The sequence below is a fragment of the Streptococcus sp. ACS2 genome (assembly GCF_000525585.1).
Taxonomy (GTDB): domain Bacteria; phylum Bacillota; class Bacilli; order Lactobacillales; family Streptococcaceae; genus Streptococcus.
Genome location: NZ_JALT01000021.1, coordinates 1 through 46,358, shown reverse-complemented (window position 1 = coordinate 46,358; position 46,358 = coordinate 1). Strand labels below are relative to the sequence as shown.

The following is a 46,358-nucleotide window of genomic DNA, read 5'->3' as shown; positions in this document are numbered from 1 at the left end:
GCAATATGGCTCGGTAGCTCAGTTGGTAGAGCAATGGATTGAAGCTCCATGTGTCGGCGGTTCGATTCCGTCTCGCGCCATTTTATTAAGCGGGTGTAGTTTAGTGGTAAAACTACAGCCTTCCAAGCTGTTGTCGCGAGTTCGATTCTCGTCACCCGCTTTATTTGGATATTATAGCCAAGCATTTGCTTGGGCGCGTAGCTCAGATGGTTAGAGCGCACGCCTGATAAGCGTGAGGTCGGTGGTTCGATTCCACTCGTGCCCATATTGGAGAATTACTCAAGAGGCTGAAGAGGACGGTTTGCTAAATCGTTAGGTCGGGTAACTGGCGCGGGGGTTCGAATCCCCCATTCTCCGTAGTATTATGACGAATTATCTTTTAGATAATTCGTTTTCTTTTTTTTGAGGTGACAAAATGAAAAATAGTTTTTATCGATTTCTTCTTTATGGGTTTATTATTATTCTATTTTTTGTAATGCTTTTTTCTTTTGTCTTTACTAATAAAAAATTAACGAAGGATATCTCTTTTAATGTATCTGGTTTGGTTACAAAAGTAGACTCTGTTGTTTCAGTTCCATTTACTGCACTATCAAAATCTCACAATGTGCTTTCTGATCTTTTATCAACTTATTCTGAGAATCGTGATTTAAAAAAATCTTTGTCAAATTTAGAAAATCAATCGGCTATTATTTCTAACTTGCAAGAAGAGAATGATTCTTTAAGAGCATCTCTTAATCTTTCGGACAAGCTAAGTCGTGATAATGTTCTCACTGCTGAAGTTTCTATGAGACCTTCTGTGACTTGGTTAAAAGAGTTAACTATTAATGTGGGTAAGTCTAAGAATGTTAGTAAATCTATGCTAGCAACTTCTAATGGTGGAGTTATTGGATTTGTAACTAAAGTTTATAATGATACAACAACTATTTCTTTACTTTCTAGTAGTTCTAGTGATAGCTACCTTGCATCTAGTGTTAAATCAGAGGACGATAATCAGATTTTCGGGATTATATCACGTTATGACAATAAAAAGAAGCTATTAGAGATGACACAACTCAATTCATCTTCTAACGTTAAGGTCGGCACTGTAGTAGTCACAAGTGGTCTTGATGATGTATCAGTAAAGGATGTTCCAATTGGTACTGTAGACTCTGTTATTGATTATGAAGGAAATCGTACGATTTTGGTAAAACCTTATGCTGATTTTGATAAAATTTCTTATGTTACTTTAGTTGGAGATGGTAAATAATATGAAATTGTCCAAGTATTCTATTATTCCTTTCTTACTGAGTATTGTCCCTTTTCTATGGGATGGTCATATTTCTATGATACTTAATCATTATTTATCCCCTGAATTTTTTCTATCATCTCATCTTTTTATTATTTATATTTTCATCTTAACTCTTGATTTTCCAAATAAGTATGCATTTCTTTACCTTATTTGTTTTGGATTTCTTTATGATACCTATTATTTCAAAACAGTTGGTATAGTGATTCTAACTCTGCCACTGTTATGCTATCTGTTAACTCAGCTAGGTCGAATTGTTAAGAGAAATACCTATGTTGATTTTTTGTTAATGTTTTTATTCTTATTTCTCTTTGATACCATAAATTTTGGCTTTGCCTTATTCTATGGTTTCTCCAATGAGTCTGTGACGGATTTTATTATTTATCAACTAAGTCCTAGTATAGTGTTTAATCTTTTGATCTTTATCTTTATTAAACCTATTCTTGAAAAATTATTTTTGTATCTGTCAGTTGATAGATTTAAATAGAACTGTAATATTGGCGTAACAAAGTTTGCGCCATTTTTTGATACAATAAGAAGGTCTTATCGAAAAGGAGTAGTATTTTATATTATGAAAAAACGTATTCTTTCAGCAGTGTTGGTAAGTGGTGTAACCTTATCAGCAGCTGCATCAGTACATGCAGAGGATTATGATTCGCAAATCGCTGCTGCAGATAACGCAATTAGTAACCTTGCTTCTCAACAAGAGACTGCACAAGCGCAAGTTGCTACAATCCAATCTCAAGTATCTACACTTAGAACACAAAAATCAGATTTGGAAACTAAAAATGCTGAACTTGAAAAAGTATCAGCAGATTTGGAATCTGAAATTCAAGAATTATCAAGTAAAATTGTAGCTCGTCAAGATTCTTTGGCGAAACAAGCTCGTAGTGCTCAACAAAATAATACTGCGACTAGCTACATCAACTCTATCTTGAACTCTAAGTCAATCTCTGAAGCTATTACTCGTATCACAGCTATTTCAAAAGTTGTTACGGCTAATAATGACATGTTGACAAAACAAGAGTCTGATCAAAAAGAGCTTGCTGCAAAGCAAGAACAAAACCAAGCTGCTATTAATGAAATTGCAACTAATAAAGCTGAGCTTGAAACAACAGAAGCTGGTTTGACAACTCAACAAGCTGAACTAGAAGCAGCACAAGTTACTTTGGCTGCAGAATTGGCTACAGCACAAGATGAAAAAACATCACTTGTTTCTGCTAAATCAACTGCAGAAGCTGTGGCAGCTTCAACTGCAGCCTCAGTTGCTCAGTCTCAAGCAATTGCAGAATCAGAGGCAGCAGCACAAGCAGTAGCATCTTCAGAAGCGGCAGCATTTGTAGCTCAATCAGAGGCGGCAGCAACTTCAGAAGCTGTAGCTCAACCTTCTGAAGCTACTGTTTCAGAAACAGCGACAGCCTCAGAAGTAGCACAAGAACCGGTTTCATCAGAAACTTCAGAAACTACTCAAGAGCCAACTGTTGCAACTTCAGAAGCAACACAAGAGCCTGCTACTCCAGCAACATCTGAAGCACAGCCAGAATCAGCTGCGTCAGAGGCACAACAAGAGCCTGCTGCCCCAGTAACATCTGAAGCACAACCAGAATCAGCTGCTCCAGCAGCTTCAGAAGCTCCTGCTAGCGAAGCACCTGCGGCAACATCTGAAGCACCAGCAAGTCAAGCACCTGCAGCTTCAGAAGCACCAGCTCCTGCTGCTGAAACACCTAAAGTATCAGCAGCATCAACTCCTAATACATATCCAGTTGGTCAATGTACTTGGGGTGCTAAATCATTAGCTTCATGGGTTGGTAATTACTGGGGTAATGCTAAAAACTGGATTGCTAGCGCACAAGCAGCTGGTCACTCAGTTGGTACGACTCCTGTAGCCGGTGCAATTGCGGTTTGGCCAAATGATGGTGGTGGTTATGGTCACGTAGCTTACGTAACATCAGCATCAGGTGCAAATTCAATTCAAGTTATGGAATCAAACTATGCTGGTAACATGTCAATCGGTAACTACCGTGGTACATTTGATCCAACATCTTCAGCTCACGGTGGTTCTGTATATTATATTTACCCATAATGAACACAAAAAGGCGATTCGAATTTTCTCGAGTCGTTTTTATTTTATGGCAAAATGTCTTTACTTTCTGGAACAGCTTTTAGACGGGAAAATGTCGAGGTTAAGGTTAAATCTTTTTAGTCTTGTTAAGTTACTGTGACACCATTTATTTTGCATTGAAAATCAATCTAAAAAAAGGTAGAATGGTTTAGTAGATATTTTGGAGGAAATCATGTCTTATACGAATTTGAAGTTGTTTGCTTTATCGTCTAACCAGGAATTAGCAGCAAAAGTTGCTGATAAAATGGGTATTGAACTCGGAAAATCAAGTGTTCGTGAATTTTCAGATGGTGAGATTCAAGTTAATATTGAAGAATCTATCCGTGGTCATCACGTTTTTATTCTTCAATCTACAAGCTCTCCTGTAAATGATAACTTGATGGAAATCTTGATTATGGTTGATGCGCTAAAACGTGCAAGTGCAGAAACAATCAGTGTTGTTATGCCTTATTATGGTTATGCACGTCAAGACCGTAAGGCACGTTCACGTGAACCAATCACATCTAAGTTGGTTGCTAATATGCTTGAGGTTGCAGGTGTTGATCGACTTTTGACAGTTGACCTCCATGCTTCTCAAATTCAAGGATTCTTTGATATTCCTGTAGACCATTTGATGGGGGCGCCACTTATCGCAGATTACTTTGATCGTGCTGGTCTTACTGGGGATGATGTTGTTGTTGTTTCTCCAGACCATGGTGGTGTGACTCGTGCACGAAAACTTGCTCAATGTTTGAAAACACCAATTGCAATCATTGATAAGCGCCGTAGTGTTGATAAAATGAACACTTCTGAGGTTATGAATATTATTGGTAACGTTGAAGGTAAAACATGTATCTTGATTGATGATATGATTGATACTGCGGGTACAATCTGTCATGCGGCGGATGCGCTTGCTGAAGCTGGTGCAACTCATGTTTATGCTTCATGTACTCACCCTGTATTGTCAGGTCCAGCACTTGATAATATTCAAAAATCTGCTATTGAGAAGCTTGTCGTATTGGACACGATTTATCTTCCAGAAGAACGTTTGATTGATAAAATTGAACAAATTTCAATTGCTGATTTGATTTCAGAGGCAATTATTCGTATTCATGAAAAACGTCCATTGTCACCTTTGTTTGAAATGGGCCATAAATAGACTAAAGCTAGCTTAGGCTAGCTTTTTTGGTGTTTAAATGCGTTTGAGTTTTTGATATAATGTTAGGCATAATTGCAAAGAGGTGACTGTGATGGATTTAACACAACGTTTTAATAAAAATTTAGATAAGATTGAAGTTTCAATGATTCGTCAGTTTGACCAATCAATTTCAGATGTACCAGGGATCAAAAAGTTGACACTTGGTGAACCTGATTTTACAACTCCAGATCATGTAAAAGAGGCTGCTAAATCTGCTATCGATGCTAACCAGTCGCACTATACAGGTATGGCAGGGCTTCCTGCCTTACGTCAAGCAGCTGCGGAGTTTGTTAAGGAAAAATACAATCTTACTTATAACTCAGAAAATGAAATATTGGTGACTATTGGAGCTACAGAAGCCCTTTCTGCAACTTTGACAGCGATTTTGGAGCCAGGAGATACGATTCTTTTACCTGCACCAGCCTATCCTGGATATGAGCCGATTGCAAATCTAGTTGGTGCTGAAATTGTTGAAATTGATACAACAGCTAATGATTTTGTTTTGACTCCGGAGATGTTAGAAAAGGCAATTTTGGAGCAGGGAGATAAGCTCAAAGCCGTTTTGCTTAACTACCCAACCAACCCAACCGGTGTGACCTACTCACGTCAACAGATTAAAGATTTGGCTGAAGTTCTGAAAAAATACGATATTTTTGTTGTTAGTGATGAAGTTTACTCTGAGCTAACTTATGTGGACCAACATGTATCTATTGCTGAGTATTTGCCGGAACAAACAATTTTGATTAATGGTTTGTCTAAATCTCATGCGATGACAGGCTGGCGTATTGGTTTGATTTTTGCACCTGCAGTTTTAACGGCTCAGTTGATTAAGAGTCACCAGTATTTGGTAACAGCTGCAGCTACTATGGCACAATTTGCAGCTATTGAAGCCTTATCTGCTGGTAAGGATGATGCCCAACCAATGAAAGTTGAGTACTTGAAGCGTCGTGATTATATTCTTGAAAAAATGACTGAACTTGATTTCAGAATTATTAAACCTGATGGTGCTTTCTACATCTTTGCTAAGATTCCAGAAGGGTATACTCAAGACTCCTTTAAGTTCTGCCAAGACTTTGCTCGTGAAAAAGCTATTGCGATTATCCCAGGGGTCGCTTTTGGAAAGTATGGCGAAGGCTTTGTTCGCTTGTCGTATGCGGCTAGCATGGATACTATTGAAACAGCTATGACTCGTTTGAAAGAGTTTATGGAAGAACATGCAGAAGCTTGAGAGTAGAGGGCTTGTCCTCTTCAATCGTAATTATCGTGAGAATGATAAACTAGTTAAAATTTTTACCGAGCAAGCTGGTAAACGGATGTTTTTTGTTAGAGGTGGTGGAGCAGGTAAATTAAGTGCTGTCATTCAACCTTTGACCATCGCTGAATTCATGATGACTGTAAATGATGAAGGTCTATCTTTCATAGAAGATTATAGCCAGGTAGAGTCCTTCAAGGAAATTACAAGCGATATTTTCAAGCTGTCTTATGCGACTTATTTGGCTGCATTGACAGATGCTACTATTGCTGATGGTGTGCCAGATGCGCAATTATTTGTATTCTTGGAGAAGACGCTTGAATTAATGGAAGAAGGCTTGGATTATGAAATATTGACTAATATCTTTGAGATTCAGGTTTTAGACCGTTTCGGCGTACGCTTGAATTTTCACGAGTGTGTCTTTTGTCATCGTGTAGGTCTTCCTTTTGATTTCTCGTTTAAGTTCTCGGGGCTACTTTGTCCAAATCACTATGCAGAGGATGAAAGGCGTAGTCACTTGGACCCTAATGTGCCTTATCTTTTAGATCGTTTTCAGGGGCTTTCCTTTGAAGAATTGAGAAGCATATCTGTTAAGGATGACATGAAACGAAAGCTACGATATTTTATCGATGACCTCTATGATAATTATGTTGGAATACATCTTAAAAGTAAGAAATTTATTGATAATCTAAATTCTTGGGGCCATATTATGAATAAAGAAGATAGTGCTGACTAGACATTATCTTCTTTTTGTTTCACGTGAAACAGGAAAGTAATGGTTTTCAGTCTCAGGGGTTAAAATGCAGGTCAGTTCGTGCTATAATAATAAGATAATAAGCTGAAAGACTCTGCTAGAAACAGTGAACTAGTCTATTTTAGTTACCTAATATTTTATTGAAAGAAATCTGAGTTTGTTTTTTATGGCAGAGGACGAGAGGGAGAATGCTATGCATGTAATTGCAGTAGATGCTATGGGTGGCGATAATGCGCCACAAGCAATTGTAGAGGGAGTCAACCAAGCTATAGCAGATTTCAAAGATATTGAAATCCAGCTTTATGGTGATGAAGCTAAAATCAAGACTTATTTGACAGCGAATGAACGTGTGAGCATTGTGCATACTGATGAAAAGATAAATTCGGATGATGAGCCAGCTAAAGCTATTCGCAAGAAGAAAAAAGCTTCAATGGTCTTAGGTGCACAAGCTGTTAAGGAGAAAAAAGCAGGTGCCGTGATTTCTGCGGGAAATACAGGTGCCCTTCTTGCCGCAGGTCTCTTCGTGGTCGGACGTATTAAGGGAGTTGAGCGTCCAGGTCTTATGTCAACAATGCCAAGTTTTACTGGTCAACCCTTTGATATGCTTGATTTAGGTGCAAATGCGGAAAATACAGCTAGTCATTTGCATCAATATGCTATTTTAGGCTCTTTCTATGCTAAAAATGTGCGTGGCATTGCCAACCCTCGTGTAGGTCTCCTTAATAATGGGACTGAGGAAACAAAGGGGGATAGTCTTCGTAAGGAGGCTTTTGAACTCCTATCTAAGGAGCCAAGTATTAACTTTGTTGGTAATGTTGAGGCGCGTGAAATTATGTCAGGAGCTGCTGATGTAGTAGTCGCTGATGGTTTCACAGGAAATGCAGTTCTTAAGGCAATTGAAGGAACGGGACTTGGTGCCATGAAGACTCTTAAGTCAGCTATCATGAATGGTGGTCTTAAAGCTAAGTTAGGTGCCTTCCTATTGAAAGATAGTCTAAAAGGTATGAAAGAGACTATGGATTACTCTAGTGCCGGAGGTGCGGTTCTCTTTGGTCTTAAAGCTCCCGTAGTAAAATGTCATGGATCTAGTGATGCTAAGGCAGTTTACTACACCATTAAGCAGGTTCGTACGATGCTTGATACTAAGGTTGTTGAGCAGCTAGTTGAAGCCTTTAGTCCGAAAGAGGAGGCTAACTGATGAGTAGAGTAGAAATTCTTCAGAAAATGCAGCTCGTGATTCAAGAGCAGATGGGTAAAGAGGATATTGTTTTAGCCGAAGAAACCAAATTAGATGACTTGGGTGTGGATTCAATAGAACTTATGGAATTCATTATTAATTTGGAGGATGAGTTTGCTCTTGAGATTTCCGATGATACTATTGACCATATGGTTAAGGTAGCTGATTTGTTGGACTATTTGTCTGAGGAATTGAATAAAGAATAAGAAAGCTAGAGTTAGATAAGAGTATAATAGTTGTGTATTATATGATTGTTATTTTGTGGGAGTGAGGCAAGAAACTAAATGTTATATGGATTTAGTTCTGTCACACTCCTTTTTTCTATACATTTTTTATTAGGGAACTCTAAAAAAGAATCAAAAGACGAACGTTGTTTTTTTACTAAAGTAATAAAGTTTGCTATATATTGGTTTTTGGATTCTGGTGTGGTATAATTAGGAAGAATAAACTTGAAAGGCGAACAATACCATGTCAAATCAACTAATTTATACTGGTAAAGCTAAAGATATTTATAGTACAGAAGACGAAAATGTGATTAAGTCGGTCTATAAGGACCAAGCAACTATGCTTAATGGTGCTCGTAAGGAGACTATTAAGGGAAAGGGTGTGCTAAATAATCAGATTTCGTCTCTTATTTTTGAAAAATTGAATGCTGCGGGTGTAGCTACTCACTTTATCGAACGTATTTCTGACACAGAACAACTCAACAAGAAAGTGAAAATCATTCCTTTGGAGGTTGTTCTTCGTAACGTGACTGCGGGTTCTTTTTCTAAACGTTTTGGCGTGGAAGAAGGTTTGGACTTGAAAACTCCTATCGTTGAATTTTACTATAAGAACGATGATTTGGATGATCCATTCATCAATGATGAGCATGTGAAGTTCTTGGATATTGCCAATGATGAACAAATTGCTTATATCAAGGAAGAAACGCGTCGTATCAATGAATTGCTGAAAGATTGGTTTGCACAAATTGGTCTTCGTTTGATTGACTTCAAATTGGAATTCGGTTTTGATAAGGATGGCAAAATTATCTTGGCAGATGAATTTTCACCAGATAACTGCCGCCTTTGGGATGCTGAAGGGCACCATATGGACAAGGATGTCTTCCGTCGTGATCTTGGTAGCTTGACAGATGTTTATGAAGTTGTATTGGAAAAATTACAAGGATTGAAGTAGCCTTTTACAAATAGAATACTTGGTCTTCACTACAATCTTTAAGTAGAAATAGATAAAGGAAATAAAATGGATAAACGTATTTTCGTTGAGAAAAAAGCTGATTTTCGTGTGAAATCTCACTCTTTAGTAAAAGAATTAAAGCATAATCTTCAGTTGAAAACTTTGAATGATCTTCGTATTGTTCAAGTTTACGATGTCTTTAATTTGGCAGAGGACTTGTTTGCGTGTGCGGAAAAACACATCTTCTCTGAGCAAGTGACCGATACTGTTTTGGATGAAGCTGCGGTTAAGGCTGATCTTGAGAAGTATGCTTTCTTTGCTATCGAAAGTTTGCCTGGTCAATTTGACCAACGTGCGGCATCTTCACAGGAAGCTTTGCTTTTGCTTGGTAGTTCAAATGATGTAACGGTGAACACAGCGCAACTTTACTTGGTTAACAAGGATATTGATGCGAATGAGTTGGAAGCTGTCAAAAACTACCTCTTGAACCCAGTGGATTCTCGTTTCAAAGACATCACTGTTGGCATTGCTAAACAGGATTTCTCTGAGTCTGACAAGACCATTCCAAGTTTGGATTTCTTTGAAACTTATACGGCAGAAGATTTTGCTAAGTATAAGGCAGAGCAAGGATTGGCAATGGAAGTGGATGACCTTCTCTTCATTCAAGATTACTTCAAGTCTATTGGACGTGTGCCTACTGAGACTGAGTTGAAAGTTTTGGATACTTATTGGTCTGACCACTGCCGTCACACAACTTTTGAGACGGAGTTGAAGAATATCGACTTCTCAGCTTCTAAATTCCAAAAACAATTGCAAGCGACTTATGACAAATATATCACCATGCGTGATGAGTTGGGACGTACAGAAAAACCTCAAACCTTGATGGATATGGCGACTATTTTTGGCCGTTATGAGCGTGCTAATGGTCGTTTGGATGACATGGAAGTGTCTGATGAAATCAATGCCTGCTCAGTTGAAATTGAAGTGGATGTCAATGGTGTGAAAGAACCATGGCTTCTCATGTTCAAGAACGAAACTCACAACCACCCAACTGAAATTGAACCATTTGGTGGTGCAGCTACTTGTATTGGTGGAGCCATTCGTGACCCATTGTCAGGTCGTTCATATGTTTACCAAGCCATGCGTATCTCAGGTGCTGGTGATATTACAACACCAATTGCTGAAACTCGTGCTGGTAAATTACCACAACAAGTGATTTCTAAAACAGCAGCTCACGGTTATTCTTCATACGGTAACCAAATTGGTCTTGCAACAACCTATGTTCGTGAATATTTCCACCCAGGTTTCGTTGCTAAGCGTATGGAGCTAGGTGCCGTGGTCGGTGCGGCTCCTAAGGAAAATGTTGTCCGTGAAAAACCTGAAGCAGGTGATGTGATTATCTTGCTCGGTGGTAAGACTGGACGTGATGGTGTCGGTGGTGCGACAGGTTCATCTAAAGTTCAAACGGTTGAATCTGTTGAAACAGCTGGTGCTGAGGTTCAAAAAGGGAATGCCATCGAAGAACGTAAGATTCAACGTCTTTTCCGTAATGGGGAAGTGACACGTCTTATCAAGAAATCAAATGACTTTGGTGCTGGTGGTGTCTGTGTGGCTATCGGTGAATTGGCAGATGGTCTTGAAATTGATCTAGACAAAGTGCCATTGAAATATCAAGGCTTGAACGGTACAGAAATTGCCATTTCTGAGTCTCAGGAACGTATGGCTGTAGTGGTTCGTCCAGATGATGTAGACGCCTTCGTTGCTGAATGTAATAAAGAAAATATTGATGCTGTTGTCGTTGCGACAGTGACTGAAAAACCAAATCTTGTTATGCACTGGAATGGCGAAACCATCGTTGATTTGGAACGTCGTTTCCTTGATACAAACGGTGTGCGTGTAGTTGTGGATGCTAAGGTAGTTGACAAGGATGTCAAGCTTCCAGAAGAACGCCAAACATCTGCCGAAACCCTTGAAGCTGATACTCTTGAAGTCTTGGCTGATCTTAACCATGCCAGTCAAAAAGGGTTGCAAACTATCTTTGATAGCTCAGTTGGTCGTTCAACAGTCAATCACCCACTTGGTGGTCGCTACCAAATTACACCAACTGAAGCTTCTGTACAGAAATTGCCAGTCCAACATGGTGTGACAACAACTGCTTCTGTTATGGCGCAAGGGTTCAACCCTTATGTAGCAGAATGGTCTCCATATCATGGTGCGGCTTATGCGGTCATCGAAGCAACCGCTCGCTTGGTTGCTGCTGGTGCAAACTGGTCTAAGGCTCGTTTCTCTTATCAAGAATACTTCGAGCGTATGGATAAACAAGCAGAGCGTTTTGGTCAACCAGTATCAGCTCTTCTTGGATCAATTGAAGCTCAGATTCAACTTGGGTTGCCATCTATCGGTGGTAAAGACTCTATGTCTGGTACCTTTGAAGAATTGACAGTACCACCAACCTTGGTTGCTTTTGGTGTCACAACTGCAGATAGCCGTAAGGTCCTTTCTCCAGAATTTAAAGCTGCTGGTGAAAATATCTATTACATCCCAGGTCAAGCTTTGGCACAAGAAATTGACTTCGATCTCATCAAGTCTAACTTTGCTAAGTTTGAAGCCATCCAAGCTGATCACAAAGTGACAGCAGCATCAGCTGTCAAATATGGTGGTGTTGTTGAAGCTCTTGCCCTTGCAACATTTGGTAACCATATTAGTGCCACTGTAACCCTTGAAAATCTTGAGACTGCCTTGACAGCTCAATTGGGTGGATTCGTCTTCACATCTCCGGAAGATATTGCAGGGGTTGCCAAGATTGGACAAACAGCAGCTGACTTTACACTTACTGTCAATGGTGTAACGCTTGATGGACACAAACTTGACAGTGCCTTCCAAGGTAAATTGGAAGAGGTTTACCCAACGGAATTTGCACAAGCAACTGAGTTGGAAGAAGTACCTACTGTGGCATCAGATGCTGTTATCAAAGCTAAAGAAACAGTTGATACACCAGTGGTTTACATCCCAGTGTTCCCAGGTACTAACTCTGAGTACGATTCAGCTAAGGCCTTTGAAAAAGAAGGTGCAAAAGTCAACTTAGTACCATTTGTAACACTTAACGAAGAGGCTATTGTCAAGTCTGTTGACACCATGGTTGACAATATCGAAAAAGCTAACATTATCTTCTTTGCAGGTGGCTTCTCAGCAGCCGATGAACCAGATGGATCAGCTAAATTTATCGTTAACATCTTGCTCAATGAAAAAGTACGTGCAGCCATCGATAGCTTCATCGAACGTGGTGGTTTGATTATCGGTATCTGTAACGGATTCCAGGCTCTTGTCAAATCAGGTCTTCTTCCATATGGTAACTTTGAAGATGCAAGCAGTACTAGTCCAACCCTCTTCTACAATGATGCCAACCAACACGTGGCTAAGATGGTTGAAACACGTATTGCCAACACGAACTCACCATGGCTTGCCGGAGTAGAAGTTGGTGACATCCATGCCATCCCAGTATCACACGGTGAAGGTAAGTTTGTCGTGACAGCTGAGGAATTTGCAGAGCTTCGTGACAATGGTCAAATCTTTACCCAATATGTTGACTTCGAAGGTAAACCAAGCATGGATTCAAAATACAATCCTAACGGATCTGTGAATGCTATCGAAGGTATCACAAGTAAGAACGGTCAAATTATTGGTAAGATGGGTCACTCAGAACGTTTCGAAGACGGTCTTTTCCAAAATATTCCAGGAAATAAAGACCAACACCTCTTTGCGTCAGCGGTTAAATACTTTACTGGAAAATAATAGAGTGCCAAGTGTACTCAGTAATGATATTTTTCGATATGCAGTGGTTATAAAGAGCTTGAAAACTTGAGTTCCAATTAGTGAAATGAGAGGGTAGAAACAGTTTTTCGTTCGCCTTGCATAAGGAAAATATCAAAAATAAAAGGTATAAAAAATGACATACGAAGTTAAATCTCTTAATGAAGAATGTGGTGTTTTTGGTATCTGGGGTCACCCAGATGCTGCCAAATTAACTTATTTCGGACTTCACAGTCTCCAACACCGTGGTCAAGAGGGAGCAGGAATTCTCTCAAATGATGCGGGTCAATTGAAGCGTCATCGTGATATGGGGCTTCTCTCAGAAGTTTTTCGTGATCCAGCCAACTTGGACAAGCTAACTGGAACGGCTGCTATCGGTCATGTTCGTTATGCGACTGCTGGTGAAGCTTCGGTGGATAACATCCAGCCCTTCCTCTTTCGCTTTCATGACAATCAGTTTGGACTTGCCCACAACGGGAACTTGACTAATGCAGAGTCACTTAGACGTGAGTTGGAAAAAAATGGTGCAATCTTTAACTCGACTTCTGACTCAGAAATTTTGGCCCACTTGATTCGTCGTAGCCATAACCCATCCTTCATGGGTAAGGTGAAAGAAGCCTTGAACACTGTTAAAGGTGGATTTGCTTACCTCCTCATGCTTGAGGACAAGCTCATTGCAGCCTTGGATCCAAATGGTTTCCGTCCCCTTTCTATTGGTAAGATGGCCAATGGAGCTATTGTGGTTTCATCTGAAACCTGTGCCTTTGAAGTGGTTGGAGCAGAGTGGATTCGCGATGTGAATCCAGGTGAGGTTGTTATCATCGATGATAATGGCATTACTTACGATAACTATACAACGGACACCCAATTGGCTGTTTGCTCAATGGAGTATATTTACTTTGCCCGTCCTGATTCAAATATCCAAGGGGTCAATGTCCATACAGCTCGTAAACGTATGGGTGCTCAATTGGCACGTGAATTCAAACATGAAGCAGATATTGTAGTTGGTGTGCCTAATTCATCACTTAGCGCAGCCATGGGATTTGCAGAAGAATCAGGCTTACCAAATGAAATGGGCTTGATTAAAAACCAATACACTCAACGTACCTTTATCCAACCAACACAAGAATTACGTGAGCAAGGGGTTCGTATGAAGCTCTCTGCCGTATCAGGTGTTGTTAAAGGCAAACGTGTGGTTATGATTGACGATTCTATTGTACGTGGGACGACCTCACGTCGTATCGTTAATTTGCTAAAAGAAGCAGGAGCAACAGAGGTCCACGTAGCAATCGGTAGTCCAGCCCTTGCCTATCCATGTTTCTACGGTATCGATATTCAAACACGTAAGGAATTGATTGCGGCCAATCATACAGTTGAGGAAACACGCGAAATCATTGGTGCGGATAGCTTGACTTACTTGTCTATTGATGGCTTGATTGATTCTATTGGAATTGACACAGATGCACCGAACGGTGGCCTTTGTGTGGCTTACTTTGATGGTAAATATCCAACACCATTGTACGATTACGAAGAACGCTATTTGGAAAGTTTGAAAGAACACACTTCTTTCTATTAAGAGTAGTCTAGAAGGAAAAAAGAGTAAAAAATTATGTCTAAAAATGCTTACGCTCCACGTCTAACTACTGACTAAAAGCTAAAGCATTTGTCAGTAGACGCTTTGACCTATGGAGCCAAAGCTGGAGATCTGACTAGTATTTTTCTCGAAAAAAGAAAAGGAATAAACAAATGACAAATAAAAATGCGTATGCCCAATCGGGTGTGGATGTTGAAGCAGGTTATGAAGTTGTTGAACGTATCAAAAAACACGTTGCCCGTACAGAGCGTGCAGGTGTCATGGGAGCTCTCGGTGGCTTCGGTGGTATGTTTGACCTTTCAAAAACAGGTGTCAAAGAGCCCGTTTTGATTTCAGGTACAGATGGTGTCGGTACTAAACTCATGCTTGCTATCAAGTACGATAAACACGATACTATCGGTCAAGACTGTGTAGCTATGTGTGTTAACGATATCATCGCTGCAGGTGCTGAGCCCCTTTACTTCCTTGACTACGTAGCAACTGGTAAAAATGAACCAACTAAATTGGAACAGGTCGTTGCTGGTGTGGCTGAAGGTTGTGTGCAAGCTGGTGCTGCCCTCATTGGTGGTGAAACTGCTGAAATGCCTGGTATGTATGGAGAAGACGACTATGATTTGGCAGGTTTCGCGGTAGGTATCGCAGAAAAATCTCAAATCATTGACGGTTCAAAAGTGGCTGAAGGTGATGTGCTTCTTGGACTTGCCTCAAGCGGTATCCACTCAAATGGTTACTCACTCGTGCGTCGTGTCTTTGCGGATTACACAGGTGAAGAAATTCTCCCAGAACTTGAAGGCAAAAAACTCAAAGACGTTCTTCTTGAACCAACTCGTATCTACGTCAAAGCGGCTTTGCCACTCATCAAAGAAGAATTGGTGAACGGTATTGCCCACATCACAGGTGGTGGTTTCATCGAAAATGTACCACGTATGTTCTCAGATGACTTGGCTGCTGAAATTGACGAAAGCAAAGTGCCAGTTCTTCCAATTTTCAAAGCCCTTGAAAAATATGGTGAAATCAAACATGAAGAAATGTTTGAAATCTTCAACATGGGTATTGGTCTCATGCTTGCGGTTAAACCAGAAAATGTTGAACGTGTCAAAGAACTTCTTGACGAACCTGTTTATGAAATCGGTCGTATTGTGAAGAAAGATGGCGCAAGTGTGGTGATTAAATAATGGCTAAAAGGATTGCTGTATTTGCCTCTGGCAACGGCTCAAACTTCCAGGTGATTGCGGAACAATTTCCAGTAGAATTTGTTTTTTCAGATTACCGTGATGCCTACGTCTTAGAACGTGCCAAAAATCTTGGTGTGGCTAGCCATACCTTTGAACTCAAGGAATTTGACAATAAAGCGGCTTATGAAGAGGCTATCGTCAAACTCTTGGATGATCACCAGATTGATTTGGTTTGTTTGGCCGGTTATATGAAAATCGTCGGCCCAACCTTGCTAGCAGCTTACGAAGGCCGTATTATCAATATTCACCCGGCTTATCTCCCTGAATTTCCGGGGGCTCACGGTATTGAGGATGCTTGGAATGCAGGTGTTGACCAGTCTGGTGTAACTATTCACTGGGTGGATTCTGGCGTTGATACCGGAAAGGTCATCAAACAAGTCCGTGTGCCACGCCTTGAAGGTGATACCCTTGATACTTTCGAAACTCGCATCCACGAAGCAGAGTACAAACTCTATCCAGAAGTCTTGGATAGTTTGGGTGTAGCGAGAAAATAAGAAAGCGCTAGAGCGAAAGATAATTTTCGACTGTAGCAGATAAAGAACTTTTTTAAAAAAGGAAAAGAGAGAAAATGACTAAACGAGCACTTATTTCAGTCTCAGATAAAGCGGGCATCGTTGAATTTGCCCAAGAACTCAAAAAACTAGGTTGGGACATCATCTCAACAGGTGGTACCAAGGTGGCCCTTGACAATGCTGGGGTAGACACTATCGCCATTGATGATGTGACTGGTTTCCCAGAAATGATGGACGGTCGTGTTAAGACCCTTCACCCAAATATCCACGGTGGTCTCCTCGCTCGTCGTGACCTCGATAGCCACCTTCAAGCGGCTAAGGACAATAATATCGAACTTATTGACCTTGTTGTGGTAAACCTTTATCCATTCAAGGAAACCATTCTCAAACCAGATGTGACTTACGCTGACGCAGTTGAAAACATCGATATCGGTGGTCCATCAATGCTTCGTTCAGCAGCTAAAAACCACGCTAGCGTAACAGTTGTGGTGGACCCTGCTGACTATGCGGTTGTGCTTGACGAATTGGCAGCCAACGGCGAAACAAGCTACGAAACTCGCCAACGTTTGGCAGCGAAAGTATACCGTCACACAGCTTCATACGACGCTTTGATTGCAGAATACTTCACAGCTCAAGTGGGTGAAACAAAACCTGAAAAACTCACTTTGACTTATGACCTCAAGCAACCTATGCGTTACGGTGAAAACCCTCAACAAGACGCAGACTTCTACCAAAAAGGTTTACCAACGGCTTACTCAATTGCTTCAGCTAAACAGCTTAACGGTAAAGAATTGTCATTCAACAATATCCGTGACGCTGATGCCGCTATCCGTATCATCCGTGATTTCAAAGACCGTCCAACAGTTGTGGCTTTGAAACACATGAACCCATGTGGTATCGGTCAAGCTGATGACATTGAAACAGCTTGGGACTACGCTTATGAAGCTGACCCAGTGTCAATCTTTGGTGGTATTGTAGTCCTCAACCGTGAAGTTGACGCTGCGACGGCTAAGAAAATGCACGGTGTCTTCCTTGAAATCATCATTGCACCAAGCTACACAGACGAAGCGCTTGAAATCTTGACAACCAAGAAGAAAAACTTGCGTATCCTTGAGTTGCCATTTGACGCTCAAGATGCTAGCGAAGTGGAAGCAGAATACACTGGTGTTGTCGGTGGACTTCTCGTTCAAAACCAAGACGTTGTTAAAGAAAGTCCAGCTGACTGGCAAGTGGTTACTAAACGCCAACCAACTGAAACAGAAGCAACAGCTCTTGAGTTTGCTTGGAAAGCCATCAAGTACGTCAAATCAAACGGTATTATCGTGACTAACGACCACATGACACTTGGTGTTGGTCCTGGTCAAACTAACCGTGTGGCTTCTGTCCGTATCGCCATTGACCAAGCTAAAGACCGTCTTGACGGCGCTGTTCTTGCTTCAGATGCCTTCTTCCCATTTGCAGATAACGTGGAAGAAATCGCTAAAGCAGGTATCAAGGCTATCATCCAACCAGGTGGCTCAGTACGTGACCAAGAGTCAATCGAAGCGGCTGATAAACATGGTTTGACAATGATCTTTACAGGAGTGAGACATTTTAGACATTAATTATAACCACCCGTCTTGATATGATACCTCTTAAGTAGACATGGTAAATACCTAAAATCTACTTAAGAGGTATTTTTATGTCTAGAAGAGAAAGACCAGGCTTGTCTCGATTATATTAATGGTAATCGTTCCAGATCTGAAATATGCTGGTAGTCCTTTTTTTTGGTATAATTGAAAAAAAATAGAAATGAAGATTATGAAAAAATTTCAAGTTTTTACTCCTTCTAAATATGTTGAGCAAATGTTAGATAACATTGACTATAAAGGTGATGCAATTTTAAAAAAATACTTTCTTGAAAATTCGGTTGGTGAAGGGAATATACTATTAAAAGCTGTAGAAAGATATATAAAGTCAGCGCAAAGTGCGGGTATTACTAAAAGAGAACTGATGAAGGATTTAGAACAATATTTTATTGGGTATGAAATTGATAAATCTGTTATTGATGCTTGTATATCTAAGTTGGATCACCTGTTATTGAAATATGGATTGAAAAATATAAAATGGGATATCCGAAACGAGGACTATCTCAAATCTAGTTTAGAGGTTCGAGTGGATTATATTGTAGGTAATCCACCCTATATTACTTATCAAGAACTTTTAAAAGAACAAAGACAGTACTTGAGGGAAAACTTTTTTGTGTGTAAAAAAGGAAAGTTTGACTATTATTATGCTTTTGTTGAAAAGAGCATGAATGATTTATCAGGGAATTCGGGGAAAATGGCTTACTTAATTCCAAACAGTATTTTTAAAAATGTGTTTGCTCAAAACTTGAGAAATATGATAATCACTAATATTACGAATATTATTGATTATAAGTATACGCATATTTTTGGAAATGTTTTGACATCGTCTGCAATTATTATTATTGATAAGAATGAGATAATTGATAAAATTTTTTATGATGATGTTGATAATGATAACAAGTTTGAAATTGATAAAAAAGAATTACAAACTCAGTGGTATTTTGAAGTTAATTCTCTAAAATATGAATCAAATATTAAGTTTGGGGATTTTTTCAAGGTGGCGAATAGTGTTGCAACTTTATTAAACAAAGTATTTATTATACCTAATGACTTAAGTGTTGAGGAAGAAGTAGTCAGACCAGCTGCTAGTCCAAGACAATTATCTAAAGGGATTACTGAAAAAATAATTTTTCCATATACTTATGATGAAGGTATTCTAAAGAAATATTCTACTGAAGAGTTTGAAAAAAACTTTCCGAAAGCTTATTCATATCTAAAAGATAACTTAGATGCTTTAAACAAGAGGAAATCAGACGGAGAATGGTTTGAATATGGAAGAAGTCAGGGGCTTCAATTTTTAAATCAAAAGAAATTAATGATTTCATCGGTGATAACAGAAAAAGTTCGAGTTTACGAGTTAGACGAAAAGACAATTCCCTATTCTGGTTTTTATATTATTCCAACTGGAGATAGAAATTTAAAGTTTGCTAAAGAAATTTTAGAGTCAGTAGAATTTTATGATTATCTTGAAACAAGAGCTATAAATGCGAGTGGGAAATCAATCCGTATATCTGTGAATGATATAAAAAATTATCCAATTAAGTAGTAGTGTGGAGGATTATAATATATGAGTAAAGAAATCTCTTTTAGTGTCAGTGCGAAAGCTGCGCGATTAATAGGGCGAGAAAATATAACAGATGTCAGCGGAGCCTTGACAGAATTAGTGAAAAATTCGTATGATGCAGATGCGGAATCAGTATTAATTAACTATGACATACCTTTTCCTATTATTGAGGAGGGACAAGATATAAGCGAAAATATCAATGTTCTATCTTCCAGAGATTTTGAGTTTTTAAAAAATGAACAATGTATAAAAATTGAGAATTCAACTATAAAAATAAATTTTTTTCATGATAAGGAGTCTGAAATAGATTCTGATGAGGAAAATAAAAAGCCGAAGTTAGAAGAGGGGGCTGAAACAGATTCCGATGAGAAAAATAAAAAACCAAACTTAGAAATTATTAAAGAAATTCTTTCTAAATATAACCATATTTATATTATTGATGATGGAACGGGAATGACAGGAGAGATTCTTTCTACAGTTTGGATGAATATAGGGACTAGTGATAAAGAGAAGAATACAACAAGTAAAAAAGGTAGGCAGAAAACAGGAGCAAAGGGGATTGGAAGGTTTGCTCTTGATAAGTTATCTACTGCTACTGAAGTCTATACTCGTCAAAAAGATGATTCTTTATATAGATGGAGTTTAAATTGGGAATTATTTGAAAACTCTGAGTTTATTGATGATGTAAAAGCAGAATTAGATATTATTGATGACAAGACTATGGGTCAGATTGCAGAAACATTTATCAAGTCGAATGATAATAGATTTATTGATTTTGAAAATAATTCTGGAACTATAATTCATTTGAATCCGATTAGAGATAATTGGTTTAATAGAGATTTTCGGAAAGTAAACAAAAATTTAAAAAGTATTAATCCACTGACTAGTACAGATCGTTTTGAAGTAAATGTATTGAACAATTATGACCCTAGTCTGGATTTTAAAACCTCCCAAGACCGTTTTGATAGAAAAAGATATGATTATAGAGTAAAGGCTGAGGTAAAGAATGGGGAGCTCAGTTTGCTTTTTGATAGAAATGAGCTTGATTTGTCATTGAAGACCATTGAAGTAACTAAAGGAGGTGAAAATTTTTCTATAGATCTAGATTCTGAATTTTGGAGCGACAGTGCTTTTCAAAAGGAATTAACAAATAAGTCTAGCTTTGATAGTAGCATAGAATATTCGTTTAAAATTTCAGATATCATAGATTCTAATAATTTCTCTATTAGAGATATTGAAAGTATTGGTAATTTTACTACAGAACTCTTCTTTCTAAAGAGCGCAGCAAGTTCTATACCTATTTTGAAAAGGTTCAATGCTACTGAAAGAAAAAAGTGGTCTGAAAATTTTTCGGGTATAAAAATATATAGGGATAACTTTAAAGTACGCCCGTATGGAGATGATGGCAGATATTTTGATTGGTTGAGTCTATCAGAGAGACAGCAGAAGAATCCAGGTGCACCAACTAATAAAGCTCCTTGGAGGGTTTTGCCGTATCAAATTTTTGGAGAAGTACTAATTTCTAGAGAAGGAAATCCAAATTTAACAGATAGTGCCAATCGAGAAAGTCTAGTAGAAAACAGAGAATATTCTCTACTGAGAGAAATATTATTATTTATTATTGAAAAATTTGAAGAAGATAGACAATATCCATTGCAGATATTAGGTAATCTGATTGATCGCCGCTATGAGAAAATTCGTTCAGAAAAGAAAAAAGCATTTATGAAAGATATCAAAAGAAATTTATCAGAAGGAAAAGGGGCCATTCCTGATGATAGGTCTAGTGATACTGATACTTCTATTGATAGTAAAAATAATTCAGAAGATGAGTGTAATACTGAATTTAAAGATAGCGATATAGAGCAGGCCTTAGACAGAATTACTGGTGAATTTGAACAGAGTGAAATAATGAATATACTTATGTCATTGAGTTCATCCGGTGTAATGGCTTCAACTTTTGCTCATGAGATAAACGGAGTAGCAACTGATTTAGGTACTCGTAATGACCATTTAAAGATGTGCATAGAATCAATATTACCTGAGAGTGATTATAGTGGTAAAAGTTTTTTGAACCCATATAAGTTGTTGAAAAACTATTCTGTAACTGATAGGTTATTGGCTGCATGGTTATCAGTGATTATTACTCCTCTTGAGAAAGAGTCAAGAGAAAATACTATTTTTAGCTTTGATTACGAATTACGCCATATAATACAATTGTGGAAACCATTACTAGATTCTAAATTTATATCAATATATGAAGATTTTACTGAATCAAAAATTACCCTCGACAATTTTAATCAATTAGATTTATTTTTAATTTTAAATAATTTTATTTTAAATTCAGCTTATTATTTGGAAGAGAAGGACTTTGGTGAAAGGCGAATAAATATTTCTCTTGTTGAAACACAAAATTCAATAATTCTTGAACTTTCAAATAATGGTAAAGAATTATCTGAGAGATATAAAACAAATCCTAACTACATTTTAAAACCAGGTATTACTACGAAGCCTGAAAATGAAGGAACTGGATTAGGTTTGTGGATTTTAAATGAAGCAGTGGAAAGAAATGGTGGCAGGACAGAAGTAATCGCGGATTTTGAAGGTTTCAAAATTAAGATAATATTTAGTAAACAAAAGGAGTTATAGTGGTGATAAATATTGGAATTGTTGAAGATAAGGAGTCTGAACTTGAGAATATAAAGAGGACTTTTTATAGTTTTTATAAAGAAAATTGTGATTTTCAGGATTATATCATTGATGAATATGGGAAAAAAGAAGAATTAGTTAATGAAATTTTAGATGATATCTCAAGTACTAGAATTGATGCACTAGTGGTAGACTATTTAATTTCTACAGAGGGTTTCAAGATTGAGGGAAATGAAATATATGAATCAGTAAAAAAACACATTCAAAATTTTCCTGTTGTTATTCTTACGCAATACGTTGACGATTCTCAAAAAAGTGAAATTATAGACCCTGATAAGGTTTATAGAAAAAGTATTTTTTTTGATATAAATACTCAAAAATCAAAAGATTCTTTGAAAAATATAGATATAAGTATAAGAAACTTTCAAAGACAAAAAGAAGAAATAGAGCAAAAAATTGTATACGAGCAACAGAAAATTAGAGATAGCGAAATCGATTCATCAGTTCTTATAAATCTATCCGAATTGGAGTTTAACTTAAATAAATATAGAGTTTCTGATAACGCAACTGAACTAGATAAATTGTTTGATATTAGTCAGTTAGAATGTGCAGTAAAACTTATAAAAGACCTAGGAGAACTATAATATTCATGGATAAAATTGGAGAGTTTCGACGTCATAAAATTATACGGACTTGTCAGAAAAAGTATAAAAGATATAAAAGCTATAAAAAATATTTAAAAAAAGATTTCGATAGCAAGTGTGCATATTGTAATGTTTCAGACGAGCAAATTACGACTCCATTTGAAGTAGACCATTTTGTGCCAAGTAAAATTTGTGAGGAATATAATAGGCATGATTTGATTACTGATTATAGTAATCTGATATACTCTTGCAAGAAATGTAACTTAGCCAAGAGCGACTTGTATAATGGGAGCAGAATCCCTGAAGAACTTTCTAATGATAGATTTTATAATCCTGTAGATGTTGATTATAATAATATATTTTACAGAAATATTATAGGCGGCATTGATTCGCAAGATATAAAAGGTCGAAATATGATTGTTGATTTAAAACTGTACCGAGTATTTCATAACTATGCTTGGATTTCAGAAGAACTGTTTAGAGTACGTTCTGAAATCGATTCTAAAATTGTTAAAATTCCAGTTGAAGATGAAAGGCGAATCAAATTATTAGAAGTTCAGAGAATCATAACTAATGAAGCTATAAAGTATAAGGAATTGTTTCAAAAAGTTTACAATAAGTGATTTTTTATCGCACCATACCCGTGATGCGGTTTTTGTCTCACGAAAACCACTAGCCGTGCTAGTGGTTCCGAAAAGCTTTTAGCGATGTATCAAAAAAGTCCCCCTAAAGTGTTATATTAGATAAGGTTTCCCGACCGCTAACTAATATACAAAAGGAGGACCCCTGATGAGACAGGATAATAATAGTTTAGCACATACTACATGGAATTGTAAGTATCATATTGTGTTCGCACCCAAATATCGACGTCAGATAATTTATGGGAAATACAAAGCAAGTATTGGTAAAATCTTACGATTATTATGCGAAAGAAAAGGTGTTGAAATTCATGAAGCAGACGCTTGCCCAGATCATATTCACATGTTGGTGAGTATACCTCCGAAGTTAAGTATTTCCTCATTTATGGGATATTTAAAGGGCAAAAGTAGCTTAATGATATTTGATCGACACGCTAATTTAAAGTATAAATATGGGAATTGCAAATTTTGGTGTCGAGGCTTTTATGTTGATACGGTTGGGCGAAATCAGAAGCGAATTGAAGAATATATTCGTAATCAATTACAAGAAGACGTGATAGCAGATCAGCTCAGTCTTTTTGAGGAGTATGATCCGTTTACAGGTGAGAAGAATAAAAGAAAGTAGTTTTAAAGAGACCCGCTAGTCGGGTCAGCTAGCAAAGGTGGTGCTAAAGGGCAACCATTCGGTGGGCCTTTAGGCCTCGGCCAGTAGCAGAGGCTCTCCAGAATATAACAAAACAACCGTTCTCACGATTGTTCAATAGATTTAAACCTTTTCAAGGACAGACTGGGTTACCCAAGTCTTGCGATTTCCGATTTGGACGAGGATGCCATCGCTAGGTGGGTCAATGGCTAGCACTTTGAAGTTACCTGGAATAGTAAAGGTCTCACCAGGATTGAGGTACTGGTCTGAAGTTGGATTGCCTTGTCCATCAACTTCAAGAACAGGTCCAGGATCAACGATATTGTGTTTGGTTGGTGTGCCTCCTGCTAAATCTTGGCTGGTGATGTTATTTCCTACTATAGATGTTACACGGAAAGTACCTGTAAATCGGACAGTATCACCAATGTTGATAGAAGAGTTGGTTGTATTACTAGTCTGAGTTCCTGATTCAAGGTCTTTAAAGTGAATATAGCCGGATACTTGACTTTTATGGAAGCTACGTTTGTGGTATTTCTCAGGTCCTTGCCCCACATCGTAGTTGTACTCCTCAATCGTTACCTGATCTCCTTGAACGTCAGCAACCCAGGCTACATGCCCCATGTGACCGGCCCCGTTGACACCAGCTGAAAACCAAGCGATGCTCCCTACGGCAGGATTCATGTCGACACGGTAACCATTGGCACGTGCGATGCTTCCCCATGTAATGGCATTCCCATAGCCTACAGGTAGGTTGAAACCATTGGTGTTGCTGAGACGATAGGCTGCAAAGGATGTACACTGACGCCAGTACATGGTCCAAGGGTCTACTCCGAAGCCCCCATATTTCCAAGAGGAAGGGTAGTCATCTCCGAGGACAGCCGCCTGAGCAGAGGAGCTACACGAAACCGAAACAGTCGCTAGACAAGCTAGCGGTAAAAGACAATTAAGTAATTTTTTCTTCATTTTTAACCTCCACCTACCTATTCGTAGTTTTTCTGGAAAATGAAGATAATTTGTCTATTTTCAAAAAACTATATATAATTATATAAAATAATATATAAGGAGTTAATTATGACTGTTGTAGAGAAGCGTGTTCAAGTAAATTTCCAAACTAACCCGATTTTGTTGGAAAGGGCAAGAAAAATTGTAAAGGCAAATAATTTAGATATGAGTAAATCGTTTAATTTGTTTTTGGAGACGATTGTTGCTACCGAGCAAATACCAGTAATGACGGAGGATGAATTGCTAAAAGAAAGACTGTTTAGGCAGCTTAAAGCTGAAGTAGCAGAGAGTGTAGCTGAGTATCAGGCGGGTAATATAATACCCCTTGAGGAGGTTAAGGATGAATACAACCTATAGTCTTTCACTCACTAAGCGTGCTCGCTCTTCTTTGAGAAGTATATATGACTACATTCGTGATGTACTTTCTAATGAAACTGCTGCCAAGAAGATAGTTTCGAAGCTTTTGCAAGGAATGGAAAGTTTGAAGACTTTTCCTGAGGCTGGTTTTAATGCAGATCAACGTTATGGTAAAAGAATCAATGACACATTTGAGACACGAGCACTTGTCGTTAAACGCTATGTCATACTTTATTTTATAGACGAAAGTAGAAAAGAGATTGTAGTCTCCCACATCTTTAGTTCTAAAAGCGACTATATCAAGTTGTTATAAAAAAATTAGTTCCGAGGTTTAAGGTATTTTATTTCAAATTTTAAATAAAGAGAGAACAAAAAATGATGAAAGCTAATATACAATACATAGATTTATTTGCGGGAGCTGGTGGCAGTCATTTATAAAAAAGGTTACCAACATTTATAGTTAAGGAATATCTTGTTTCTGAGAATAATTATCATCCAGCCTGGGGCTCGGTCCGTGACCAAGAGTCAATCGAAGCTGCTAATAAACATGGTTTGATAATAATATTTATAGGTGTTAGTCACTTTCGCCATTAAGAGTTTACGGAAATATCCAAAAAAATAGTTGTTTTTAGATACTTTAAGCCTCCCTTAAGCTGCTCAGTCTATACTATCATCAATCCTAAATAACTTTTTTCATTTTCATAATCTCCCAAGAGGCGGTCCAAGTGGCCGCCTTTTTTATGTTCAAATTTGGATACACACCCATATCTCCGAACAAATATGTTATAATGGTTATGTATAATTCGTGAAAATTGCTAATTTTTCCGAATGATTGTCGTTAACGGGCATTTGCCCCTAGTCTTATTTGATATTGAGGTATCTTTCAAATGAAACTTTTGGTTGTTGGTTCTGGTGGTCGTGAACATGCGATTGCCAAGAAATTATTGGAGTCTAAGGACGTTGAGCAAGTTTTCGTGGCTCCTGGTAATGACGGGATGACATTGGACGGTCTTGATTTGATTAATATCGGAATTTCCGAACATTCTAAGCTGATTGACTTCGCAAAGGCGAACGATATTGCTTGGACCTTTATCGGTCCAGATGATGCGCTTGCGGCTGGAATTGTGGATGATTTCAATGCAGCTGGTCTTAAGGCTTTTGGTCCGACCAAGGCTGCGGCTGAGCTGGAGTGGTCTAAGGATTTCGCTAAGGAAATCATGGTCAAATACGACGTTCCGACAGCAGCCTATGGCACATTTTCAGATTTCGAGGAAGCCAAGGCCTACATCGAGGAAAAAGGCGCTCCAATCGTCGTCAAGGCAGACGGATTGGCCCTAGGTAAAGGTGTCGTCGTTGCTGAAACGGTTGAGCAAGCCGTCGAAGCTGCTCACGAGATGCTTTTGGACAATAAATTCGGTGATTCAGGTGCGCGAGTGGTCATCGAGGAATTTCTTGACGGGGAAGAGTTTTCTCTCTTTGCCTTTGTCAATGGAGATAAATTCTACATTATGCCAACGGCTCAGGACCACAAACGTGCTTATGATGGGGACAAGGGCCCTAACACTGGTGGGATGGGTGCCTATGCGCCGGTTCCTCACTTGTCACAGAGAGTGGTTGACACAGCGGTTGACACCATTGTCAAGCCAGTCCTTGAAGGTATGATTAAAGAAGGTCGTCCTTACACTGGTGTCCTTTACGCTGGTCTTATCTTGACAGCTGACGGCCCTAAAGTCATCGAGTTCAACTCACGTTTTGGCGATCCTGAAACGCAAATCATCTTGCCTCGTTTGACTTCTGATTTTACGCAAAATATCACTGACATTTTGGATGGCAAAGAGCCAGCTATTACTTGGACGGATAAGGGTGTGACACTAGGTGTGGTTGTAGCCTCAAACGGCTACCCACTGGCTTATGAGAAGGGTGTCAAACTTCCAGCCAAGACAGAAGGCGACATCATCACTTACTATGCCGGTGCGAAATTCGCTGAAAACGGGCAAGACCTCCTCTCAAATGGTGGACGCGTTTATATGCTGGTTACCACAGCAGACACCGTCAAAGACGGCCAAAACATTATTTACAACGAACTCAACAAACAAAACACAGAAGGCCTCTTCTACCGTACGGATATCGGTAGCAAGGCTAATAAATAATCAGCGACCGTAGGTCGTAAAAGGCGAGCGAAAGCGAGCCAAACTAAGATAATGGTCGCCGTGGTGAAAAGACCAGAACAGCATCTGTTCTGGTCGGGGGAAACTTTGAGACTTTAGGCTCAAAGTTTAGGAATGAAACCGAAGGTTTGCTTCTGTCCCCACCACTTAAGACCACTATCAAAAAAGAAAAGGATATTAACTATGAAACCAGTAATTTCCATTATCATGGGCTCAAAATCTGACTGGGCAACCATGCAAAAAGCCGCTGAAGTCCTCGACAACTTCGGCGTTGCTTACGAAAAGAAAGTTGTTTCCGCACACCGTACACCGGACCTCATGTTCAAACATGCTGAAGAAGCACGTAGCCGTGGCATCAAGGTCATCATCGCAGGTGCAGGTGGTGCTGCTCACTTGCCAGGTATGGTTGCTGCTAAAACAACCCTTCCAGTCATCGGTGTGCCAGTCAAATCACGTGCTCTTAGCGGTGTAGATTCGCTCTATTCTATCGTTCAGATGCCGGGTGGTGTACCTGTCGCAACCATGGCTATCGGTGAAGCTGGTGCGACAAACGCTGCCCTCTTTGCCCTCCGTCTCCTCTCAGTAGAAGACAAGGCCATTGCAGATGCGCTTGCTAACTTTGCTGAAGAACAAGGAAAAATCGCAGAGGAGTCTACAAATGAGCTCAACTAAAACCATTGGTATCATCGGTGGTGGCCAGCTCGGTCAGATGATGGCTATTTCAGCTATCTACATGGGCCACAAGGTTATCACCCTTGATCCTGCAGCAGATTGTCCATCTTCTCGTGTGTCTGAGGTCATCGTGGCACCCTACGATGACGTAGATGCCCTTCGCCAGTTGGCAGACCGCTGTGATGTTCTCACTTATGAGTTTGAAAATGTCGACGCTGACGGCCTTGACGCTGTTATCAAAGATGGCCAGCTCCCACAAGGAACAGATTTGCTTCGTATTTCACAAAATCGTATCTTTGAGAAGGACTTCCTCTCAAACAAGGCCCAAGTGAGAGTTGCACCTTACAAGGTCGTGACATCTAGTCTTGATTTGGAAGATATTGACCTTTCTAAAAAATACGTCCTTAAGACAGCGACAGGTGGTTACGATGGCCACGGTCAAAAAATCATCACGTCAGCCGACGATTTGGAAGAGGCAAATGCCCTTGCTAACTCAGCCGAGTGTGTCTTGGAAGAGTTCGTCAACTTCGACCTCGAGATTTCGGTCATCGTGTCTGGTAACGGCAAGGACGTGACGGTTTTCCCAGTTCAGGAAAATATCCATCGCAACAACATCCTCTCTAAAACAATCGTGCCTGCTCGCATTTCTGATAGTCTAGCTGAGAAGGCTAAAGCTATGGCAGTGAAGATTGCTGAGCAACTTAACCTCTCTGGTACCCTCTGTGTGGAGATGTTTGCGACAGCTGATGACATCATTGTCAACGAAATCGCGCCACGCCCACACAATTCAGGGCACTACTCAATCGAAGCCTGTGACTTTTCACAATTTGACACGCATATCTTGGGCGTTCTCGGAGCGCCACTCCCAGCAATCCACCTCCATGCACCTGCTGTCATGCTCAATGTTCTCGGCCAACACGTCGAAGCAGCTGAGCATTATGTCACAGAAAATCCAAGCGCCCACCTCCACATGTATGGTAAACTAGAAGCGAAGCACAACCGCAAAATGGGGCATGTGACTTTGTTTAGTAATGAACCAGATAGTGTGGTTGAGTTTGGGAAAGGAAATGATTTTTAGGTGAGAATAGCAATCCTAGGACTCGGAGTTATCGGGACCACTTACGCCTACGCTTTTCAAAAAGTAGGTCATAAAGTAGAACACGTACTGAGAGACAGTAAGAAAAACAATGTTCCCCAAAAACTCTCGGTTGATTTGCTAGATGGTCGCTATCATTCCAAAGGTGAAAACAAACACGACACCTATGAGGTTCGTTTGGCAGAAGCTGATTCGGAATATGATTTTATTTTTCTGAGTGTTCGTCATGGCTTTGTCAAAGAAGCTGTGGAAACCTTGCGAAAAAATAATATCAAAGGCACCCTCGTTTTCTTCTGCAATTTCTGGAATACTCGAAAAGTGGTCCAAGAGTGGGCAGGAGATTACGACTATATTCTGGCTTTTCCGACAGCGGGCGGTCATATGCAGGAGGACCATTTGGATGGTGTCTTGTTCGACCATTTAATGCTAGAAGGTGAGCAAAAAGCAGACATTTCTAATTATTCTGATTTGACGACTTTACTGACTTCTGCAGATTTGAAGTGGGAAGTTCCTCATGATATGGTCGAGTGGATTTGGATTCACATGGCGATTAATGCAGGTGTTACTTCGACAGCTGCTCGCTCGGGAAATTTGGAAAATCCAGAACAGCTGGCTCTGAATTTGATGAATAGTTCTTCGGAATTATCATTGGCCATCAAGGCCATTCGGGAAGCTTTGAAAGTGGTAGAAGCGCGTGGCGTAAATTTGAAGCTTTATAAGGCAGAACTCTTGCCATACAAAATTCCCGCTTGGATTGCAGGAAAAGCCATGAAAGTCATGTTTGCGAAAAATGAGCTAACACGGAAAATTATGACTTTGCACAATGATAAACAGGACATCTTCTACTGTTGTCAAAGTGTTTATCAGACCGGTCAGGAGTTAGGTGTGGACATGCCCATTCTAGAAGCAAACATGAAGGGAATTTCGATTTAGGAGGTTTTATGATTCAACTCATCGTCAATGCATTTGTTGAAAAAGATAGGACTGGAGCAGTCGTCGAAGTCTTGTATGCTAGTAGCAATCACGAAAAAGTGAGAGCTAAGTATGAAGAGTTGGTTGCTCAATATCCTGAAAACTATTTAGCTATCTATGATTTGCCGATGAATACTGATTTGAATACACTGGATCACTATCCATCAGTGTGGATTGGGAAAGAGGAGTTTGAGTAAAGCGATTGTCGGTTGCTAACTGATGTGAAACATCAAAAGAATATTGCATATAAAACAAAAAAGAAAGGAACAAGGGTACTCGTATTCACAAAAACTGAATACGGGCTACGGACTTGGTCAAAAAGATAGTTTTTCCTAGAAGCTGACGCTTCTTCATCTAAACTCCTATTTTGACTGTGTCCGCTTAACGCCCTTAATATCTTAATTATGATCGAACGTTACTCTCGCCCTGAGATGGCGAACATTTGGAGTGAAGAAAATAAATACCGTGCTTGGCTTGAGGTGGAAATCTTAGCTGACGAAGCATGGGCTGAGTTGGGGGAAATCCCCAAGGAAGATGTGGCTTTGATTCGTGAAAAAGCGGACTTTGACATCGACCGTATTTTGGAAATCGAGCAGCAAACTCGTCACGATGTGGTTGCCTTCACACGTGCGGTTTCTGAAACGCTTGGTGAAGAGCGTAAGTGGGTTCACTATGGTTTGACTTCTACTGACGTAGTAGATACTGCCTATGGTTACCTCTACAAACAAGCCAACGATATCATCCGCAAGGACCTTGAAAACTTCCTTAACATCATCGCTGACAAAGCGAAAGAACACAAGTTCACTATCATGATGGGTCGTACGCACGGTGTGCACGCTGAGCCTACAACTTTTGGTCTTAAATTGGCAACTTGGTACAGCGAAATGAAACGTAACATCGAGCGTTTCGAGCATGCTGCTGCTGGTGTGGAAGCTGGTAAGATTTCTGGTGCGGTTGGTAACTTTGCCAACATCCCACCATTCGTTGAAAAATACGTCTGCGACAAACTTGGTATCCGTGCTCAAGAAATCTCTACACAGGTCCTTCCTCGTGACCTTCATGCTGAGTATTTTGCAGTTCTTGCGAGCATCGCAACTTCTATTGAGCGTATGGCAACAGAGATTCGTGGTCTTCAAAAATCAGAACAACGTGAAGTGGAAGAGTTCTTTGCTAAAGGTCAAAAAGGATCTTCAGCAATGCCTCACAAACGTAACCCTATCGGTTCTGAAAACATGACAGGTCTTGCGCGTGTTATCCGTGGTCACATGGTAACAGCCTATGAAAATGTAGCCCTTTGGCACGAACGTGATATCTCACATTCATCAGCTGAGCGTATCATCGCACCAGACACAACCATCTTGATTGACTACATGCTCAACCGTTTCGGAAACATCGTTAAGAATTTGACAGTCTTCCCAGAAAACATGATCCGCAACATGAATTCTACATTTGGTTTGATTTTCAGCCAACGTGCGATGCTTACTTTGATTGAAAAAGGCATGACACGTGAGCAAGCTTACGACCTTGTTCAACCAAAGACTGCCCAATCATGGGATAATCAAGTAGACTTCAAACCACTTCTTGAAGCAGACCCAGAAGTAACTTCTCGCCTCACCCAAGAAGAAATCGACGAGATCTTCAACCCAGTTTACTACACTAAACGTGTTGATGAAATCTTCGAACGCATCGGTTTGGGTGACTAATTGAAGCAAGATAGCAGAAAGCAGGTTTGACCTGCTTTTTTTGATGGTGACATTTATGTCACTATTTTTGATTCCTTTTCAGCCTTATAATAGAGTCATCGCTAGAAAACTGTCAGGAAGGAGAAGTTAGCCATCTTAAAAGGACGACTTAGCTATTTACCGGAACTTAGCCTCCTAATAGTAAGCATTGCTTATAATACTATCCGCATCATGAATGATCTTGGAAGTATCAAAGCCTCCTCTTGGTTTTTAGATATGGATATTCCTAATGGGTGCTTACTATTACTTATTTTACTTATCGTTTTAAAAAGTGATGCAAGATAATAATTTCTTAAGCTACCTTTAAGCTTATTAAGGTATATTATAACCATCCTAATAAAGCAGCTAGCTTTGGTGAGCTAGCAGTAAACAAAACTTTTCATAACAAATCTCCCCGAAGAAAGTCTAGCAATCTAGGCTTTTTTCTTCTTTTTGAGGTTTTATTAGGATATTTTAAGAAAATACTTGAAAACCCTTCCAAAACAAGGTAATATAGTTATATAAAGATTCTATTGGACAAGCGGTCACCTTGGAGGATTAGGAAGAAGAGGTTGGGAAGCCTGTACAATCGTATCTTTTCAGCGGTCTCTGGACTGTTGTGAAAATCCCTTTGGGGATTTTTTTCTGTGATTTAAGGTTTCTTTAAGGAAGACGGGTTATACTTTAAGTCTCCTAAATAACTTTTACTGAACCTTGTTCAGTAAGTCTCGTTGGCTTACACTTTTTGTAGAACAACGAACTTTTCTTTTTCATAATCTCCAAAAGAGCTCAACACCATATGTTGGGCTCTTTTTTTGGTCACTAAAAAAACGCCCTTAGGCGTTTTAAATATGGCTTACATCTCGTCTGGAGCTTCAACACCGAGAAGGCGAAGGGCTTCCTTGAGGACTGTTGCTGTTGCGTAGCAAAGAGCCAAACGGCTGTCACGTTCTGGGCTTTCGTCCAAGATACGTGTATGGGCATAGTATTTGTTAAAGGCTTGAGCCAAGCTGATAGCAAATTTAGCAACGATAGATGGTTCAAAATTATCTGATGCACGGTTGATGATACGTGGGAAGTCTTGGATGAGTTTGATGATTTCCCAGCTTTCAACGTCGTTTAGGCTGTATGTGGCATCTGCAGATGGCGTGAAGTCAGCCTTGCGCAAGATAGATTGGATACGAGCGTGTGCATATTGTACGTAAGGTCCAGTTTCCCCCTCGAAGGATACCATGGCATCAAGGTCGAAGTCATAACCATTCATGCGGTCTGTTTTGAGGTCGTAGAACTTGATAGCTCCGACACCAACAGCGTGGGCAACAGCTTCCTTGTTAGGCAAGTTTGGATTCTTAGCTTCGATTTGAGCTTGAGCACGGTTAACAGCTTCAGCGATAGTTGGCTCAAGTAAGATAACGTTACCCTTACGAGTTGACAATTTCTTACCGTTCTTAGTTACTAGACCAAAGGCAACGTGAGTCATGTCGTCAGACCAGTCGTAACCCATTTCTTTAAGAACAGCTTTCAACTGTTTGAAGTGGGCAGATTGTTCATTACCAACCACATAGATGGCTTTGGCAAAGTCGTAAGTACGTTTACGGTAGAGGGCAGCAGCCAAGTCACGTGTGATGTAGAGTGTTGCACCATCTGATTTTTTGATGAGGGCTGGGTGTTCGATACCGTATTTTTCAAGGTTAACCACTTGGGCACCTTGAGATTCTTGGAGAAGTCCTTTTTCTGTCAAGATGTCAACGACTTCGTCCATCTTATCATTGTAGAAAGCTTCACCGTTGTAGCTATCAAATGAAACACCAAGTTCATCATAGAGACGGTTGAATTCTACTAAGCTTTCGTCACGGAACCATTGCCAGAGGGCAGTTGCTTCCTCGTCACCAGCTTCCAATTTACGGAACCATTCACGAGCTTCTTCATCTACAGATGGGTCTTTTTCAGCTTCGGCATTGATACGCACATAAAGTTGAAGAAGTTCATTGATAGGGTTGGCTTTGACAGCTTCCTCGCTACCCCATTTCTTATAGGCAACAATCAGCATACCAAACTGTTTACCCCAGTCACCCAAGTGATTGATGCGGACTGGTTTGTAGCCTTGTTTAGCTACGATGTTGGCAAGAGCGTCAGCGATAACTGTTGAACGCAAGTGACCGATAGAGAAAGGTTTAGCGATGTTAGGACTAGACATATCAAAGGCAATGTTACGTCCGTGACCGATGTTTTGGTCAGCGTAGTGGCTGCCTTGAGCGATGACTTGTCCAAGAACGTTCGCTGAGATTTTTGATTTATCAAGGAAGAAGTTGATGTAAGGACCAACAGCTTCAACTTTTTCAAAGTTTGAAGCATCAATTTTTTCAGCGATGTCTGCTGCAATCATTTGAGGGGCCTTGCGCAAGACTTTAGCCAATGAGAAGGCAGGAAAGGCGAGGTCCCCCATGTCAGCATTTTTAGGGGTTTCAAGCAGATTTTGAATGTTTTCTTGTTCCAATTCGGGAACAACTTTGGCAATCTCTGCTGCGATGAGTTCTTTAGTATTCATAGGTACTCCATTTCAAATCTTGTCATTCATACCTATTTTACCATTATTTTAGTTAATAGGGTAGGGACAAGAAAGCATCTCTCAAGAAGTATTTCATGAAAAAATACAAAAATTCTGTTATAATATGCAAGGAATATACATAAAAAGAGGAAAGATAATGAAGAGAGATCGTCAAGCTGTTATCAAACAGATGATTTCAAGAGATAAGATTGGGACACAAGAGGAAATTAAGCAACGCCTAGAGGCGGAAGGTATCACGGTTACACAGGCTACCTTGTCACGTGATTTGCGTGAGATTGGCCTGTTGAAGCTTCGTGATGAGAAAGGTAAACTTTACTATAGTTTGTCTGAGCATGTGCTTTCAAGTTTGGATCCTACGGTTAAGGACTATGTCAAATCAGTTTCCCGTGCCCAGTTTATGCTGGTTCTCCATACAGAATTGGGTGAAGCAGATGTTTTGGCTAACCTGATTGATAGTGACGGCAATCCTGAAATTTTAGGAACCGTTGCTGGCGCAGATACCCTATTGGTAATCTGTAAGGACGCAGTGGTTGCTGAAAGATTGGAAAGTGAGTTTCACTGATGAAGACTCCCCATCAGGACTTCCAAAAAGCCAAAGAAGAGTTAATCGACCTCCTCAAACACCATGAGGTGGTTCTTGCTTTTCAAGAGACTGAGAAAGCTATTGGACAGATCCCTCAGATTAGTTCTCTGGCTGGACAGATGAAGGCTTATCAACAAGAAGCGGTGCTTTTTCAAAAAATTGAGAAACAACGTGCCTATGAGGAGGCAGGTGAGCAGGCAGATTTGATTCAGAATGAGTTGGAAAATTTGCCCATTGTTCAGGATTACCGTCAAAAGATGCAAGATGCCAGTGACTTGATTCAATATGTGACCAAGTCTATCGAAGAAAAGATTAACGAGGAGTTAAGACATGGCTAAGGAAAAAATATCTCCAGGAATGCAGCAGTATTTGGATATCAAGGAAAATTATCCAGATGCTTTTTTGCTGTTTCGGATGGGGGATTTTTACGAATTATTTTACGATGATGCCGTTAAGGCTGCTCAAATTTTGGAAATTAGCCTAACCAGTCGTAATAAGAACGCAGATAATCCCATTCCTATGGCAGGTGTTCCTTATCATTCGGCTCAAGCCTATATTGATGTCTTGGTTGAGATGGGCTACAAAGTAGCCATTGCTGAGCAGATGGAGGACCCTAAACAGGCTGTTGGCGTGGTTAAGCGTGAGGTAGTTCAGGTTATCACGCCAGGGACAGTGGTTGACAGCTCTAAACCTGATAATGCCAACAATTTCTTAGTAGCCATTGACAAGGTTGGAAGTCGATTCGGCCTGGCCTATATGGATGTGTCAACGGGTGAATTTTTTGCGACAGAGTTGGATGATTTCAGTTCAGTTTGTAGTGAAATTCAGAACCTTAAGGCACGTGAAGTAGTCGTTGGGTATGATTTACCTGAAGTTGACGAACAAGTTTTGGTCAAGCAACTCAACCTTCTACTCTCCAAGGAAACAGAGGTTTACGATGATGTCCACTTGATTGACACTAGCTTGACAGATTTGGAAAGCAGTGTGGCTGGTAAACTTCTCCAGTATGTGCACCGTACTCAGATGCGTGAGCTCAGTCATTTACAAAAGGCTCAGCACTATGAGATTAAGGATTACCTGCAGATGTCCTATGCGACCAAGTCAAGTTTGGATTTACTAGAAAATGCTAGAACGGGCAAGAAACACGGATCTCTTTTCTGGCTCTTGGATGAAACCAAGACAGCTATGGGAATGCGTCTCTTGCGAACTTGGATTGATCGTCCTTTAGTGAATCAAACCACTATCACCGAGCGTCAGAATATTATCCAAGTTTTCTTGGACAATTTCTTTGAGCGGAGTGACTTGACTGAGAGTCTAAAAGGTGTTTACGATATTGAACGCCTGGCCAGTCGTGTTTCCTTTGGCAAGGCTAATCCAAAAGATTTGATTCAGCTAGGTCATACTTTGGCTCAAGTACCGGTGATTAAGGCGATTTTGGAGTCTTTTAATGACGATGCCTTGTCACGTCTTTTACAAGAGTTAGATGCTCTGCCAGAATTAGAGAGTTTGATTCGGTCGGCTATTGATCCTGATGCCCCTGCAACCATTACAGAAGGTGGCATTATCCGTGCTGGTTTTGATGAGACCTTGGACAAGTATCGCAAGGTGATGAGTGAGGGAACCTCATGGATCGCAGATATCGAAGCTAAAGAACGTGAAGCGTCTGGTATTACAACACTAAAGATTGATTATAACCGTAAAGATGGTTATTACTTCCATGTGACCAACTCTAACCTTAGCTTGGTTCCTGACCATTTCTTCCGAAAGGCAACTCTGAAAAATTCAGAGCGCTTTGGAACTGCTGAGTTGGCTAAAATTGAAGGTGAGATGCTTGAGGCGCGTGAAAAATCATCAACGCTGGAATATGATATTTTCATGCGTGTCCGTGAGCAGGTTGAACGCTATATTGACCGTTTGCAATTTTTGGCTAAGGCTATTGCGACAGTCGATGTGCTTCAGAGTTTGGCTGTTACAGCAGAGACTAATCATTATGTTCGTCCTGTGTTCAATGATGAGCATCGTATCGTTATTGATCAAGGTCGTCATGCGGTGGTTGAGAAGGTTATGGGCGTTCAAGAATACATTCCAAACACCATTACCTTTGACAGTCAGACCAATATTCAGCTCATCACAGGACCAAATATGAGTGGTAAATCCACCTATATGCGTCAGTTAGCCTTGTCAGTAGTTATGGCTCAGATGGGGTCTTACGTGCCAGCAGATAGTATTGACTTGCCAGTTTTTGATGCTATCTATACACGTATTGGTGCTGCAGATGACCTGATTTCAGGGCAGTCGACCTTCATGGTTGAGATGATGGAGGCTAACCAGGCTATTAAGCGGGCGACACCTAATTCCTTGATTATTTTTGATGAGTTGGGACGTGGGACAGCCACTTATGATGGTATGGCTCTGGCCCAGTCTATTATTGAGTTTATTCATGACAAGGTGGGGGCTAAGACCATGTTTGCTACCCATTATCATGAGTTGACAGCCCTGTCAAACAATTTGACACACCTTGTCAACGTTCATGTGGCGACACTTGAAAAGGATGGTGAGGTGACTTTCCTTCACAAGATTGTTGATGGCCCAGCTGACAAATCTTATGGTATTCATGTGGCTAAGATTGCAGGTTTACCAGCAGATTTACTGGAACGTGCTGACACCATCTTGACACAACTAGAGGGCGATACAGTTACCATCCAACCTCAGGAAAAGGTATCGCCTCAAGAGAAGCCTGCCACTGAAACGCATGTCAACGAGCAAATCTCTCTCTTTGATGATTTTACTGAAAATCCAGTTCTTCAAGAGTTGCGTGATTTAGATATTTACAACATGACACCTATGCAAGTCATGATGGCTGTAGCAGATTTAAAACAGAAACTATAAAAGAAGCTTGTCAATTGACAGGCTTCTTGTCTTTTATAGGTGTTTCAATTCTTGGTTGAGTTGTTCAATATCCTTTTTCATTTTCCAATAAGAGAAGACCCAAACGAGGAGATAGATAAGGCTGAATTCAATGACTAGCTCCAAGTAGAAAGTTAAACGTAGAGGGAACCATCCGCTGAGGGTAGCTAGTGGAATGAAACCTAGACAGGTCAAGGCGTAGTGAGTGAGGGTTGCACGAAGCAAACTCCATTCAGCTTTACGAAAAATATAACTAGCGACTTCAAAAAGGATACCGATAGCAAACCAAGTGATGAGGCAGTAGGCCAATACCATAGATCCGTGAACTTGATGTGACGTCATCCATTGTCCAATGCCTGAGTGGGGATTGAGGGGCATGTAGTTTGGCGCCCAGATAAGAGACATGACCATGGATACGGCAAGTCCGATAAGGATGCCACTTGTGCCTGATTTAAAAAGTTGCTTTTTCATTGTAATTTCTCCTTTATTGCTTTGAGGTAACGGCGTGATGAGTAGGTAGTTTCCTTGTTTTTAAGGTGAATTTCTACGAGGCCGTTAGGGGTGATGTTGAAGCGTTCAATTTCTTTGAGGTTGACAATCTCTGATTGTGAAATTTTGATAAAGTAAGATGGCAGTTTTTCTAAAACTTGATAGAGACGTAAGCCTAAGGGGTACTCTCCTTGAATAGTTTCAGCTAGAACTTGTCGATTTTCGATGTAAATTCTGGAAATAGCTTTGGGTGCGATAAGATAAGTTTCTCCATCTTTTTTTCCTTTGAGTCGGTGGTTGTCATCCAAACTTTCGACAAACTCGACGACTTGCTGAATCTTTGGCGTCCGACTAGGAGCCTGAATCTGCAACGTCTCTTCTTGAAATACCGAGTCAATCTGAACTTTTATTTTCATAACGATCCTTTCTTGTTTGTAATTGAGGAGGCCTCCTCCCTTTCACACCTTTATTAAACACTATTTGCTAGCCCACAGCAATAGCACTTGTCTATGTGGTCCTATATGGTGTTTAAGTGGTTGAAAATATTTTAGAAAACCCCTATACTTAATGAAAACGTACTGACGAGGTAATCACATGAAATCTATAATGAAATGGTTAGCAGGAATTTTTCTTGCCTGCAGTCTGATTTTGAGTTTTTTTACACCTTTTGAAAAGGCACTAACACTGAACCTGCTCCTGTTTTATTTCTTTGTTAAGCAGTTTATGGATTCTACAAGCTCGCCTAAAACCTACCAATGGATTTTCCAAATCATCTACCTCTTGATTTTTTCTGGGCTCATTTGGTTCAACCTTCGTCATGGGGATATGATTGTTATAGCCACAGCCTTATCTTGGCTAACAGTTGTGTGTGAGTTGTGGCTTTATAGTAAGCATAAGTAACAGTCAGCACCAGTGAATGTATCAACCTTTTAGAAGGGAGAAAAAATAATTATGCCAAAAATCATCGAATTGCCTGAAGTTCTAGCCAATCAGATTGCTGCTGGAGAGGTCGTAGAGCGACCAGCTAGTGTAGTTAAAGAGCTGGTGGAAAATGCTATTGATGCAGGCAGCACCCAGATTACTATTGAAGTTGAAGAATCAGGCCTCTCAAAAATTCAAATTACAGACAATGGCGAAGGAATGGCTCAAGCTGACGTAGCCATGAGTTTGCGCCGTCATGCAACAAGTAAAATCAAAAATCAAGGAGACCTCTTTCGTATTCGAACTCTTGGTTTTCGAGGTGAGGCCCTGCCATCAATAGCTTCTATCAGTCATCTTACCATTGTGACGGCAGCTGATGGAGAAGCCTATGGGACTAAACTAGTTGCCAAGGGTGGGGAAATTGAGAGTCAGGATCCTATTTCAACACCAGTTGGAACAAAGATTACCGTTGAAAACTTATTTTATAACACCCCAGCTCGTCTCAAGTATATGAAGAGTTTACAGGCCGAGTTGGCTCATATTGTCGATGTTGTCAATCGTCTGAGTCTAGCTCATCCCGAAGTTGCCTTCACCTTGCTTAATGACGGTCGTCAGTTGACACAGACCTCAGGTACTAGAGACCTCCGCCAAGCGATTGCCGGGATTTATGGTTTAACAACGGCTAAAAAAATGGTGGAAATTTCAAATTCTGACCTTGATTTTGAAGTTTCTGGCTATGTCAGCCTTCCTGAATTAACTCGTGCGAATCGTAACTACATCACGATTCTCATTAACGGACGTTATATAAAAAACTTTCTACTTAACCGTGCTATTTTTGATGGTTATGGTTCTAAACTCATGGTAGGGCGCTTCCCTATTGCGGTTATTGATATTCAGATTGATCCCTACTTGGCTGATGTCAATGTTCACCCAACAAAGCAGGAAGTACGTATCTCTAAAGAAAAAGAGCTCATGGCTCTTATCAGCTCTGCCATTGCTCAAAGTCTTAAAGAGCAGGATTTAATTCCAGATGCCCTTGAAAATCTAGCCAAGTCAAGTACCAGAGGTGCAACTAAGCCGGTTCAAACCAGTCTTCCACTCAAACAAACCAATCTTTATTATGATAGCAGTCGTAATGATTTCTTTGTCAAACCAGAGATAGTCCAAGAGGATATCAAACCACTCGTGTCAGAGTCTCCAGTTTCATCGGTAGAAAACAAACCGCAACCTTCTGTTAAACAAGCACAACGTTCAGCAGATGAAAGTGATAGTGAACACGAAAAACTTGATTATAAAAACAAGTCGAAAATGAAGCGCATGCTTGAAAATCTGGACAATGAGGAAACATCAACCTTCCCTGAGTTGGAGTTTTTTGGTCAAATGCATGGAACCTATCTCTTTGCTCAAGGACAAGGTGGACTTTACATCATTGACCAGCATGCTGCCCAAGAACGTGTCAAGTATGAGTACTATCGCGAAAAGATTGGTGAGGTTGACAGTAGTTTACAACAGCTCTTGGTTCCCTATCTCTTTGAATTTTCAGGGGCAGATTACATTAGTTTACAAGAAAAAATGCCTCTTCTTAACCAGGTTGGTATCTATTTGGAGCCTTATGGAAATAACACCTTCATTCTTCGTGAACATCCTATCTGGATGAAGGAAGAAGAGATTGAATCTGCAGTCTATGAAATGTGCGACATGCTTCTTTTGACGAATGAAGTGTCTGTCAAAACCTACCGTGCTGAGTTAGCCATCATGATGAGTTGTAAACGTTCAATCAAGGCCAATCATGCTCTCGATGATTACTCTGCGCATGACCTTCTAGTGCAGCTTGCACAGTGTAAAAACCCCTACAATTGCCCTCACGGACGTCCTGTACTTGTCAACTTTACAAAGTCTGATATGGAAAAAATGTTCCGTCGAATTCAAGAAAATCATACTAGTCTACGTGACCTAGGGAAGTATTAAAACTTTTTTTCGTCTTACTTTACGAATAGGAACGTTAGATTTATAATAGTGATGAAGACAAGGAATCTTCTAATGTTTTAGCACATCATTGTAGGATGATTGACTGATTTTTAAGTTAGGAGGTGGAGTGATGAGACACCTAACAAAAACTAATAAACACTTTTTACTTTTTGGCTTAACATTTTTAGCGACTAGCTTGATTTTCTATATTTTGGCTTGGTTAGGTCGACCAAGTTTGGAGAATGCCCTAGTAAATGTTTCTAGCATTGCCTTTACTTTAGGCGTTGTAACATATATTCTATTAGGTCTAAAGATGATTACAGATACTTTAAAGACGAGTAGTCATCCTTAAAATGGAGCAAACAGAATCCACTTTCGAGTGGATTTTTTGTTACAATAGTACAGCAGTGCTTGAGGTGACAAAATAAACACTCAAGACAATTATCTTATAAGTATAAAATAACAAAGCAATCCATTGAAGATACGAACGAGAAAGGAAATCACACGCTATGTATGATTACATCAAGGGAACTCTAGTGAAAATTACCGCCAAGTATATTGTTATAGAAGCAAACGGCTTAGGTTATATTGTCACTGTAGCGAACCCATATAGTTTTTCTGACCAGATGAATCAGACTATCCAAGTCTACCTTCATCAGGTTATTAGGGATGACGCCCACCTTCTTTTTGGTTTCCATACTGAAGATGAAAAAGAAGTCTTCCTTAAGCTTATTTCAGTTTCTGGAATAGGTCCGACGACTGCTCTAGCTATTGTTGCTGTAGATGATAATCAAGGCTTGGTGGCTGCCATTGATAATAGTGACATCAAGTACCTGATGAAGTTTCCAAAGATTGGTAAAAAGACAGCCCAGCAAATGGTTTTGGACTTGGCAGGGAAATTTGCAGAGTTACCAACAGAAACGACCAAGACGACACCAAGTCAACCTGAAGGAAATCATCAGTTGGATGAGGCTATGGAAGCTTTGCTTGCTCTTGGTTATAAAGCTGCAGAACTTAAGAAAATCAAAGCCTTCTTCGAAGGTACTAATGAAACGGCAGAGCAATACATTAAATCAGCTCTTAAGATGTTGATGAAATGAGGTAAGCAATGGTCAATCGTTGTCTTTGGGTACCAACAAACAATAAATTATATTGTGATTATCATGACAAGGAGTGGGGAAAGCCTATTGGTGACGATCAAAAACTTTTTGAGCTACTTTGCTTAGAAAGTTATCAGTCAGGACTTTCTTGGTTAACTGTTTTAAATAAACGTCAGGCCTTTAATCGTGTTTTTCATAACTATGATATTGAGCGTGTTGCCCAGTTTAGCCTAAGTGAACTTGAAGAAGCGCTTCAAAATCCGGATATTATTCGTCACAAACTTAAGCTAGAAGCAACCGTAAATAATGCCAAACAAGTACTAAAACTCCAAGATGAATTTGGCTCCTTGTCCCATTATTTTTGGCAGTTCTTTGACGGAAAGCCCTTGGTAAATAATGTTCCCACATATAAGGACGTCCCATCATCAACTGATTTATCCCAACAGATTGCCAAAAATCTAAAAAAGAGAGGGTTCAAATTTTTAGGACCGACTACTATATATTCATTTCTGCAAGCCGCAGGATTTGTGAATGATCATGAAAATAACTGTGACTTCAAATAAATGAGTAGATTTGATTGACAAGACGAGAAAAACATGTTAGTTTATAAACGAACATGTTTTTGAGATTATTTTACGAATAGTAATATAGGTGAACCAATGAAAGCTGAATTGATTGCAGTAGGAACCGAAATCCTAACTGGGCAAATCACCAATACCAATGCCCAATTTTTATCTGAGAAACTAGCTGAACTAGGAATTGACGTGTATTTTCACACAGCAGTAGGAGACAATGAAAACCGCCTACTCTCAGTTCTAGACCAAGCTAGTAAACGTAGTGACTTAGTCATACTTTGTGGAGGACTTGGCCCTACGGAGGACGATTTAACCAAGCAAACCCTAGCTAAGTTCTTAGGAAAAAAACTTGTTTTTGATGAGGAGGCAAGTAAAAAGCTGGACAGTTTCTTTGCTACTCGCCCTAAACACACACGAACGCCTAATAATGAACGTCAAGCGCAAATTGTTGAGGGGGCTATCCCCTTGCAAAATCCTACAGGTCTTGCAGTTGGAGGCGTCATTACTACTCAAGGGGTGACCTATGTAGTCCTACCTGGGCCACCAAGTGAACTTAAACCTATGGTGAATCAGGAACTTGTTCCAGCACTTACTGAGAATCACGCAAGTCTTTATTCGAGAGTCCTAAGATTCTTTGGCGTTGGAGAAAGTCAATTGGTGACTATTCTGAAGGATTTTATTGTTAACCAAACAGATCCAACCATAGCTCCATACGCTAAAGTGGGGGAAGTAACACTTCGCTTGTCAACAAAGGCTTCTTCACGAGAAGAAGCAGATCAAAAACTAGATGTTTTAGAAAAACAAATTCGTTCTACTAAAACTCTAGATGGCAAATCCTTATCTGATTTTATTTACGGATATGGAGAGTCTAATAGTTTAGCATTTGAAACTTTCCGTTTGTTTAAGAACCATGGCAAGACTATCACTGCAGCTGAAAGCCTAACAGCAGGTTTATTTCAGGCTAGTATTGCTGATTTTTCAGGAGCCTCACAAGTATTAAAAGGCGGCTTTGTTACTTACAGCATTGAAGAAAAATCTAAAATGTTGGATATTCCCTTGTCGCAACTAGAAGAACATGGTGTTGTCAGTCATTTTACTGCAGAAAAAATGGCTGAAGGTGCCCGAGCTAAAACAGATAGCGATTACGGAATTGCACTTACCGGTGTAGCTGGACCAGATTCATTAGAAGGACACCCAGCAGGTACAGTATTTATTGGTATTGCTGATAGGAATCAAGTAAGGTCAATCAAGGTTGTTATAGGTGGAAGAAGTCGTTCTGACGTTAGATATATTAGTACCCTCTATGCCTTTAACCTAGTTCGCCAAGCTTTATTACAAGAGACAACTTGATTTAAGTTTGTCTTTAACTATAGAAAGAAGAGGAAAATAAGTGGCTAAGAAAACAAAGAAAACAGAAGAAATCACAAAGAAATTTGGAGATGAGCGTCGTAAAGCACTTGATGATGCTTTGAAGAATATTGAAAAAGATTTTGGTAAGGGAGCAGTTATGCGTCTTGGTGAGCGTGCAGAGCAGAAGGTTCAGGTTATGAGCTCAGGCTCGCTAGCTTTGGATATTGCTCTTGGTGCAGGTGGTTATCCTAAAGGTCGTATTATCGAAATTTACGGACCAGAATCATCAGGTAAAACGACTGTAGCCCTCCATGCTGTTGCTCAGACACAAAAAGAAGGCGGAATCGCTGCCTTTATCGATGCAGAGCATGCCCTTGACCCTGCTTATGCGGCAGCCCTAGGTGTTAATATCGATGAGCTTCTTTTGTCACAACCTGATTCAGGTGAACAAGGTCTCGAAATTGCTGGTAAGCTGATTGACTCTGGTGCAGTTGATTTGGTTGTTGTTGACTCAGTTGCAGCCTTGGTACCTCGTGCAGAAATTGATGGAGATATTGGTGACAGTCATGTCGGACTTCAAGCGCGTATGATGAGTCAAGCCATGCGTAAGCTTTCTGCTTCTATCAATAAAACAAAAACAATTGCTATCTTCATTAACCAATTACGTGAAAAAGTTGGTATTATGTTTGGTAATCCAGAAACAACCCCTGGTGGACGTGCTCTAAAATTCTATGCATCAGTACGTCTTGATGTACGTGGAAATACGCAAATCAAAGGGACTGGTGATAAAAAAGACCAAAATGTTGGTAAGGAAACTAAAATCAAGGTTGTCAAAAACAAGGTTGCCCCACCATTTAAAGAAGCCTTTGTCGAAATTATGTATGGTGAAGGGATTTCACAAACAGGTGAGCTTGTAAAAATCGCTAGTGATTTAGGAATTATTCAAAAAGCCGGAGCGTGGTTCTCATATAATGGAGAGAAGATTGGTCAAGGATCTGAAAATGCTAAAAAATATTTGGCAGATCATCCAGATATTTTTGAAGAAATTGATCATAAAGTACGTGTACACTATGGTTTGATTGAACCAGATGAAGAGGATAGTGTTGAAGAAGCACAAGTTGAAGAAACATCTGATGAACTTGTTTTGGACCTTGATTCAACCATTGAAATTGAAGAATAAGTGTAAAAGAGCCGAAGAGCTCTTTTTCTCTTTGATTTAATCTAAGTAAAAAAAATCTATGATAATTGAAAAAGTCCCCTTAGATTCAAAATAGGTCGCTAGACCGATTTCTTAAACTAAGGACAATGATAAGATAATAGTATCATGTGACAGAAAGAGAGAATTAACATGATTAAGATTTATACAATCTCAAGTTGTACAAGTTGTAAAAAAGCAAAAACATGGTTGAACAACCATCAACTTCCTTATAAAGAACAAAACCTTGGTAAAGAACCACTTACAAAAGAAGAAATCTTAAACATCCTATCAAAAACAGAGAATGGTGTTGAGAGCATTGTTTCATCAAAAAATCGCTATGCTAAAGCTCTAAATTGTGATATCGACGAGCTCAGTGTTAGTGAAGTGATTGATTTGATTCAAGAAAACCCAAGAATCTTGAAAAGTCCAATCTTAATTGATGATAAGAGATTGCAAGTGGGTTATAAAGAAGATGACATCCGTGCGTTCTTACCGCGCTCAATACGAAATGTCGAAAATTCACAAGCACGCATGCGAGCAGCTCTATAAAAAATGAAAAAAGGAGATACTAGAGATCTTCTTTTTTGCTTTCACTTATTGCATAGAAAATAAGTATTGACATTGGTTCACAAACTTGATAGACTAATAAAGTCTCAAGGAAATTGTTCAGTAACTGAAAAAGTTTGAAAAAAACTTTAAAAAGTTATTGACAAGATAAGTCAGAGATGATATTATAAATAAGCTGTTTCGGAAGGGGCGGCGAACACGAGAAGTAAAAAAACTTCGAAAAAAG

At 39.7% G+C, this 46,358-nt stretch carries 42 protein-coding genes and 4 tRNA genes; 42 read left to right on the top strand and 4 right to left on the bottom strand.

Going from position 1 to position 46,358, the window contains the following annotated elements; genetic code table 11:
* Nucleotides 1-7: 7 nt before the first annotated feature.
* From HMPREF1517_RS04055 to tnpA, 23 genes are all read left to right on the top strand, one after another.
* Nucleotides 8-80: transfer RNA gene (locus tag HMPREF1517_RS04055), tRNA-Phe, on the top strand.
* Nucleotides 81-89: 9 nt separating this feature from the next.
* Nucleotides 90-160: transfer RNA gene (locus HMPREF1517_RS04050), tRNA-Gly, on the top strand.
* A gap of 31 nt (nt 161-191) precedes the next feature.
* Nucleotides 192-265, top strand: a tRNA-Ile gene (locus HMPREF1517_RS04045).
* 4 nt (nt 266-269) lie between these two features.
* Nucleotides 270-357: transfer RNA gene (locus HMPREF1517_RS04040), tRNA-Ser, on the top strand.
* 58 nt (nt 358-415) lie between these two features.
* Complete coding sequence (mreC, locus tag HMPREF1517_RS04035) at nt 416-1,246, top strand: rod shape-determining protein MreC (protein ID WP_037599475.1); 831 nt, start codon at nt 416-418, stop codon at nt 1,244-1,246.
* Between the two features lies 1 nt (nt 1,247).
* Nucleotides 1,248-1,772 carry a rod shape-determining protein MreD gene (gene mreD / locus HMPREF1517_RS04030; RefSeq protein WP_037599472.1) on the top strand — a complete coding sequence of 175 codons (525 nt, stop codon included), beginning with the start codon at nt 1,248-1,250 and terminating at the stop codon, nt 1,770-1,772.
* An 84-nt stretch (nt 1,773-1,856) separates the two neighbouring features.
* Nucleotides 1,857-3,368: a PcsB-like coiled-coil domain-containing protein gene (locus HMPREF1517_RS04025; protein ID WP_037599470.1), complete on the top strand. Its 1,512-nt coding sequence runs from the start codon at nt 1,857-1,859 to the stop codon at nt 3,366-3,368.
* Between the two features lie 211 nt (nt 3,369-3,579).
* Complete coding sequence (locus tag HMPREF1517_RS04020) at nt 3,580-4,545, top strand: ribose-phosphate diphosphokinase (protein ID WP_002886286.1); 966 nt, start codon at nt 3,580-3,582, stop codon at nt 4,543-4,545.
* A gap of 91 nt (nt 4,546-4,636) precedes the next feature.
* On the top strand, nt 4,637-5,812 hold the full coding sequence (locus tag HMPREF1517_RS04015) for a pyridoxal phosphate-dependent aminotransferase (RefSeq protein WP_037599467.1): 1,176 nt from the start codon (nt 4,637-4,639) through the stop codon (nt 5,810-5,812).
* Nucleotides 5,799-6,572: a DNA repair protein RecO gene (recO, locus tag HMPREF1517_RS04010; protein ID WP_037599465.1), complete on the top strand. Its 774-nt coding sequence runs from the start codon at nt 5,799-5,801 to the stop codon at nt 6,570-6,572. Before HMPREF1517_RS04015 ends, recO begins: the two co-directional genes overlap by 14 nt.
* A 211-nt stretch (nt 6,573-6,783) precedes the next feature.
* Complete coding sequence (gene plsX, locus HMPREF1517_RS04005; protein WP_013989885.1) at nt 6,784-7,788, top strand: phosphate acyltransferase PlsX; 1,005 nt, start codon at nt 6,784-6,786, stop codon at nt 7,786-7,788.
* Nucleotides 7,788-8,033 carry a phosphopantetheine-binding protein gene (locus HMPREF1517_RS04000; RefSeq protein ID WP_013989886.1) on the top strand — a complete coding sequence of 82 codons (246 nt, stop codon included), beginning with the start codon at nt 7,788-7,790 and terminating at the stop codon, nt 8,031-8,033. The genes plsX and HMPREF1517_RS04000 overlap by 1 nt, the downstream gene beginning before the upstream one ends.
* A gap of 262 nt (nt 8,034-8,295) precedes the next feature.
* Nucleotides 8,296-9,003, top strand: coding sequence for a phosphoribosylaminoimidazolesuccinocarboxamide synthase (purC, locus tag HMPREF1517_RS03995; protein ID WP_037599463.1), 708 nt, complete (start codon nt 8,296-8,298; stop codon nt 9,001-9,003).
* 66 nt (nt 9,004-9,069) lie between these two features.
* Entirely contained in the window at nt 9,070-12,795 is a 3,726-nt protein-coding gene (locus tag HMPREF1517_RS03990; RefSeq protein ID WP_037599461.1) for a phosphoribosylformylglycinamidine synthase, read from the top strand.
* 154 nt (nt 12,796-12,949) lie between these two features.
* The gene (gene purF, locus HMPREF1517_RS03985) at nt 12,950-14,389 is read left to right on the top strand and encodes an amidophosphoribosyltransferase (protein WP_013989889.1); all 1,440 of its coding nucleotides are present in this window, start codon (nt 12,950-12,952) and stop codon (nt 14,387-14,389) included.
* 170 nt (nt 14,390-14,559) lie between these two features.
* On the top strand, nt 14,560-15,582 hold the full coding sequence (purM, locus tag HMPREF1517_RS03980) for a phosphoribosylformylglycinamidine cyclo-ligase (protein WP_037599457.1): 1,023 nt from the start codon (nt 14,560-14,562) through the stop codon (nt 15,580-15,582).
* The gene (gene purN / locus HMPREF1517_RS03975; protein ID WP_037599456.1) at nt 15,582-16,136 is read left to right on the top strand and encodes a phosphoribosylglycinamide formyltransferase; all 555 of its coding nucleotides are present in this window, start codon (nt 15,582-15,584) and stop codon (nt 16,134-16,136) included. The genes purM and purN overlap by 1 nt, the downstream gene beginning before the upstream one ends.
* Nucleotides 16,137-16,210: 74 nt before the next feature.
* Nucleotides 16,211-17,758, top strand: coding sequence for a bifunctional phosphoribosylaminoimidazolecarboxamide formyltransferase/IMP cyclohydrolase (gene purH / locus HMPREF1517_RS03970; RefSeq protein WP_037599454.1), 1,548 nt, complete (start codon nt 16,211-16,213; stop codon nt 17,756-17,758).
* Nucleotides 17,759-17,945: 187 nt separating this feature from the next.
* Nucleotides 17,946-19,328, top strand: coding sequence for an Eco57I restriction-modification methylase domain-containing protein (locus HMPREF1517_RS03965; protein ID WP_232219557.1), 1,383 nt, complete (start codon nt 17,946-17,948; stop codon nt 19,326-19,328).
* Between the two features lie 21 nt (nt 19,329-19,349).
* Nucleotides 19,350-21,992: an ATP-binding protein gene (locus tag HMPREF1517_RS03960; RefSeq protein ID WP_037599450.1), complete on the top strand. Its 2,643-nt coding sequence runs from the start codon at nt 19,350-19,352 to the stop codon at nt 21,990-21,992.
* Nucleotides 21,993-21,994: 2 nt separating this feature from the next.
* Nucleotides 21,995-22,636 carry a hypothetical protein gene (locus tag HMPREF1517_RS03955; RefSeq protein ID WP_037599448.1) on the top strand — a complete coding sequence of 214 codons (642 nt, stop codon included), beginning with the start codon at nt 21,995-21,997 and terminating at the stop codon, nt 22,634-22,636.
* A gap of 5 nt (nt 22,637-22,641) precedes the next feature.
* On the top strand, nt 22,642-23,259 hold the full coding sequence (locus tag HMPREF1517_RS03950) for an HNH endonuclease signature motif containing protein (RefSeq protein WP_037599446.1): 618 nt from the start codon (nt 22,642-22,644) through the stop codon (nt 23,257-23,259).
* A gap of 166 nt (nt 23,260-23,425) precedes the next feature.
* The gene (gene tnpA / locus HMPREF1517_RS03945) at nt 23,426-23,899 is read left to right on the top strand and encodes an IS200/IS605 family transposase (RefSeq protein WP_037599444.1); all 474 of its coding nucleotides are present in this window, start codon (nt 23,426-23,428) and stop codon (nt 23,897-23,899) included.
* 141 nt (nt 23,900-24,040) lie between these two features.
* On the opposite strand, the gene HMPREF1517_RS03940 is transcribed toward tnpA, so the two are convergent.
* A complete protein-coding gene (locus HMPREF1517_RS03940) occupies nt 24,041-24,880 on the bottom strand; it encodes a CHAP domain-containing protein (protein ID WP_037599442.1) in 840 nt (279 codons plus the stop codon).
* A 108-nt stretch (nt 24,881-24,988) separates the two neighbouring features.
* On the opposite strand from HMPREF1517_RS03940, the gene relB reads away from it, so the two are divergent.
* From relB to purB, 8 genes are all read left to right on the top strand, one after another.
* On the top strand, nt 24,989-25,276 hold the full coding sequence (relB, locus tag HMPREF1517_RS03935; RefSeq protein WP_002889575.1) for a type II toxin-antitoxin system RelB/ParD family antitoxin: 288 nt from the start codon (nt 24,989-24,991) through the stop codon (nt 25,274-25,276).
* Complete coding sequence (locus tag HMPREF1517_RS03930; RefSeq protein WP_002889576.1) at nt 25,260-25,589, top strand: type II toxin-antitoxin system RelE/ParE family toxin; 330 nt, start codon at nt 25,260-25,262, stop codon at nt 25,587-25,589. Before relB ends, HMPREF1517_RS03930 begins: the two co-directional genes overlap by 17 nt.
* A gap of 574 nt (nt 25,590-26,163) precedes the next feature.
* The gene (gene purD / locus HMPREF1517_RS03925; RefSeq protein WP_037599440.1) at nt 26,164-27,426 is read left to right on the top strand and encodes a phosphoribosylamine--glycine ligase; all 1,263 of its coding nucleotides are present in this window, start codon (nt 26,164-26,166) and stop codon (nt 27,424-27,426) included.
* A gap of 201 nt (nt 27,427-27,627) precedes the next feature.
* On the top strand, nt 27,628-28,116 hold the full coding sequence (gene purE / locus HMPREF1517_RS03920; protein WP_014633767.1) for a 5-(carboxyamino)imidazole ribonucleotide mutase: 489 nt from the start codon (nt 27,628-27,630) through the stop codon (nt 28,114-28,116).
* Nucleotides 28,103-29,194 carry a 5-(carboxyamino)imidazole ribonucleotide synthase gene (gene purK / locus HMPREF1517_RS03915; protein WP_037599439.1) on the top strand — a complete coding sequence of 364 codons (1,092 nt, stop codon included), beginning with the start codon at nt 28,103-28,105 and terminating at the stop codon, nt 29,192-29,194. Before purE ends, purK begins: the two co-directional genes overlap by 14 nt.
* Nucleotides 29,195-30,145: a ketopantoate reductase family protein gene (locus tag HMPREF1517_RS03910; RefSeq protein ID WP_037599438.1), complete on the top strand. Its 951-nt coding sequence runs from the start codon at nt 29,195-29,197 to the stop codon at nt 30,143-30,145.
* Nucleotides 30,146-30,153: 8 nt separating this feature from the next.
* The gene (locus tag HMPREF1517_RS03905) at nt 30,154-30,381 is read left to right on the top strand and encodes a hypothetical protein (protein ID WP_037599435.1); all 228 of its coding nucleotides are present in this window, start codon (nt 30,154-30,156) and stop codon (nt 30,379-30,381) included.
* Between the two features lie 207 nt (nt 30,382-30,588).
* Nucleotides 30,589-31,887, top strand: coding sequence for an adenylosuccinate lyase (gene purB, locus HMPREF1517_RS03900; protein WP_037599433.1), 1,299 nt, complete (start codon nt 30,589-30,591; stop codon nt 31,885-31,887).
* 874 nt (nt 31,888-32,761) lie between these two features.
* On the opposite strand, the gene argS is transcribed toward purB, so the two are convergent.
* Nucleotides 32,762-34,453: an arginine--tRNA ligase gene (gene argS / locus HMPREF1517_RS03895; RefSeq protein ID WP_037599431.1), complete on the bottom strand. Its 1,692-nt coding sequence runs from the start codon at nt 34,451-34,453 to the stop codon at nt 32,762-32,764.
* A 154-nt stretch (nt 34,454-34,607) separates the two neighbouring features.
* On the opposite strand from argS, the gene argR reads away from it, so the two are divergent.
* Genes argR through mutS form a run of 3 tightly spaced genes read left to right on the top strand, consistent with a single transcriptional unit; the run spans nt 34,608 to nt 37,946 of the window.
* A complete protein-coding gene (argR, locus tag HMPREF1517_RS03890) occupies nt 34,608-35,036 on the top strand; it encodes an arginine repressor (RefSeq protein ID WP_198017475.1) in 429 nt (142 codons plus the stop codon).
* Complete coding sequence (locus HMPREF1517_RS03885) at nt 35,036-35,395, top strand: YlbF family regulator (protein WP_037599427.1); 360 nt, start codon at nt 35,036-35,038, stop codon at nt 35,393-35,395. Before argR ends, HMPREF1517_RS03885 begins: the two co-directional genes overlap by 1 nt.
* On the top strand, nt 35,388-37,946 hold the full coding sequence (mutS, locus tag HMPREF1517_RS03880) for a DNA mismatch repair protein MutS (RefSeq protein ID WP_037599425.1): 2,559 nt from the start codon (nt 35,388-35,390) through the stop codon (nt 37,944-37,946). Before HMPREF1517_RS03885 ends, mutS begins: the two co-directional genes overlap by 8 nt.
* 33 nt (nt 37,947-37,979) lie before the next feature.
* Here the strand turns inward: mutS and HMPREF1517_RS03875 are convergent, their stop codons facing one another.
* Nucleotides 37,980-38,435: a DUF3021 domain-containing protein gene (locus tag HMPREF1517_RS03875; protein ID WP_037599423.1), complete on the bottom strand. Its 456-nt coding sequence runs from the start codon at nt 38,433-38,435 to the stop codon at nt 37,980-37,982.
* On the bottom strand, nt 38,432-38,869 hold the full coding sequence (locus HMPREF1517_RS03870) for a LytTR family DNA-binding domain-containing protein (RefSeq protein WP_037599421.1): 438 nt from the start codon (nt 38,867-38,869) through the stop codon (nt 38,432-38,434). The genes HMPREF1517_RS03875 and HMPREF1517_RS03870 overlap by 4 nt, the downstream gene beginning before the upstream one ends.
* Nucleotides 38,870-39,047: 178 nt before the next feature.
* On the opposite strand from HMPREF1517_RS03870, the gene HMPREF1517_RS03865 reads away from it, so the two are divergent.
* From HMPREF1517_RS03865 to spx, 8 genes are all read left to right on the top strand, one after another.
* Complete coding sequence (locus HMPREF1517_RS03865) at nt 39,048-39,353, top strand: hypothetical protein (protein ID WP_037599419.1); 306 nt, start codon at nt 39,048-39,050, stop codon at nt 39,351-39,353.
* Nucleotides 39,354-39,404: 51 nt separating this feature from the next.
* The gene (gene mutL / locus HMPREF1517_RS03860) at nt 39,405-41,342 is read left to right on the top strand and encodes a DNA mismatch repair endonuclease MutL (RefSeq protein ID WP_037599417.1); all 1,938 of its coding nucleotides are present in this window, start codon (nt 39,405-39,407) and stop codon (nt 41,340-41,342) included.
* A 130-nt stretch (nt 41,343-41,472) separates the two neighbouring features.
* On the top strand, nt 41,473-41,694 hold the full coding sequence (locus tag HMPREF1517_RS03855; protein WP_037599415.1) for a hypothetical protein: 222 nt from the start codon (nt 41,473-41,475) through the stop codon (nt 41,692-41,694).
* A gap of 157 nt (nt 41,695-41,851) precedes the next feature.
* Nucleotides 41,852-42,442 carry a Holliday junction branch migration protein RuvA gene (gene ruvA / locus HMPREF1517_RS03850; protein WP_037599413.1) on the top strand — a complete coding sequence of 197 codons (591 nt, stop codon included), beginning with the start codon at nt 41,852-41,854 and terminating at the stop codon, nt 42,440-42,442.
* 8 nt (nt 42,443-42,450) lie between these two features.
* Nucleotides 42,451-43,005, top strand: a complete 555-nt coding sequence (locus HMPREF1517_RS03845; RefSeq protein WP_037599412.1) for a DNA-3-methyladenine glycosylase I — start codon at nt 42,451-42,453, stop codon at nt 43,003-43,005.
* 96 nt (nt 43,006-43,101) lie between these two features.
* Nucleotides 43,102-44,367, top strand: a complete 1,266-nt coding sequence (locus tag HMPREF1517_RS03840) for a competence/damage-inducible protein A (protein ID WP_037599410.1) — start codon at nt 43,102-43,104, stop codon at nt 44,365-44,367.
* A 40-nt stretch (nt 44,368-44,407) separates the two neighbouring features.
* Nucleotides 44,408-45,547: a recombinase RecA gene (gene recA / locus HMPREF1517_RS03835; protein ID WP_002889600.1), complete on the top strand. Its 1,140-nt coding sequence runs from the start codon at nt 44,408-44,410 to the stop codon at nt 45,545-45,547.
* A 168-nt stretch (nt 45,548-45,715) separates the two neighbouring features.
* Nucleotides 45,716-46,114, top strand: a complete 399-nt coding sequence (gene spx, locus HMPREF1517_RS03830) for a transcriptional regulator Spx (protein ID WP_002886328.1) — start codon at nt 45,716-45,718, stop codon at nt 46,112-46,114.
* Nucleotides 46,115-46,358: the final 244 nt, after the last annotated feature.

What these genes read in the sequence shown, in the direction of transcription:
- HMPREF1517_RS03950 (WP_037599446.1), top strand. Translation starts at nt 22,642, where the DNA reads ATGGATAAAATTGGAGAGTTTCGACGTCATAAAATTATACGGACTTGT.
- purH (WP_037599454.1), top strand. Translation starts at nt 16,211, where the DNA reads ATGACTAAACGAGCACTTATTTCAGTCTCAGATAAAGCGGGCATCGTT.
- purB (WP_037599433.1), top strand. Translation starts at nt 30,589, where the DNA reads ATGATCGAACGTTACTCTCGCCCTGAGATGGCGAACATTTGGAGTGAA.
- mreC (WP_037599475.1), top strand. Translation starts at nt 416, where the DNA reads ATGAAAAATAGTTTTTATCGATTTCTTCTTTATGGGTTTATTATTATT.
- HMPREF1517_RS03875 (WP_037599423.1), bottom strand. Translation starts at nt 38,435, where the DNA reads ATGAAAAAGCAACTTTTTAAATCAGGCACAAGTGGCATCCTTATCGGA.
- mutL (WP_037599417.1), top strand. Translation starts at nt 39,405, where the DNA reads ATGCCAAAAATCATCGAATTGCCTGAAGTTCTAGCCAATCAGATTGCT.
- HMPREF1517_RS04025 (WP_037599470.1), top strand. Translation starts at nt 1,857, where the DNA reads ATGAAAAAACGTATTCTTTCAGCAGTGTTGGTAAGTGGTGTAACCTTA.
- ruvA (WP_037599413.1), top strand. Translation starts at nt 41,852, where the DNA reads ATGTATGATTACATCAAGGGAACTCTAGTGAAAATTACCGCCAAGTAT.
- tnpA (WP_037599444.1), top strand. Translation starts at nt 23,426, where the DNA reads ATGAGACAGGATAATAATAGTTTAGCACATACTACATGGAATTGTAAG.
- HMPREF1517_RS03990 (WP_037599461.1), top strand. Translation starts at nt 9,070, where the DNA reads ATGGATAAACGTATTTTCGTTGAGAAAAAAGCTGATTTTCGTGTGAAA.
- HMPREF1517_RS03865 (WP_037599419.1), top strand. Translation starts at nt 39,048, where the DNA reads ATGAAATCTATAATGAAATGGTTAGCAGGAATTTTTCTTGCCTGCAGT.
- HMPREF1517_RS04000 (WP_013989886.1), top strand. Translation starts at nt 7,788, where the DNA reads ATGAGTAGAGTAGAAATTCTTCAGAAAATGCAGCTCGTGATTCAAGAG.
- purC (WP_037599463.1), top strand. Translation starts at nt 8,296, where the DNA reads ATGTCAAATCAACTAATTTATACTGGTAAAGCTAAAGATATTTATAGT.
- HMPREF1517_RS03905 (WP_037599435.1), top strand. Translation starts at nt 30,154, where the DNA reads ATGATTCAACTCATCGTCAATGCATTTGTTGAAAAAGATAGGACTGGA.
- HMPREF1517_RS03940 (WP_037599442.1), bottom strand. Translation starts at nt 24,880, where the DNA reads ATGAAGAAAAAATTACTTAATTGTCTTTTACCGCTAGCTTGTCTAGCG.
- HMPREF1517_RS03855 (WP_037599415.1), top strand. Translation starts at nt 41,473, where the DNA reads ATGAGACACCTAACAAAAACTAATAAACACTTTTTACTTTTTGGCTTA.
- HMPREF1517_RS03870 (WP_037599421.1), bottom strand. Translation starts at nt 38,869, where the DNA reads ATGAAAATAAAAGTTCAGATTGACTCGGTATTTCAAGAAGAGACGTTG.
- purK (WP_037599439.1), top strand. Translation starts at nt 28,103, where the DNA reads ATGAGCTCAACTAAAACCATTGGTATCATCGGTGGTGGCCAGCTCGGT.
- mutS (WP_037599425.1), top strand. Translation starts at nt 35,388, where the DNA reads ATGGCTAAGGAAAAAATATCTCCAGGAATGCAGCAGTATTTGGATATC.
- HMPREF1517_RS03930 (WP_002889576.1), top strand. Translation starts at nt 25,260, where the DNA reads ATGAATACAACCTATAGTCTTTCACTCACTAAGCGTGCTCGCTCTTCT.
- HMPREF1517_RS04020 (WP_002886286.1), top strand. Translation starts at nt 3,580, where the DNA reads ATGTCTTATACGAATTTGAAGTTGTTTGCTTTATCGTCTAACCAGGAA.
- HMPREF1517_RS03885 (WP_037599427.1), top strand. Translation starts at nt 35,036, where the DNA reads ATGAAGACTCCCCATCAGGACTTCCAAAAAGCCAAAGAAGAGTTAATC.
- HMPREF1517_RS04015 (WP_037599467.1), top strand. Translation starts at nt 4,637, where the DNA reads ATGGATTTAACACAACGTTTTAATAAAAATTTAGATAAGATTGAAGTT.
- argS (WP_037599431.1), bottom strand. Translation starts at nt 34,453, where the DNA reads ATGAATACTAAAGAACTCATCGCAGCAGAGATTGCCAAAGTTGTTCCC.
- purF (WP_013989889.1), top strand. Translation starts at nt 12,950, where the DNA reads ATGACATACGAAGTTAAATCTCTTAATGAAGAATGTGGTGTTTTTGGT.
- HMPREF1517_RS03845 (WP_037599412.1), top strand. Translation starts at nt 42,451, where the DNA reads ATGGTCAATCGTTGTCTTTGGGTACCAACAAACAATAAATTATATTGT.
- HMPREF1517_RS03840 (WP_037599410.1), top strand. Translation starts at nt 43,102, where the DNA reads ATGAAAGCTGAATTGATTGCAGTAGGAACCGAAATCCTAACTGGGCAA.
- mreD (WP_037599472.1), top strand. Translation starts at nt 1,248, where the DNA reads ATGAAATTGTCCAAGTATTCTATTATTCCTTTCTTACTGAGTATTGTC.
- recO (WP_037599465.1), top strand. Translation starts at nt 5,799, where the DNA reads ATGCAGAAGCTTGAGAGTAGAGGGCTTGTCCTCTTCAATCGTAATTAT.
- HMPREF1517_RS03960 (WP_037599450.1), top strand. Translation starts at nt 19,350, where the DNA reads ATGAGTAAAGAAATCTCTTTTAGTGTCAGTGCGAAAGCTGCGCGATTA.
- purD (WP_037599440.1), top strand. Translation starts at nt 26,164, where the DNA reads ATGAAACTTTTGGTTGTTGGTTCTGGTGGTCGTGAACATGCGATTGCC.
- purE (WP_014633767.1), top strand. Translation starts at nt 27,628, where the DNA reads ATGAAACCAGTAATTTCCATTATCATGGGCTCAAAATCTGACTGGGCA.
- purN (WP_037599456.1), top strand. Translation starts at nt 15,582, where the DNA reads ATGGCTAAAAGGATTGCTGTATTTGCCTCTGGCAACGGCTCAAACTTC.
- relB (WP_002889575.1), top strand. Translation starts at nt 24,989, where the DNA reads ATGACTGTTGTAGAGAAGCGTGTTCAAGTAAATTTCCAAACTAACCCG.
- plsX (WP_013989885.1), top strand. Translation starts at nt 6,784, where the DNA reads ATGCATGTAATTGCAGTAGATGCTATGGGTGGCGATAATGCGCCACAA.
- spx (WP_002886328.1), top strand. Translation starts at nt 45,716, where the DNA reads ATGATTAAGATTTATACAATCTCAAGTTGTACAAGTTGTAAAAAAGCA.
- purM (WP_037599457.1), top strand. Translation starts at nt 14,560, where the DNA reads ATGACAAATAAAAATGCGTATGCCCAATCGGGTGTGGATGTTGAAGCA.
- HMPREF1517_RS03965 (WP_232219557.1), top strand. Translation starts at nt 17,946, where the DNA reads ATGAAGATTATGAAAAAATTTCAAGTTTTTACTCCTTCTAAATATGTT.